Annotated in this window: 53 protein-coding genes (2 of these 53 only partly in view); 24 read left to right on the top strand and 29 right to left on the bottom strand. The window is 73.3% G+C overall.

Features of this window, described 5'->3' with window-relative positions; genetic code table 11:
• Positions 1-339: the 3' portion of a PTS-dependent dihydroxyacetone kinase phosphotransferase subunit DhaM gene (locus HTZ77_RS23790; protein ID WP_175591888.1), read on the top strand. The gene continues 39 nt to the left of window position 1, outside the view; 339 of the gene's 378 nt are visible here — the last part of the coding sequence; the start codon falls outside the window, past its left edge; its stop codon occupies positions 337-339.
• Between the two features lie 43 nt (positions 340-382).
• On the opposite strand, the gene HTZ77_RS48325 is transcribed toward HTZ77_RS23790, so the two are convergent.
• From HTZ77_RS48325 to HTZ77_RS23765, 5 genes are read right to left on the bottom strand one after another with little or no spacing between them, the layout of a single operon-like run.
• A complete protein-coding gene (locus HTZ77_RS48325) occupies positions 383-2,074 on the bottom strand; it encodes a thiamine pyrophosphate-binding protein (protein ID WP_175591887.1) in 1,692 nt (563 codons plus the stop codon).
• Entirely contained in the window at positions 2,071-2,892 is an 822-nt protein-coding gene (locus HTZ77_RS23780) for a cyclase family protein (RefSeq protein ID WP_235995051.1), read from the bottom strand. The genes HTZ77_RS48325 and HTZ77_RS23780 overlap by 4 nt, the downstream gene beginning before the upstream one ends.
• Before the next feature lie 46 nt (positions 2,893-2,938).
• The gene (locus HTZ77_RS23775) at positions 2,939-3,670 is read right to left on the bottom strand and encodes an endo alpha-1,4 polygalactosaminidase (protein ID WP_175592180.1); all 732 of its coding nucleotides are present in this window, start codon (positions 3,668-3,670) and stop codon (positions 2,939-2,941) included.
• A 12-nt stretch (positions 3,671-3,682) separates the two neighbouring features.
• Positions 3,683-4,342 (bottom strand): hypothetical protein, encoded by a 660-nt coding sequence (locus HTZ77_RS23770; protein ID WP_175591886.1) that lies wholly within the window; start codon positions 4,340-4,342, stop codon positions 3,683-3,685.
• A gap of 40 nt (positions 4,343-4,382) precedes the next feature.
• Positions 4,383-4,811 carry a CBS domain-containing protein gene (locus HTZ77_RS23765; RefSeq protein ID WP_175591885.1) on the bottom strand — a complete coding sequence of 143 codons (429 nt, stop codon included), beginning with the start codon at positions 4,809-4,811 and terminating at the stop codon, positions 4,383-4,385.
• Between the two features lie 177 nt (positions 4,812-4,988).
• On the opposite strand from HTZ77_RS23765, the gene HTZ77_RS23760 reads away from it, so the two are divergent.
• A complete protein-coding gene (locus HTZ77_RS23760) occupies positions 4,989-6,383 on the top strand; it encodes an aminopeptidase P family protein (RefSeq protein ID WP_175591884.1) in 1,395 nt (464 codons plus the stop codon).
• Between the two features lie 12 nt (positions 6,384-6,395).
• Here the strand turns inward: HTZ77_RS23760 and pdxR are convergent, their stop codons facing one another.
• Positions 6,396-7,823, bottom strand: a complete 1,428-nt coding sequence (gene pdxR / locus HTZ77_RS23755) for a MocR-like pyridoxine biosynthesis transcription factor PdxR (RefSeq protein WP_175591883.1) — start codon at positions 7,821-7,823, stop codon at positions 6,396-6,398.
• A 69-nt stretch (positions 7,824-7,892) separates the two neighbouring features.
• Here pdxR and HTZ77_RS23750 point away from each other — a divergent pair, with 69 nt between their 5' ends.
• Entirely contained in the window at positions 7,893-8,630 is a 738-nt protein-coding gene (locus tag HTZ77_RS23750) for a metallophosphoesterase (protein ID WP_175591882.1), read from the top strand.
• A gap of 16 nt (positions 8,631-8,646) precedes the next feature.
• Here the strand turns inward: HTZ77_RS23750 and HTZ77_RS23745 are convergent, their stop codons facing one another.
• The gene (locus HTZ77_RS23745; protein WP_175591881.1) at positions 8,647-10,044 is read right to left on the bottom strand and encodes an FAD-binding oxidoreductase; all 1,398 of its coding nucleotides are present in this window, start codon (positions 10,042-10,044) and stop codon (positions 8,647-8,649) included.
• A gap of 132 nt (positions 10,045-10,176) precedes the next feature.
• On the opposite strand from HTZ77_RS23745, the gene HTZ77_RS23740 reads away from it, so the two are divergent.
• The 4 genes from HTZ77_RS23740 to HTZ77_RS23725 all read left to right on the top strand — a co-directional run bounded on the left by HTZ77_RS23740 (position 10,177) and on the right by HTZ77_RS23725 (position 13,662).
• Positions 10,177-10,785, top strand: coding sequence for a 4'-phosphopantetheinyl transferase family protein (locus tag HTZ77_RS23740; RefSeq protein ID WP_328808731.1), 609 nt, complete (start codon positions 10,177-10,179; stop codon positions 10,783-10,785).
• Positions 10,786-10,889: 104 nt separating this feature from the next.
• Positions 10,890-11,348, top strand: a complete 459-nt coding sequence (locus tag HTZ77_RS23735; RefSeq protein WP_175591880.1) for a MarR family winged helix-turn-helix transcriptional regulator — start codon at positions 10,890-10,892, stop codon at positions 11,346-11,348.
• Positions 11,349-11,429: 81 nt separating this feature from the next.
• A complete protein-coding gene (locus HTZ77_RS23730; protein ID WP_175591879.1) occupies positions 11,430-12,080 on the top strand; it encodes an LppX_LprAFG lipoprotein in 651 nt (216 codons plus the stop codon).
• A 4-nt stretch (positions 12,081-12,084) separates the two neighbouring features.
• Complete coding sequence (locus HTZ77_RS23725; protein ID WP_175591878.1) at positions 12,085-13,662, top strand: MFS transporter; 1,578 nt, start codon at positions 12,085-12,087, stop codon at positions 13,660-13,662.
• Between the two features lie 73 nt (positions 13,663-13,735).
• On the opposite strand, the gene aspS is transcribed toward HTZ77_RS23725, so the two are convergent.
• The 3 genes from aspS to cmk form a co-directional block, all read right to left on the bottom strand.
• The gene (aspS, locus tag HTZ77_RS23720; protein WP_175591877.1) at positions 13,736-15,007 is read right to left on the bottom strand and encodes an aspartate--tRNA(Asn) ligase; all 1,272 of its coding nucleotides are present in this window, start codon (positions 15,005-15,007) and stop codon (positions 13,736-13,738) included.
• A 363-nt stretch (positions 15,008-15,370) separates the two neighbouring features.
• The gene (der, locus tag HTZ77_RS23715; protein WP_205303423.1) at positions 15,371-16,744 is read right to left on the bottom strand and encodes a ribosome biogenesis GTPase Der; all 1,374 of its coding nucleotides are present in this window, start codon (positions 16,742-16,744) and stop codon (positions 15,371-15,373) included.
• 77 nt (positions 16,745-16,821) lie between these two features.
• A complete protein-coding gene (cmk, locus tag HTZ77_RS23710; RefSeq protein WP_328808730.1) occupies positions 16,822-17,541 on the bottom strand; it encodes a (d)CMP kinase in 720 nt (239 codons plus the stop codon).
• Positions 17,542-17,728: 187 nt separating this feature from the next.
• Between cmk and HTZ77_RS23705 the strand changes: the two genes are divergently transcribed.
• Positions 17,729-18,568, top strand: coding sequence for a glycosyltransferase family 2 protein (locus tag HTZ77_RS23705; protein WP_175591875.1), 840 nt, complete (start codon positions 17,729-17,731; stop codon positions 18,566-18,568).
• 258 nt (positions 18,569-18,826) lie between these two features.
• Here HTZ77_RS23705 and HTZ77_RS23700 read toward each other — a convergent pair whose 3' ends face one another.
• From HTZ77_RS23700 to HTZ77_RS23660, 9 genes are all read right to left on the bottom strand, one after another.
• Positions 18,827-19,912 carry a prephenate dehydrogenase gene (locus tag HTZ77_RS23700; protein ID WP_175591874.1) on the bottom strand — a complete coding sequence of 362 codons (1,086 nt, stop codon included), beginning with the start codon at positions 19,910-19,912 and terminating at the stop codon, positions 18,827-18,829.
• Positions 19,913-19,977: 65 nt separating this feature from the next.
• On the bottom strand, positions 19,978-20,337 hold the full coding sequence (gene aroH / locus HTZ77_RS23695) for a chorismate mutase (RefSeq protein WP_175591873.1): 360 nt from the start codon (positions 20,335-20,337) through the stop codon (positions 19,978-19,980).
• A 72-nt stretch (positions 20,338-20,409) separates the two neighbouring features.
• On the bottom strand, positions 20,410-22,245 hold the full coding sequence (locus tag HTZ77_RS48320) for a pseudouridine synthase (RefSeq protein ID WP_328808729.1): 1,836 nt from the start codon (positions 22,243-22,245) through the stop codon (positions 20,410-20,412).
• A complete protein-coding gene (gene scpB, locus HTZ77_RS23685; RefSeq protein ID WP_407940547.1) occupies positions 22,242-22,748 on the bottom strand; it encodes an SMC-Scp complex subunit ScpB in 507 nt (168 codons plus the stop codon). The genes HTZ77_RS48320 and scpB overlap by 4 nt, the downstream gene beginning before the upstream one ends.
• A 421-nt stretch (positions 22,749-23,169) precedes the next feature.
• Positions 23,170-24,033, bottom strand: a complete 864-nt coding sequence (locus HTZ77_RS23680) for a segregation and condensation protein A (protein WP_175591872.1) — start codon at positions 24,031-24,033, stop codon at positions 23,170-23,172.
• Positions 24,030-24,971 carry a ParA family protein gene (locus tag HTZ77_RS23675; RefSeq protein WP_175591871.1) on the bottom strand — a complete coding sequence of 314 codons (942 nt, stop codon included), beginning with the start codon at positions 24,969-24,971 and terminating at the stop codon, positions 24,030-24,032. Before HTZ77_RS23675 ends, HTZ77_RS23680 begins: the two co-directional genes overlap by 4 nt.
• 116 nt (positions 24,972-25,087) lie before the next feature.
• A complete protein-coding gene (locus HTZ77_RS23670) occupies positions 25,088-25,993 on the bottom strand; it encodes a site-specific tyrosine recombinase XerD (RefSeq protein WP_175591870.1) in 906 nt (301 codons plus the stop codon).
• 51 nt (positions 25,994-26,044) lie between these two features.
• Positions 26,045-26,656 carry an NUDIX domain-containing protein gene (locus tag HTZ77_RS23665; protein ID WP_175591869.1) on the bottom strand — a complete coding sequence of 204 codons (612 nt, stop codon included), beginning with the start codon at positions 26,654-26,656 and terminating at the stop codon, positions 26,045-26,047.
• Positions 26,653-28,317, bottom strand: a complete 1,665-nt coding sequence (locus HTZ77_RS23660; RefSeq protein WP_175591868.1) for a CTP synthase — start codon at positions 28,315-28,317, stop codon at positions 26,653-26,655. Before HTZ77_RS23660 ends, HTZ77_RS23665 begins: the two co-directional genes overlap by 4 nt.
• A 110-nt stretch (positions 28,318-28,427) precedes the next feature.
• On the opposite strand from HTZ77_RS23660, the gene HTZ77_RS23655 reads away from it, so the two are divergent.
• The 3 genes from HTZ77_RS23655 to HTZ77_RS23645 all read left to right on the top strand — a co-directional run bounded on the left by HTZ77_RS23655 (position 28,428) and on the right by HTZ77_RS23645 (position 31,058).
• Positions 28,428-29,159: an acyltransferase gene (locus tag HTZ77_RS23655; protein WP_235995050.1), complete on the top strand. Its 732-nt coding sequence runs from the start codon at positions 28,428-28,430 to the stop codon at positions 29,157-29,159.
• Between the two features lie 16 nt (positions 29,160-29,175).
• Complete coding sequence (locus HTZ77_RS23650) at positions 29,176-30,312, top strand: NAD(P)H-dependent flavin oxidoreductase (protein WP_175591867.1); 1,137 nt, start codon at positions 29,176-29,178, stop codon at positions 30,310-30,312.
• 80 nt (positions 30,313-30,392) lie between these two features.
• A complete protein-coding gene (locus HTZ77_RS23645) occupies positions 30,393-31,058 on the top strand; it encodes a DUF4126 domain-containing protein (protein ID WP_175591866.1) in 666 nt (221 codons plus the stop codon).
• Positions 31,059-31,176: 118 nt separating this feature from the next.
• Here HTZ77_RS23645 and HTZ77_RS23640 read toward each other — a convergent pair whose 3' ends face one another.
• Positions 31,177-32,010: an alpha/beta fold hydrolase gene (locus HTZ77_RS23640; protein WP_175591865.1), complete on the bottom strand. Its 834-nt coding sequence runs from the start codon at positions 32,008-32,010 to the stop codon at positions 31,177-31,179.
• A 169-nt stretch (positions 32,011-32,179) separates the two neighbouring features.
• On the opposite strand from HTZ77_RS23640, the gene HTZ77_RS23635 reads away from it, so the two are divergent.
• On the top strand, positions 32,180-32,761 hold the full coding sequence (locus HTZ77_RS23635; protein ID WP_328808754.1) for a hypothetical protein: 582 nt from the start codon (positions 32,180-32,182) through the stop codon (positions 32,759-32,761).
• Positions 32,762-32,879: 118 nt separating this feature from the next.
• Entirely contained in the window at positions 32,880-33,398 is a 519-nt protein-coding gene (locus HTZ77_RS23630) for a Uma2 family endonuclease (protein WP_235995049.1), read from the top strand.
• 22 nt (positions 33,399-33,420) lie between these two features.
• Here HTZ77_RS23630 and HTZ77_RS23625 read toward each other — a convergent pair whose 3' ends face one another.
• From HTZ77_RS23625 to HTZ77_RS23605, 5 genes are all read right to left on the bottom strand, one after another.
• Positions 33,421-34,410 carry a glycosyltransferase family 2 protein gene (locus HTZ77_RS23625; RefSeq protein WP_328808728.1) on the bottom strand — a complete coding sequence of 330 codons (990 nt, stop codon included), beginning with the start codon at positions 34,408-34,410 and terminating at the stop codon, positions 33,421-33,423.
• The gene (locus HTZ77_RS23620) at positions 34,407-35,636 is read right to left on the bottom strand and encodes a hypothetical protein (protein ID WP_175591862.1); all 1,230 of its coding nucleotides are present in this window, start codon (positions 35,634-35,636) and stop codon (positions 34,407-34,409) included. Before HTZ77_RS23620 ends, HTZ77_RS23625 begins: the two co-directional genes overlap by 4 nt.
• Positions 35,633-36,559 (bottom strand): hypothetical protein, encoded by a 927-nt coding sequence (locus HTZ77_RS23615; RefSeq protein WP_175591861.1) that lies wholly within the window; start codon positions 36,557-36,559, stop codon positions 35,633-35,635. Before HTZ77_RS23615 ends, HTZ77_RS23620 begins: the two co-directional genes overlap by 4 nt.
• A 352-nt stretch (positions 36,560-36,911) precedes the next feature.
• The gene (locus HTZ77_RS23610; RefSeq protein ID WP_175591860.1) at positions 36,912-37,931 is read right to left on the bottom strand and encodes a GNAT family N-acetyltransferase; all 1,020 of its coding nucleotides are present in this window, start codon (positions 37,929-37,931) and stop codon (positions 36,912-36,914) included.
• Complete coding sequence (locus tag HTZ77_RS23605) at positions 37,928-38,947, bottom strand: GNAT family N-acetyltransferase (RefSeq protein ID WP_175591859.1); 1,020 nt, start codon at positions 38,945-38,947, stop codon at positions 37,928-37,930. The genes HTZ77_RS23610 and HTZ77_RS23605 overlap by 4 nt, the downstream gene beginning before the upstream one ends.
• Before the next feature lie 154 nt (positions 38,948-39,101).
• Between HTZ77_RS23605 and HTZ77_RS23600 the strand changes: the two genes are divergently transcribed.
• Genes HTZ77_RS23600 through HTZ77_RS23585 form a run of 4 tightly spaced genes read left to right on the top strand, consistent with a single transcriptional unit; the run spans position 39,102 to position 43,127 of the window.
• The gene (locus tag HTZ77_RS23600) at positions 39,102-40,100 is read left to right on the top strand and encodes an NAD-dependent epimerase/dehydratase family protein (RefSeq protein ID WP_175591858.1); all 999 of its coding nucleotides are present in this window, start codon (positions 39,102-39,104) and stop codon (positions 40,098-40,100) included.
• Complete coding sequence (locus HTZ77_RS23595; RefSeq protein ID WP_175591857.1) at positions 40,097-41,281, top strand: ATP-grasp domain-containing protein; 1,185 nt, start codon at positions 40,097-40,099, stop codon at positions 41,279-41,281. The genes HTZ77_RS23600 and HTZ77_RS23595 overlap by 4 nt, the downstream gene beginning before the upstream one ends.
• Complete coding sequence (locus HTZ77_RS23590) at positions 41,271-42,413, top strand: hypothetical protein (protein ID WP_175591856.1); 1,143 nt, start codon at positions 41,271-41,273, stop codon at positions 42,411-42,413. Before HTZ77_RS23595 ends, HTZ77_RS23590 begins: the two co-directional genes overlap by 11 nt.
• A 9-nt stretch (positions 42,414-42,422) precedes the next feature.
• Positions 42,423-43,127, top strand: coding sequence for a hypothetical protein (locus HTZ77_RS23585; protein WP_175591855.1), 705 nt, complete (start codon positions 42,423-42,425; stop codon positions 43,125-43,127).
• A gap of 24 nt (positions 43,128-43,151) precedes the next feature.
• Here HTZ77_RS23585 and HTZ77_RS23580 read toward each other — a convergent pair whose 3' ends face one another.
• The gene (locus HTZ77_RS23580; RefSeq protein WP_175591854.1) at positions 43,152-43,874 is read right to left on the bottom strand and encodes a hypothetical protein; all 723 of its coding nucleotides are present in this window, start codon (positions 43,872-43,874) and stop codon (positions 43,152-43,154) included.
• A gap of 62 nt (positions 43,875-43,936) precedes the next feature.
• Entirely contained in the window at positions 43,937-46,045 is a 2,109-nt protein-coding gene (uvrB, locus tag HTZ77_RS23575) for an excinuclease ABC subunit UvrB (RefSeq protein ID WP_205303295.1), read from the bottom strand.
• 133 nt (positions 46,046-46,178) lie between these two features.
• Between uvrB and HTZ77_RS23570 the strand changes: the two genes are divergently transcribed.
• The 6 genes from HTZ77_RS23570 to HTZ77_RS23545 all read left to right on the top strand — a co-directional run bounded on the left by HTZ77_RS23570 (position 46,179) and on the right by HTZ77_RS23545 (position 52,492).
• The gene (locus HTZ77_RS23570) at positions 46,179-47,822 is read left to right on the top strand and encodes an SPFH domain-containing protein (RefSeq protein ID WP_235995048.1); all 1,644 of its coding nucleotides are present in this window, start codon (positions 46,179-46,181) and stop codon (positions 47,820-47,822) included.
• Positions 47,819-49,066, top strand: coding sequence for an SPFH domain-containing protein (locus tag HTZ77_RS23565; RefSeq protein WP_175591853.1), 1,248 nt, complete (start codon positions 47,819-47,821; stop codon positions 49,064-49,066). The genes HTZ77_RS23570 and HTZ77_RS23565 overlap by 4 nt, the downstream gene beginning before the upstream one ends.
• Positions 49,067-49,102: 36 nt before the next feature.
• On the top strand, positions 49,103-49,876 hold the full coding sequence (locus HTZ77_RS23560) for a sporulation protein (protein ID WP_175591852.1): 774 nt from the start codon (positions 49,103-49,105) through the stop codon (positions 49,874-49,876).
• A gap of 139 nt (positions 49,877-50,015) precedes the next feature.
• Positions 50,016-51,062, top strand: a complete 1,047-nt coding sequence (locus HTZ77_RS23555; protein WP_175591851.1) for a hypothetical protein — start codon at positions 50,016-50,018, stop codon at positions 51,060-51,062.
• Positions 51,063-51,067: 5 nt separating this feature from the next.
• A complete protein-coding gene (locus HTZ77_RS23550) occupies positions 51,068-51,682 on the top strand; it encodes a hypothetical protein (protein WP_175591850.1) in 615 nt (204 codons plus the stop codon).
• A gap of 9 nt (positions 51,683-51,691) precedes the next feature.
• Positions 51,692-52,492, top strand: coding sequence for an inositol monophosphatase family protein (locus tag HTZ77_RS23545; RefSeq protein ID WP_175591849.1), 801 nt, complete (start codon positions 51,692-51,694; stop codon positions 52,490-52,492).
• A 15-nt stretch (positions 52,493-52,507) separates the two neighbouring features.
• On the opposite strand, the gene HTZ77_RS23540 is transcribed toward HTZ77_RS23545, so the two are convergent.
• On the bottom strand, positions 52,508-52,969 hold the full coding sequence (locus tag HTZ77_RS23540) for a hypothetical protein (RefSeq protein ID WP_175591848.1): 462 nt from the start codon (positions 52,967-52,969) through the stop codon (positions 52,508-52,510).
• Positions 52,970-52,998: 29 nt separating this feature from the next.
• Positions 52,999-54,171, bottom strand: a complete 1,173-nt coding sequence (locus HTZ77_RS23535) for an ArsB/NhaD family transporter (protein WP_328808727.1) — start codon at positions 54,169-54,171, stop codon at positions 52,999-53,001.
• Between the two features lie 57 nt (positions 54,172-54,228).
• Here HTZ77_RS23535 and HTZ77_RS23530 point away from each other — a divergent pair, with 57 nt between their 5' ends.
• Positions 54,229-56,018: the beginning of a WD40 domain-containing protein gene (locus HTZ77_RS23530; protein ID WP_175591846.1), read on the top strand. 3,805 nt of this gene lie beyond the right edge of the window; only the first 1,790 of its 5,595 coding nucleotides appear in the window; it begins with the start codon at positions 54,229-54,231; the stop codon falls past the right edge of the window.

The raw sequence follows: 56,018 nt of genomic DNA, 5'->3' as shown, positions 1-56,018 counted from the left end.
GCGCAGGAGACGGCCGCGCTGGCCCGGGGCATCGCCGGGGAGGCGGTCCCCGTGACGGCGGCCGGGGGCACCGAGGACGGCGGCCTGGGCACCAGCGTGGACCTCGTGGAACGGGCGATGCGGGCCGCCGACCAGGGCGACGGCCTGGTGCTGATCGCCGACCTGGGCAGCTCGGTGCTGACGGCCCGCCTGGTGGAGGAGCCGGGCCGGGTCGTGCTGGCCGACGTGCCGTTCGTCGAGGGGGCGATCGCCGCGGCGGTGGCCGCGAGCGCGGACCTCCCGCTGGAGGCGGTCCTGGAGGCGGCCGAGGAGGCCCGCGGCTTCAGGAAACTGACCTGAGGGATGAGCCGAGCCCCCTGACCTGGGAGGGCTCCGGCACGCCTCAGTGGCCCCTGAACGCCTCCTCCAGCCACCACGACGCCCGGTCCCGGGTCACCCGGGCGTGCACCAGCAGGGGCCGCTCACGAGCCCCCTCCAGCCATTCCGCGACGCCTGACAGGTCGCCCGGCTCCGTCACGGTGACCGCGTCGAACCCGTACCCCCGGCCGATCGCCGCCAGGTCGGCCGGCGGGAACGTCACCAGCCCGAGCGGGTGCCCGTGCGGCCCGAAGTGGTGGACCTCCGCCCCGTACGCCTCGTCGTCGTAGACCACGACCACCAAGGGCAGCCCGAGCCGCACGACGGTCTCCAGCTCGGACGCGCCCATGAACGCCCCGCCGTCGCCCAGCGCGGCGACCGTGAGCCGGTCGGGCCGCGCGACGGCCGCGCCGACGGCGGTGGCGAGCCCCAGCCCGACCGACTGGAACGCCTGGGTGAAGCAGAGGCCCCGCTCGTCGGGCACGTCCAGGAACATCGACGGGTAGCCCATGAAGTTGCCCGAGTCGACGGCCACGGTGCGCTCGGCGGGCAGCAGGTCGTCCAGGGCGATGGTGAGCGTGCGCGGGTCGACGCGGCCGCCGCCGCTCTCGTCGGTGTACGGCACGGCGCGCCAGCGCCCCTCGGCCGCGATGCGCGCGGCCGTCGCGGGCGACCGGTAGCCCCGCTCGCCGTCGGGCTCGCGGGCCCCCTCGGCGGTGACGGCGGCGATCGCCGCGCGGGCCGTGGCGGCCGTGTCGCCGATGACGCCCAGCCGCACGGTGCGGTGCAGGCCGATCGCGGCGTCGTCGAGGTCGACCTGGACGAGCGTCGTGTCCGGCCCGACGAGGGCGCCGTGTCGGGTGGTCCACATGTTCAGGGCGCAGCCCCAGCCGACGATGAGGTCGGCGCCGCGGATCAGCTCGGCGGCGACGGGCGTCGCGAACCCGCCGCTCACGTCCAGGTCCCACGGATCGCCCCGAAACAGCCCGCGCGCGACCGCGGAGGTGGCGAGCAGGGCGCCGGTGAGGCCGGCCAGCTCCGCCAGCTCGCGCCGGGCGTGCCGGGCTCCCCGCCCGGCGACGAACACCGGCCGCCGCGCCGCGGCGAGCAGCCCGGCCAGCTCCGCGACCTCGCGGGCGTCGGGCACGGTGTGCGCGGGGTGCGGCGCCGCCACCGCCGCCCGCCCGGCCGCGACGATCTGGTCCAGGAACTCGCCCAGCCGCCCGCGCCACGGCACGGCGTCGGCCTGGGCGCCGAGCGGCAGGTTGAGCAGGACGGTGCGCCGCTCGTCCCAGGCGGTGCGGAAGGCGGTGACCGTCTGCTCGACCGCGTCGGCGCCGGCGGAGACGCGCAGCGGCACCGCGCCGACGGCCCGCGCCAGGGCGTCCTGGTCGATGTGGAAGTTGGAGCGGGGGTCGGTGACCTCGCCCGCGAGCACGACCAGCGGGGTGCGGCTCTTGGCGGCCTCGGCGACGCCCGTCATCGCGTTGGTCAGGCCCGGCCCCTGGTGGACCGACACGATGCCGACCTTGCCGCTGGTGCGGGCGTAGGCGTCGGCCGCGGTCGCCGCGCCGCCCTCGTGCCGCGTGGCGACGAAGCGCGCGCCGTGCGCCACGAGGGCGTTGGTGACGTGGAAGTTGCCGCTTCCTACGACGCCGAAGACGACCTCGGCGCCGAGTGAGGCGAGCGTCCGCCCGACCGCCTCGGCGACGATCACCCGGCCTGCCCCGTCTCGTGCTCGACGAGGGCGAGGACGCGCACGGGGCTGCCGGAGCCGCCGACGATGGGCAGCGGCGGCGCGATCACCACGGCGCCGGTGACCGGGAGCCGGTCGAGGTTGCGCAGCTGGGTCAGGCCGTACTTGCCGGCGCCCAGCAGGAACGAGTGGCAGGGGAACGCCGGGTCGAAGGAGTGGGCGGCGCCCGCGTCGGTGCCGACGGTCTCGACGCCGATCCCGAGGACGGGCGTCTCCTCGGCGAGCCAGCGCGCGCACTCCACCGAGACGCCGGGCGTGTGGGGGCCGCTCTCGTCGGCGTTGAGGAACGCGGCCTGGTCGCCCGAGCGGGTGTCCCAGCCGGTGCGGTAGAGCAGCCAGCCGCCCTCGGGCAGCGGGCCGTTGGCCCGTTCCCACTCCTTGACGTGGGCGATCTGGAGCAGGAAGTCGGGGTCCTTGCCCGCCTCGGCGGAGAAGTCGAGGACGACGGCGGGGGCGAGCAGGCTGCGCGGCGGCACCTGGGAGACGTCCTCGCCGTCGCGGGCGGTGGCCCAGTGGATCGGCGCGTCGAAGTGGGTGCCGGTGTGCTCATTGGTGTGGATGTCGTTCCAGTACCAGGCCGGGCCACGGTCGTCGTAGCGGCTGATCTCCTCCAACCGGAATGGACTGGCGTTGCTGAACGGCTCGGGCAGCCGGAGGATCGGCGTCTCCTCGGACAGGGGCGCGGTCAGGTCGATCACCTCGATCCGCCCGTCGCGCACACTCTCGATGAGACTCCGCAGCACCGGCATGTCGTCCTCCTCGGGGTCGCCTGGGTGCATCCTCCTACGCCGCCCCGCCCAGGTCGAGCAGCTTCGGCGTGGCGGGTCAGACGCCGCGGCAGGGGGTGCGTTCGGGGCCGAGCTCCAGCCTCTTGCGCAGGGAGTTGAAGTTCTGCGCGTTCGAACGGGGACAGAACCGGCTGACGGGCAGCGCGTACTCGACCTGGAACACCGCCTTGCCGGCCTGGACGAACTGGTCGTAGCCGTACGCGCCGTCGTTCTGCGCGGTGGTGCACTCGTCGTTGGACCAGCACTCCTCGTTGAGCGCGAAGTCGAAGTACGGCAGGAGGCGCGGGATCTGCTCGACGTCGTTCTTGAGCGCGACCGACAGGCCCCGCCGGTGCGCCTCGTTGGCCAGCCAGGCGTTGTAGGCGAGCTGGTCGGAGGCCCTGAGCGGGAAGCCCGTGTCGTTCGAGAAGCCGTCGACGTTGTCCGGCTCGACGGCGTCGAACCCGGCCGCCCCGCACATGTCCAGGCGGGCCTTCATGATCTCGCCGAGCCTGCCGCGGTACTGGCGGATGTCGAGCCGGCGCTCGCCCTCCCAGCCGTCGAGCTCCTTGCCGATCACGGACGCGGGGAACCGCCCGGCGTCGGCACGCCGGTCCTCCACCGAGCCGGCGCTGATGTAGCAGACGACGCCCCGGCCGGGTCTGTCGGCCTTGAGCGCCCTGACGACGGCGCCGTCCCTGGCGTCGAAGCCGTCGATGTCGTACATCTGCACGTCGAGGAACGGGCGGGCGGGCAGGGAGGAGAGCTGCCACTGCCAGCTCGTCCCCAGGGCCCGTTCGCCTCAGGCGCGGGTCCACCCGGTGCAGCCGTACGTCTGGAACGCCTTGTCCGTCGGGGCTATGACGACGGTGGCCGGGCCGCGGGGCATGTCGGCCGCGATGACGTCGGCGGCCCGCGCCGCGGTCCCCCGCAGGCGCGCCCAGTAGCACATGGGCTGGCCCTCGACCGGGCCGGACGTCCGGTAGGTGCCCGGCTGGATGTCCACGCCGACCAGGAGCGTGCGGCGCGCGCCCGCGGGCCCCTCGGCGAGGGCGGTCACGACCGGGCCGGGCAGGGAGGGCGCGGCGGGCGCGCCGGTGGACGTCACGATGGGCACGCCGGTGGACGTCATGGCGGGCGCGCCGGTGGACGTCACGACGGGCACGCCGGTGGACGCTGCTGTGGGCGCGCCGCTGAACGGCGCCGCGCCGGCCGTCGGGACGCCCGCCGTCGGGGCGGTGGCCTGCGGGGCGGTGGCCGGGGGGACCGTGGACTCCGAGGGCGGCTCCATCCGCATCGTCATGCGCGGCACGGGCTCGGCGGCCGTCTCCGTCGCGCCGAACCCCGCGACGAACCCGATGAGGAACCCCACCAGACCGGTCAGCCCCGACACCAGCAGGATGACGACCGGGCTGCTGGAGGCCCGCGGATAGTCCCCCGGGTGGTCAGGTCCGTACATCACCGGACAAGCGTCCCACCCGTGTCAACGGCCGGCCGGGCCGTCACCGGTGGAGGTAGTCGACCAGCGACGCCTTCTCCGTCTCCAGTTCCTCGATCGCGCTCTTGACCACGTCGCCGATGCTCACGATGCCCGCGAGCCGTCCCTCGTCGAGGACCGGCGCGTGCCGGAAACGATGGGTCGTCATCGTCTTGCGCAGCTCGTCGACGTTGTCCGCCATGCTGACGGTCCGCACCTCCGACGTCATGATCGACGAGACGGGGAGTTCGAGGATGTCGGCGCCCCGGTCGTGCAGATGACGCACGATGTCGCGTTCGGACACGATTCCGGTGATCGTGGCGCCGTCGGAGGAGACCACCACGGCGCCGATGTTGTGCTCGGCCAGCGCCGCCAGGAGCTCGCGGACCGTCGCCTCAGGGGGCACGGTCGTCACCTGGCTGCCCTTGTTGCGCAGGATCGTCTTGACGAGCATGTGCACCACCTCGGCTCTCAGGTACCCGCCGGGCGCCGCTGCCAACCGCCCGACCGGGTGTCTACCAGGCAAGCAACCCGGTGGGGACACCGTCAAGGGTTCCCGTAGGCTGCCTGCGTACCCGAGGCCCCTCCGCCGGGAGGGACCGCCCGCCCCCAGCCGTCAGGACCCTCACCCATGACCGAACAGCTCAACACCGGAAGCCACGACCTGCCCGTCACCGAGGCCCTGGCCGCGTTCATGCGCACGGGGTGGGCCGACACCCGGCGCGCCGACGTCGAGCCGCTGCCGGTGGCGCCGTGGGCGGCCAAGCGCCGCGCCGCGCTGGCGGCGCGCTTCCCGGGCGAGCGGCTGGTCGTGCCGTCCGGGACGCTGAGGACGCGCAGCAACGACTGCGACCACCGGTTCCGGCCGCACAGCGCGTACGCGTACCTGACGGGCGCGGGCGAGCCGGACGACGTGCTCGTCGTGGAGCCGTCCGGCGAGGCCACGCTGTACCTCCGGCCGCGCTCGCCGCGCGAGGAGGGCGAGGAGTTCTACCGCGACCGGCGCTACGGCGAGTTCTGGGTGGGCCGGCGGCCCGACCTGGCGGAGGCGGCGCTGCTGTTCCAGATGGAGTGCGCGCACATCCGCGACCTCGACCTCAAGGGCCCGGCCCGGGTGCTGCGCGGCGTGGACGCCCGGATCGACGCGCTGGTGCCGTCCGGCGGGGGCGACGCGGAGCTGGAGTCGTTCCTGTCGGAGATGCGGCTGGTCAAGGACGAGTGGGAGGTCGGCGAGCTGCAGGCGGCCGTGGACGCCACGGCGCGCGGCTTCGAGGACGTGGTGCGCGCCCTGCCGGCGGCGCTCGGCCACCCGCGCGGCGAGCGGTACCTGGAGGGCGTCTTCGGGCTGCGCTCGCGGCTGGAGGGCAACGCGGTGGGCTACGAGAGCATCGTGGCCTCCGGCGCCCACGCCTGCGTGCTCCACTGGATCCGCAACGACGGGCGGCTGCGCGACGGCGACATGCTGCTGCTCGACGCGGGCGTCGAGACGGACACGCTGTACACGGCCGACGTCACGCGCACGCTGCCGCTGTCGGGCCGCTTCGGCACGGTGCAGCGGCAGGTGTACGACCTGGTGTACGAGGCGCAGCAGGCCGCCATCGCGACGCTCCGGCCGGGCGCCCGCTTCCGCGACTTCCACCTGGCGGCCATGCGCGTCATCTCGGAGGGGCTGCGCGACTGGGGGCTGCTGAAGGACCCGGTGGACGCGCTCATGGAGTCCGGGCTGTACCGGCGCTACACGCTGTGCAGCAGCGGCCACATGCTGGGCCTGGACGTCCACGACTGCGCGCGGGCGCGGGCCGAGACGTACCTGGACGGCGTGCTGGAGGAGGGTCAGGTGCTGACCGTCGAGCCGGGCCTGTACCTCCAGCCTGACGACCTCACGCTGCCGGAGGAGTTCCGCGGCCTGGGCGTCCGCATCGAGGACGACCTGGTGATCACGGCGGACGGCGCCCGCCTGATGTCGGACGCGCTGCCGCGCCGGGCGGACGACGTCGAGTCGTGGATGGCGTCGCTGCTGCGCTGAACCACCACCGCGTCACCCGGGGCGGCCGAGGGCCTCGGCGAAGGCCGCGGTCAGGGCGTCCAGAGCCGCCGGGTAGGCGTGTTCGGGCGGGGCGGCGAAGCCGACCAGGACGCCCTGGGGGCGGCCCGTGGCGTCGTGGTGGAGCTCGGTGAGACCGCGCAGGGCGACGCCGCGCCGCGCGCCGGCCGCCAGCAGCCGCTCCTCCGTGGCGCTTCCCAGGGCGCTTCCCAGGGTGCTTCCCGGGGCGAGGGTGAGGAGGGTGTGCAGACCGGCGGGGACCCCGTGCGCGGTGAGGCCCGGGAGCGCCGCGACACGGTCGAGGAGGAGGTGGCGGCGCCTGCGGTAGCGCAGCCGGGCGGCGCGGATGTGGCGGTCGTAGGCGTGGCTGCTGATCAGGTCGGCCAGGACGAGCTGGCCCAGGGTCTCGGTGTAGAGGTCGGCCTCCTGCTTTGCCCGTACCATCGGCGCCACCAGGTGGGGCGGCAGGACCATCCAGGCCAGGCGCAGGGCGGGGCCGAGGGTCTTGGAGACGGTGCCGCAGTAGACGACGTGGTCCGGGGCGGTGCCCTGCAGGGCGCCGACGGGCTGGCGGTCGTAGCGGTATTCGCCATCGTAGTCGTCCTCGACGATCACCGCGCCGCCGGCCCGGGCCCAGGCGGTCAGCGCCTGGCGGCGCCGGGCGTGCAGCGGCACACCGGTCGGGTACTGGTGGGTGGGGGTGAGGAACGCCGCCCCCGTGCCCGCGGTGAGCGCGTCGATCCGGGCGCCGTGGTGGTCGACGGGCAGGGGCAGGACGGTGAGCCCGGCGCGGCGCACGGCGTCGCGGAAGAGGTTGTGGCCCGGGTCCTCGGCGGCGGCCGTACGGGTTCCGGAAGCGGCGAGCACGCGGCTGAGCAGGTTCAGCCCCTGGTAGTAGCCGGAGACGACCACGACGCGGTCCGGGCCGGCGACCACGCCGCGGGTGCGGCCGAGGTAGCCGGCGAGCGCCGTGCGCAGCGCCACGTGGCCCTGCGGGTCGCCGGCGCCGAAGACGTCCGGCCGGGCGGCGGCGAGGACGCGGCGGGTGGCGGCGAGCCAGGCGCGCGTGGGGAAGGCGCTGAGGTCGGGCAGGCCCGGACGCAGGTCATGGCGGGGCGCGGCCGGCGTGCCGGGCGGGCCCGCGGGCGCCGGGACCGGCCGGGGGACGTCGGCGACGGTGGTTCCCGATCCGGCGCGGATCGTCAGGTAGCCCTCCTCGGCGAGCTGGTCGTAGGCGGCGCTGACGGTGCCCCGGGCCAGGCCGAGCTGGTGGGCCAGTCCCCGGGTCGAGGGCAGGCGCGCGCCGGGGGACAGCCGGCCCGTCCTGACCGCGTCGCGCAGGGCGTCCTCCAGGCGGCGGCGCCGCCCGCCCTCCCCACCCAGTTCGACGTGGAGGTCCCAACTGGCCCAATGTTCCGGCATATGACCGGATCTTAATACTGGTCCAGTGGGTCGATAGTGTCCCGTCCAGACGACGGAAGGACGACAGCCATGATCGTGGTGGCCCACCTCAGCGACACCCACATCGACGGGGAGCCCCGCAGCAGCCTGCGCACGCTCAAGGTCGCGGAGTTCCTGAACGACCTGCCGTACGACTTCGACGCGGTCCTGGTCACCGGCGACGTCGCCGACCATGGCCGCGCGGACGAGTACGAGGAGGCGCGCAAGCTGCTCGACCTGCGCCATCCCACGTTCTTCTGCCCGGGCAACCACGACGACCGGGCGGAGTTCCGGCGCGTGCTCCTGGGCGAGGCGCCCGGCGACGGCCCGGTCAACCGGCTCCACCGCACCCCGAAGGCCGTGTTCGCGCTGTGCGACTCGACCATCCCCGGCGAGGACGGCGGCCATCTGGCCGACGAGACCCTCGACTGGCTCGCCGCCGCTCTGGACGAGACGCCCGCCGACGTGCCGGTGTTCGTGGCCTTCCACCACCAGCCGATCGTCCTGCACCACCCCTACCTGGACACCATCGGCCAGCGGGCCCCGGAGCGCCTCGCCGCCCTGGTGGCCGGGCGGCCCAACGTCGCGGCGATCCTGTTCGGCCACTGCCACGCGGCGGTCGCCTCCAGCCTGGGCGGCCGCCCGCTGCGCTCGGCGCCGGGCGTGGTCAACAGCCTGCGGTTGCCGTGGGAGGCGGACCTGGTGGACCCGGACGTCCCGCCGTCCCTGGCCTTCCACATCCTCGACGACGACGGCACCTTCCAGACGACGTACCGGACGGTGCCGTGACCGGCGGACGGCGCCGTCAGGACGGCCGGATGTTGGGATTGAGGTGGAAGACGTTGCCGGGGTCGTAGACCGCCTTCACCGCCGCCAGCCGGGCGTACTTGGCCGCCCCGTACGCGCGGCGCACCCGGTCCGCGTCGGCCTCCACCTGGAAGTTCACGTACGACCCGGCGCCGGTGGCGTGCGGGAGCATCGCCTGCCAGGCGGCCCGCGACCACGCCCGCTCGGCCGGCAGCGCCTCGGGCGACGGGGTCAGCGCCATGAACGACAGCGTGTGGTGCGGCGCGCGCGACCCGCCGTAGGCGGTGGCGGCGTCGTCCATGTCCGAGAACGCCCCGTCGAGCCGGAACGACGGCATGAACGACATCGGCGACGTCTTGCGGGCCGCCTGCTCGTTCAGCGTGGCCGCCGCCTCGGGGCCGATCCCGGTCACGTCCAGCGCCTTCTCGTAGGCGTGGACGCCCCACGGGGCGCTGTCGTCCAGGAACGTCTGCAGCCGCGTGTACGGCATGGCCTCGGCGAACGCGAACAGCGGCCGCAGCGCCTGCGCGGCCCGCTCGGCCGTGGCCGCGTGCTCCTCCGCCGAGCCGAAGCCGGCGATCAGGAGGGCGTGGCCGAGCCGGCCCCGGTGTTCCGGCGGCACGAACGGCAGCGGCGGCGCGGTCAGGCCGCACGCCGTCAGCACCCCGGCGCGCCGGGGCAGCCCGGCGATCGTCTCCTCGGCCGCCGCGAGCGCCTCCGTCCCGCGCTCGATCTCCCAGAACAGGAACGCGACGCGGACCTCCGGCCCGACCGGGTGCAGCCGGAAGGTGAAGCCCGTGACGACGCCGAAGTTGCCGCCCCCGCCCCGCAGGGCCCAGAACAGGTCGGGGTGGTCGCGGGGCGAGGCGTGCACGTACTCGCCTCCCGCCAGCACCACGTCGGCCGACATCAGGTTGTCGGCGGTGAGCCCGTGCGCCCGGGTCAGCCAGCCGAACCCGCCGCCCAGCGTCAGCCCGGCGACGCCGGTGTGGCTGACCGTGCCGCCGGGCGTGGCCAGGCCGTGCGCCTGCGTGGCGGCGTCGAGGTCGGCCCAGGTGGCGCCGCCCTCGCAGACGGCGCGGCGGGTGCCGGGGTCCACGCGGACGCGGCGCAGCGCGCTCAGGTCGAGCATGAGGCCGCCGGAGGTCACGGCGGAGCCGCCGAAGTTGTGGCCGCCGCCGCGTACCGAGAGCTCCAGTTCCTCCTCGCGGGCGAACCTGATCGCCGCCGACACGTCGCCCGGACCGGCGCAGCGGACGATCGCGGCGGGCCGGCGGTCGACGGCGCCGTTCCAGACGGCGCGGGCGGAGTCGTAGAGGACGTCCTGCTCCGTGATCACGCGCCCGGCGCAGCGCTCGCGCAGCGCCTCCAGCTCACGCCTGATCAGCCGAACCATGGCGCACCCCCGGCCGTTCCCCGGAGCTGGGCGGACATCACCCCATCCTAGTTTTCGGGGGATCAGCCGGGTGCCGCCCACCGGTGAAATCCTGGTCATGCGCTCCGGCCCCGGGGTCGTAAGATCGCGAGGGTGACGATCGGCCCCGTGGCGATGGGGGGACGCCCCGACCAGGTGCGCGCCCCCGAGGACTGGCTCACCCCCGTCGAGAGGGAGCGGGCCGCGCGGTTCGCGTTCGACGCCGACCGGGCCGCGTTCGTCGCCGCCCATCTCCTCGTACGGCAGTGCGCGGCCGCCGCTCTCGGCGCCCGCCCGGAGGAGCTGACGCTGGTGCAGCACTGCGACGTCCACGGCCCCGGCCACGGCCGGCCGTCGATCGAGCAGGCGCCCTCGCTCGGCGTCAGCCTCAGCCACACGCGCGGCTACGTCTGCGCGGCGGCGGGCGACGGCCGGGTGGGCGCGGACGCGGAGCGCGTGCCGTCGGGCCCGTTCGACGCGACGCTGGCGGAGATCGCGCTGACGCCCGCCGAACGCCGGAGCGTCACCGGCAACGACGCGCTGATCCGCCTGTGGGCCCGCAAGGAGGCGCTGATCAAGCGGGGCGAGCTGGCGCTGGACCGGATGCGCGCCGCCGAGATCGACTGGACGGGGCGCCACGTGCTCGAATGGACGGCCGAGGGGGACGTCGTGGTGGCCGTCGTCACAGATACGGCCTGCCGCCGGGTGCCCGTTCCCCGATAAGCCCTGGTGATCATGCTCGTCGTGGGCGTCGCCCGCGTCGTGGCCGCCGGCCGGCCCGGCGGTCGCCGGGGTGGCATCACTCAGCGTGCGCTAGATTGGAGATCATGAGCGCGCCCCGCTGGCTTTCCCCCGCCGAGCAGCGTGCCTGGCGCACCCAGCTGGCCCTGCACAAGCTGCTCATGCACCGGCTCGACCGTGAGCTGCAGGAACACTCACTGTCCGTGAACGACTACGAGATCCTGGTCAACCTCTCGGAGAGCCCGGGCCGGCGCATGCGCATGAGCGATCTGGCCGACGCCACGATCCAGTCGCGCAGCCGCCTGTCCCACCAGATCTCCCGCATGGAGGCCAAGGGCCTGGTGGCCCGCGAGGAGTGCCGCGACGACCGGCGCGGCACGTTCGCGGTGCTGACCGACGAGGGCTGGGAGACCATCCAGCGCGTGGCGCCCCACCACGTGGCCAGCGTGCGCGAGCACTTCATCGACCGGCTCACCGACGACCAGCTCGACGCGCTGGAGCAGGCGTACCGGCCGATCGTCGAGCACCTGAAGAAACTGCGCTGACGGGGGCCCGGAGGGGCGCCGACACCCAACCGATACCGGCGAGCCGCGCGCTCGGATCCGGCCGCTCGCTACGATCCGCTCATGCTGAGAAAGCTGCTGCTCGTCGTTCTTGTCGCGCTCGTGTCGGCCTGTTCGTCGGGTGGCGGCGCGGAGCTGCCCGCCGGCCCCGACCTGATGAAGAAGGCGTCGGAGGCCATGAAGACGGTCAAGTCGGCCTCGTTCTCCATCACCACCGAGGGCAAGCCGAAGGTGCCGCTGAAGCAGGCCGACGGCCGCCTCACCGCCGCCGGCGACGCCGACGGGACGATCAGCCTGGAGGTGCTCGGCAGCCTCCAGGAGATCACGTTCGCGCTGGTCGGCGACACCGTCCACTTCAAGGGGCCGACCGGCGGGTTCCAGAGGCTCACCCGCAAGGAGCTGGCGCAGCTCTACGACCCCTCGCTCATCCTGAGCCCCGACAAGGGGGTTCCCCAGTTGCTCGCCACCGCCGGCGACCCGCGCGTGGAGGCGGAGGAGAACGGCGCCTACCGGGTCGCGACGACGTTCTCCGGCCCGGTGCTCGGCACGCTGGTGCCGGGCGTCACCCAGGGCGTCAACGGCACCGTCTGGGTGGACAAGGCCACCAGCAGGCTCACCAAGGTGGTGCTGCCGCTGCAGGACGGCACGGTGACGGTCGCCTTCAGCGACTACGACGCGCCGGTCACGATCACGCCGCCGCCCTCGGCGGGATGAGCTGATGGGCCTCCTCCACAGCGGGGAACGGCCGGTGCGGGCGGCCCGGGGGGTCGCCCTGGGGGTCGGCGGCGCGGTGGTGCTGCTCGCCGCGCTCGACGCCTACGTGGTCGTGACCGTGCTCATCGACATCGCCGAGGACATCGGCATCCCGGTCAACCGCCTGGAGCGGGTCACGCCCGTGGTCACCGGGTTCCTGCTGGGGTACGTGGCGGCGATGCCGCTGCTCGGCCGGCTCTCGGACCGGTACGGCCGCAAGCCCCTCATCCACCTCTGCCTGGCGGCGTTCGCGATCGGCTCGGTGCTGACGGCGCTGGCGGCCGGCGAGGTCATGGTGGTCGCCGGCCGGACGATCCAGGGCGTGGCGGGCGGCGCGCTGCTGCCGATCACGATGGCGCTCATCGGCGACCTGTGGGAGGAGCGGGAACGGGCCACCGCGCTGGGCGCCGTGGGCGCGGCGCAGGAACTGGGCAGCGCCCTCGGCCCCCTGTACGGCGGGGCGCTGGCGAAGATCTCCCGGACGTCGTTCCTCGGGGTCGAGCTGGGCGGCTGGCACGCCATCTTCTGGATCAACGTCCCGCTCGCCGTCCTGGCCGCCGTCGCCGTCCAGGTCGCCGTCCCCTCCCCCGGCCGCCTCCCGAAGAACGCCGTCGCCGGTCCGGGGGCCGTCGCGGGTCCGGGGGCCGCGCCGGCCGCCGAGCGGATCGACGGGAAGGGCGGGGCGCTGCTGGCGCTCGCCCTGGCCCTCCTGGTGGCCGGCCTGTACAACCCGGACCCGGCCAAGGCCGTGCTCCCGCCCTGGGGGCTGCCGCTGATCGGGGCCGGCCTGCTCGCGGGCGCGGCGTTCGTCTGGTGGGAGATCCGCTCCCCCGTACGCCTGCTCGACCTGTCCGGCACCCGCAAGGGCCCGCTGCTGGCCACGCTGGGCGTCAGCTTCCTGACCGGCGCGGCGCTCCTCGTGACCATGGTGTTCGTCCAGTTCGCCGCGCAGACGCTGCTGGAGATGGAGGCGCTGGACGCGGCCTGGCAGGTGCTGGGCCGGTTCCTGATCGCGCTGCCCGTGGGCGCCCTGGCGGGCGGGCTGCTGGCGCGCCGGCTGGGCGACCGGATCGTCGCCGTGGCCGGTCTGCTGGTGGCCACGGCCGGCTACGCGCTGATGAGCCGCTGGCCGCTCGACCTGGCCGCCGCCCGGACGCAGATGGACGTCGACCTGGTGATCGCCGGGCTGGGGCTGGGCCTGGTCATCGCCCCGGTGTCGGCGGCCGTGCTGCGCGTGACGCCGGCCGTCCAGCACGGCGTGGCCTCGGCCGCCGTGGTGGTGGCCCGGATGATGGGCATGCTGATCGGCATCGCGGGCGTGTCGGCCTGGGGGTTCTACCGGTTCCAGTCGCTGACGGCGCACCTGGACACGCCGCTGCCGTTCGGCGTCGACCCGGCGGTGTACGCCCGCCGGATGGCGGACTACCTGGCCCGGGTCGACGCCGCGCTGCACCTGGAGTACACCGAGATGTTCCTGGTGACGGCGGTGCTGTGCCTGGTCGGCGCCGCGGCCGCCCTCTTCATGCCCCGACGCGGCGCCTGAGCGCTCATGCCCGGACGCGGCGCCTGAGCGGCGACACGTCAGGGCGAGAGGGGGCGGCCGAGCGGGCGGCGTGTCAGGGCGAGAGGCGGTGCAGGTCGCGCGGGAACAGCGCCGCCTGCCGGATGTTGGGCGCGCCCGTCAGGCGAGCCGTCCAGCGTTCGAGCCCGATGGCGAACCCGCCGTGCGGCGGCATCCCGTGCTCGAACGCCCGCAGGTACCCCTCGTACGGCTCCACCGGCTCGCCCCGGGCGGCCAGCGCGTCCAGGTAGTCCTGGTGGCGGTGCAGCCGCTGCCCGCCCGTCACCAGCTCCAGCCCCCGGAACAGCAGGTCGAACCCGTTGGAGTGGCCGGGCCGCGCCGGGTCGGGATGCGTGTAGAAGGGCCGCTTGGCCATCGGGTAGCCGGTGACGAACAGGAACTCCGACCCGTGCTCGCGCAGCGCCCACTCCGACAGCCACCGCTCCTGCGCCGGTGACAGGTCGGGCTCGCCGTCCTCGCCGCTGAGGCGCTTGGCCTCGGTGAAGTGGACGGCCGGGATCTCGGCCGGCACCTCGGGCAGGGCGGCGTCCAGGGCCTCGACGGCGGTGGCGGCGCGCAGCCGTACCGCCTCCAGCATGCCCGCCAGGGCCTCGCGCAGGACGGCCATCACGTCGCGGTGGTCGCGGACGAACCCCAGCTCGGCGTCCAGGCTCGTGTACTGGGCCAGGTGGCGCACGGTGTCGTGCGGCTCGGCCCGGAACACCGGCCCGACCTCGTAGACCCGTTCGAACACGCCTACCATCGCCTGCTTGAAGAACTGCGGCGACTGGGCGAGGTAGGCGGGCCGGCCGAAGTAGTCGACGGAGAAGACGTTCGCCCCGGACTCGGTGGCCGAGGCGACGAGCTTCGGCGTGTGGATCTCGGTGAACCCGAGCCGGTCGAGCGCCGCCCGGAACCCGGCCACGCTCGCCGCGGAGATCTCCAGCGGCGCCCGCAGCAGCGGGTGGCGCAGGGCGACGGGCGCGTGGTCGAGGACGACCGGCAGCTCGGCCGTCACGACCGGCCGGTAGAGGCCGAACGGCGGCGCCTGGGCGGGCTCCGCCAGCACCTCGATGCGGGGGCCGGTCAGCTCGGCTCCACCGGGCGCCTGCGTGCCGGACCGGACGAGCCCGGTGACCCGGACGACGCTCTCCTCGGCCGGGAGCGCCGTCCCGCGCGGGACGACGACCTGGGACACGCCGCGCCGGTCGCGGACCAGCAGGAAGGACACGGACTTCAGCCGCCGGCGGCGATGGACCCAGCCGGCGATCGTCACTCTCTGGCCGGCGTGCTCCTTGAGCTCCGCCGACAGGACACGAGAGATCATCACAACTCCTCGGAGGATGTGCGTGATCCCTTGGGAGTGCGGGGGAGAAGGGAGCTCCCGGTGCCACCGCACTTTCGCCGCCCCGTGACGGGACGGCCTCGGCGACCCTGTGACGGGGGTCAGGCCGGCGGGGCATTTCCTCCCCGCACTCGGGAGTGTCTTCACCGGGAGGGCGTGGGACCGCCTTCACAGCTGCCGGCGGCTCTCTCGGCCCGCGCGGGTTCCCGGCTACTCGTCTCCGTCAACGCGTTAGCCGTGGATGTTAGCGGCCGACCGGGAGGCGGGGCAACGCGATTAAGGGCGTGGCAGGACCCTGCCACGCCCTTGATCGACCGTCTCCTTGCTCCTTGCGGCTCCCTGCGGCTACTTGCGCTGCTGCGAGGAGGAGGAAGAAGCGCCGCCCTTGCGCTTCTCGCGGATCTTCATGGTCACCTCGATGGGCGACCCGGCGAAGCCGAACTCCTCGCGGATGCGCCGCTCGATGAAGCGCCGGTAGGTCTCCTCCAGCCACCCCGAGGTGAACAGCACGAACTTCGGCGGCTCCACCGACGCCTGGGTGGCGAACAGGATCTTCGGCTGCTTGCCGCCCCGCACCGGCGGCGGAGTCTGCTGCACCAGCTCGGTCAGGAAGGCGTTGAGCCTGGCCGTGGGGACCCGCGTGGACCACGACTCCAGCGCCTTCTCCAGCGCGGGGACGAGCCGCTCCACGTGGCGGCCGGTGCGGGCGGAGATGTTGACCCGCAGCGCCCACGGGGTGCGGACGAGCTGCCGGTCGATCTCCTTCTCCAGGTAGTAGCGGCGGTCCTCGTCCACGAGGTCCCACTTGTTGAACGCCACGACCATGGCCCGGCCCGACTCGATCACCAGGCCGATGATCCGCAGGTCCTGCTCGGTGAGCGGCTCGCTGGCGTCGATCAGGACGACCGCCACCTCCGAGCGGTCCAGCGCGGAGCGGGTGCGCATGGCCGCGTAGAAGTCGGCGCCCTGCAGCTCGCGGTCGCGCCGCCGGATGCCGGCGGTGTCGACGAAGCGCCAGGTGCGGCCGCCCAGCTCGATCAGCTCGTCCACCGGGTCGCGGGTGGTGCCGGCCATCGGGTCGACCAGCACCCGCTCCTCGCCGGCGAGCTTGTTCAGCAGCGACGACTTGCCGACGTTGGGCTTGCCGAGCAGCGCCACCCGGGCCGGGCCGCGCTCGGCGGCGAAGGTCTCGCGCGGCGTCTCGGGCAGCGCGTCGAGCACGACGTCGAGCAGGTCGCCGCTGGAACGGCCGTGCAGGGCCGAGACGGGGTACGGCTCGCCGAGGCCGAGCGACCACAGCGCGGCGGCCTCCAGCTCGAGCTGCTGGTTGTCGACCTTGTTGGCGGCCAGGATGACCGGCTTGCCGGCCTGGCGCAGCACCGAGCCGACGATCTCGTCGGAGTCGGTCGCGCCCACGGTCGCGTCGACCACGAACACGATGACGTCGGCCAGCTCGACCGCGACCTGCGCCTGCTCGGCGATGCGCAGCCCCATGCCGGTGGCGTCGGGGTCCCAGCCGCCGGTGTCGACGACCGTGAAGCGGCGGCCACGCCAGTTGGCCTCGTAGGTCACCCGGTCGCGGGTGACGCCGGGCACATCCTCGACGACCGCCTCGCGGCGGCCGATGATGCGGTTGACCAGCGTGGACTTGCCCACGTTCGGGCGGCCGACGATGGCGACGACGGGCAGCGGACCGCTGTCGTCGTGGTCTTCGGACAATGCGAGGTCGTCGAGATCAGCCTCGACCCAGTCCCCCGTAGACACGTTGTTTCATCCTTAGTGAGTCCCGCACCTGTTCAGGCGCGCTCGTAGTGGTGGCCGGCGGGGCCGCTCCGCGCCGCGGAACCTCCCCGCTCCTCGACCAGTCTCAGCACCTCCGCGATGACCTGCTCCAGGTCGAGCGCGGTGGTGTCGAGCTCGATGGCGCCATCCGCCAGCGAGAGAGGATCGGTCTTGCGCGTCGAGTCGATCTTGTCGCGTCTGGCCAGCTCGGCCTGCTGGGCCTCCACCGTGGTGGCCTCGGCCCCGCCGCCGGCCAGCTCCGCGTGGCGGCGCTGCGCGCGGGCCTCGGCGCTGGCCGTCAGGTAGATCTTGAGCGTGGCGTCGGGCGCGACGACCGTGCCGATGTCACGGCCTTCGACCACGATGCCGCCGTCGCCGATGATCTGCCGCTGCAGGGCCACGAGCCGGGCCCGCACCTCGGGCACGGCCGCGACCTGCGAGACGGCCCCGGTGACCCGGGCGCCCCGGATGGGGCCCGCCACGTCGACGCCGTCGACGTGGATGGACGGGGCGTCGGGGTCGGTGCCGGAGACGATCTCGGGCTCGACGGCCCGCGCCGCGACCGCGTCGGTGTCGGCGGGGTCGACGCCCTGCTCCAGCACCCACCAGGTCATCGCCCTGTACATGGCGCCGGTGTCGAGGTAGCGCAGCCCGAGGGCCTTGGCGACCCCGCGCGACGCGCTCGACTTGCCCGACCCCGAAGGGCCGTCCATGGCGACGACCAGACCGGCCACGGCCTCTCCTTCTCCACGCTGTCCCGCCCCGAACGGGCCCCTGCGGCCCGCAGCGGTCCACGCTGTTCACTCGACCTGAAGAGGCTACCGCCTCACGCCCCTTCCGGTGTCCGCGCGCGCCCCGGCCCGGCCCTCCGCCCCGGCGCGGCGGACGAGTAAGGGAGGGCATTTCGGAAAGGGACCGTACATGGATGAACGGGTGACGGTGGTGGTGGCCACCAGGAACCGGCGGCGCGCGCTGGCCGGGTCCCTCCCCCACCACCCTCGCCCCGTCATCCTCGTCGACAACGGCTCCACCGACGGAAGCCCCGGCTTCGTGCGCCGCCACTTCCCGGACGTCACGGTCGTCGAGGCCGGGCGCAACCTGGGCGCCCCCGCCCGGAACGTGGGCGTGCGCATGGCGGGCACCCCGTACGTGGCCTTCGCCGACGACGACTCCTGGTGGGCGCCCGGCGCGCTGGCCCGCGCCGCCGACGTGCTGGACGCGCACCCGCGCCTGGCCGTGCTGGCGGCACGCGTCCTCGTCGGCCCGCAGGAGCGCCTGGACCCGGTGTGCGAGGAGATGGCCCGCTCGCCGCTCGGCCGTGAGCCGGACCTGCCCGGCCCGAGCGTGCTCGGCTTCCTCGCGTGCGGGGCCGTGGTGCGCGGGGACGCCTTCCTGGAGGCGGGCGGGTTCGACGACGTGATCTTCTTCTTCGGCGAGGAGGAGCGCCTGGCCGTGGACCTGGCCGCCAAGGGCTGGGGGCTCGCCTACGTGGACGACGTCGTGGCGCACCACCACCCGTCGCCGTCCCGCGACCCGCGCGGGCGCAAGGAGCTCGCCACGCGCAACTCCGTGCTCACGGCCGTGCTGCGCCGCCCGTGGAGCGTCGTGGCGCGCCGCTCGCTGGCCGCCCTGCGGCAGGGCCCGAACGGCTGGCGGGGGCTGCGCACGGCCGTCCCGAGGCTGCGGCCGGCGCTGGCGCAGCGGCGCGGGCTGCCCCCGGCGGTCGAACGGGCCCGCCGCCTGCTGGAGGACGGCCGATGACCCCCGCGGTCGAACAGGCTCGCCGCCTGTCGGAGGACGGCCGATGACCCGGACGCCCGGGGGGAGGGCGGCGCGGCGGGCGACCCGCGGGTCGGCGCCGTCGTCATCACGTGGAACCGGCGCGAGGAGGTCCTGCGCTCCGTGGGCCGGAGTCCACCTCACTCGCCCGCCGCAACGTCTCCTGACCCACCCGTTCCCGGCGGGGGTACGGCAGGGCGACTCCGCGTGCCGTGCCGAGACGTACGGGCCGCGGCGGGGTCAGGGGACCTGCCAGCCCCGCTCGTGCAGGGCGCTGGTGAGGACGGAGGCCGCGTCCGGCTGCACCGACACCTCGGCGATGCCCAGCGGCAGGCCCGGCGCGTGCTCCAGCCGCACGTCCTCGACGTTGACCCCGACCTCGTCGCACACCTGGAACAGCTTGGCGAGCTGGCCGGGACGGTCGCCGATGACCACCTGGACCACCACGTAGGAGGAGGCGGGACCGCCGTGCTTGCCCGGGATGCGCCCGTGACCCGCGACGCCCCGCTTGAGGAGCTGGGTGATGTCGGTCGACGCGGTGCCGTCGCCCCCGGCCAGGGCGCGCAGCGCGGACGCCGCCTCGGCGAGGTCGCGCGAGACGGCCTCCAGCACCTCGGCGACGGGCGCCGCGTTGCCGGACAGGATGCCGAGCCACAGCCCGGGGTCGCCGCCCGCGATCCGGGTGACGTCGCGCACGCCCTGCCCGGCCAGCCCGAGCGCGACCTCGGAGGCGTCGGCCAGGCGCGCGGCCACGGCCGAGGCGGTCACGTGGGGCGCGTGGGAGACCACGGCGACGGCCCGGTCGTGGTCGTCGGCGTCCACCTCGACGGGGTTGGCGCCGCACAGCTCCGCCAGGCGCAGCACCGCCGCCCTGGCCTCCGGGGAGCTCTCGGGGGTGGGGCACAGCGCCCACGGCCGCCCGAGGAACAGGTCGGCCCGCGCCGCCCCGGGGCCGGACTTCTCCCGCCCGGCCAGCGGGTGCGAGGCGACGTACGCGCCCAGGTCACAGCCCAGGCGGCGGGCCTCGTCGATGGGCAGGGCCTTGACGCTGGCCACGTCGGTGTAGTGGGTGGCGGCGCCGGCCCGCTGGAGGGCGAGCAGCTCGGTGGCGACGTGCGCGGGCGGCACCGCGATCACCGCGAGGTCCGCCCGATCGCCGCCGACGTGCCACTCCTCGCCGGCGCCCAGCTCCCGGGCCAGGCGCATCGCGCCCTGGTCGCGGTCGGCGAGCAGCACGCGCACCCCCTGCCCGCGCAGCGCCAGCGCCATGGAGGTGCCGATGAGGCCGGTGCCGACGACGAGCACGGTGCGCAGTTCGGAGGCCATGTCGATGTCCTGGGTCGAGGTCCTGGTCGAGGTCTGGGTGATCCGGGCCGGGTGGACGGGCGCCGCTACTGGGCGATGTCCTGGCGCAGGGCCACGGCGCCGCGCAGGTAGACGTGCTGGATCTCCGAGCGCGGCTTGTCGGTCTCGACGTGCGCCATGAGCCGCACCACGCGCGGCAGCGCGCCCGGCACGTCGATCTCGGTGCAGCAGATGAGCGGCACCTCGTGGAAGCCCAGCTTACGCGCCGCCAGCGCCGGGAACTCCGACGTCAGGTCGGGTGTGGCGGTGAACAGCACGCTGATCACGTCGTCGGTGGTGAGCTGGTTGCGCTCCATCAGCGTGGCGACGAGCTCCGTCGTGCCCTCGATGATGGCGGCACGGTCATCGGAGTCCACCTGGATCGCGCCGCGGATCGCCCGCACCATGGTGATCTGTCCCCTCTGATAAGCGGTGGAGCCCGTGCGGACCTCCGCACGGGCTCCTGCGTTCTGATCAGATTACAGCTTAACGGCCGAGTAAAGCTCACCGACTTCGTGCAGGGTGAGCGCGCGGACGGTGCCGGGCTTGGTCCGGCCGAGCTTGACCGGCCCGAACTCGATCCTGGCCAGGTCGATGACCCGGTGGCCGGCCTCCTCCAGCAGGCGCCGCACCACGTGCTTGCGGCCCTCGTGCAGCACGACCTCGACCAGCGCCTGCTGGCCGTGCTCCTGCACGATCTTGAAGTCGTCCACCTTGACCAGGCCGTCCTCCAGCTCGACGCCCTGCCGCAGCCTGCGGCCCAGGTCGCGCGGGATGGGACCCGGCACCTTGGCCCAGTACTTCTTCTGCACGCCGTAGCTGGGGTGGGTCAGCCGGTTGGCCAGCTCGCCGTCGTTGGTGAGCAGCAGCAGGCCCTCGGTCTCGGTGTCGAGCCGGCCCACGTGGAACAGGCGCGGGGCCAGTTCCTCGACGTAGTCGGCCAGGCACGGGCGGCCCTGGGGGTCGCTCATGGTGGACACGACGCCGATGGGCTTGTTCAGGGCGTAGTAGACGAGGTCGGGAGCGGTCGGGATGCGCTTGCCGTCGACGTGGATGACCTGCGTGGCGGGATCGACCTTGGCGCCGAACCTGCGTACGACCTGGCCGTTCACGGTGACGCGGCCGTCGCCGATCATCTCCTCGCAGGCGCGGCGGCTGGCCACACCCGCCTGGGCGAGGACCTTCTGCAGGCGTACGCCGTCGGGGACCTCGGTGGTGTCGCGCTCGTCGGTGTAGCCCTCGGGGTAGAAGTCGCGGTCGCGCAGCGGCTGGCGGGCCGTCTTGAACCGGTCGCGGGGGGCCTCGCCGCCGCGGCCGGCCGTCTGCGCGCCGCCCGCGGGCCGCGCGCCCCGGCCGGTGCCGGAGCCGCCGTACGCGCCGGAACCGCCGTAGCCGTCACGCCGCGGACCGCCGCCCGCGGACGAGGGGCGGCCTCCGGAGGGGCGGCCGATGGTCTGGACGCCGTCGCGGCGGGAGCCGCGCGGCTCGTCACGGCGGCCGTAGCGGGCACGGCCGGAGCTGGGAGCCTCCTCGCGCCGGCCGCTCCGGTCGGCGCGGAACGAGGAAGAGCCGCCGGGCCGGGACTCGCCGCGGAAGCCGCCGTCACGGTCGTCACGGCGCTCGGAGCGGAACCCGCCGTCGCGGTCGTCACGACGCTCGGGACGGTAGCCGCCGTCACGCCGGTCGGAGCGGAAGCCGCCGTCACGCCGGTCGCTGCGGAAGCCGGAGCGGGAAGCGCCGTCGCGGTCGTCACGACGGTCGGAACGGTGGCCGCCACGGTCGTCGCGGCCGGCCGAGCGGGAGGACGGGCGCTCGTCACGCCGGTCGTCACGGCGCTCCGGGCGGTCGTCACGGCGGTAGCCGCCGCGGTCGTCGGAGCGGTCCGAACGGTAGCCGCCGCGCTCGTCGCGCCGGTCCGGGCGGTCGTCACGACGGTCCTCGCGCCGGTCCGGACGGTCGTCGCGCCGGTCGGAACGGAGGTCGCCCCGGCCGTCGCGCGGACCGGAGCCGGGACCGCGCCGCTCGGAACGGAAACCACCGCGGTCGTCACGACGGTCGTCACGCCGCTCCGGGCGGAAGCCGCCCTCGCGGCCCTCGGAGCGGAAGCCGCCGCGCTCGCCGCCGGAGCGGTCGCGGGAGGCGGAGTCGCCGTACCGGGAGCGGGCGCCGCCGCGGTCGGCACGGAGGGAGTCGCGGCCGGAACCGCCGCGGCTGTCGTCGGAACGGAAGGCGGGACGCCCGCCGCGGCCGCTGGAGCCGCCGGTACGTCCTCGACCGCGTCCATCACCGGACGGGGTGCTGCGCCTGTTGATCACTTTGTCGTCTCCTCGAGGTTCTCCACGTCGTCCGGGAGGAACGGAGCCAGCTCGGGGAGCTCGCTGAGGTCCTTCAGTCCCAGACGTTCAAGGAAGTATGAGCTTGTCCGGTAGAGCACTGCCTGGCTCTCCGGGTCGGTGCCGGCCTCCTCGACCAGCCCCCGCGCGACGAGCGTCCGCATGACGCCGTCGCTGTTCACGCCGCGGACCGCGGCGACGCGGGCGCGGCTCACCGGTTGCCGGTAGGCCACGACCGCGAGTGTTTCCAGCGCGGCCTGGGTGAGCCGCGTCTGCTGGCCGTCGCGGACGAACCGCTCGACCAGCGGTGCGCAGTCGGCACGCGTGTAGTAACGCCAGCCTCCCGCGACTTCCCTCAGATCGAAACCACGCCGGGCTTCGGTGTATTCCGCCGCCAGCGATCTGAGAGCGGCGGCCACCTCGTGGGTGGGGCGTTCGAGCACCTGGGCCAGCGTCACCTCGGGGACGGGGACGTCCACGACCATGAGGATGGCTTCGAGCGCCGCGTGGAGGTCGGGCGCGGGCGTGGCCTCGTCCTCCGGCTCGTCCAGGGACTCCTCCAGCGCCTCCGCCGGGTCGGCGATCGGCTCTGGCTCGGGCTCAGGCACCCGCGCGGCTTCGGGCGCCGGCTCGGGCTCGGGCGCCGGCTCGGGCTCGGGCTCGGGCGTCGTAGAGGGGTCGCGGGCCGAAGAGGGCTCGGAGGCGTCGGGAGTGGTCGGCCGGGTTTCGTCGGCGGCCAGGGAGCCCGGCAGGGTCATCCAGGCCGGCAGCGTCGTCTCCGGCGACCTGCGCGGCTGTGGCGGCGCGTCGGCGGCGTGGTCGCCCGCCGACCCGCCGAAGCGGTCCCCCGCCGGCCCGCCGGGGTGGTCACCCGGGTGATCGTCCACGCGCTCGCCGGGGCGGTCGTCACTCATCAGCAGCCTTCTCCGCCTTCTCCGCGCTGAGCGCGCTCTCCTCGTAGTCGTCGCCCACCGCGACGTCGCCCTCGTCGCTGCCCGTCCAGGTGACGTGCAGGTCGCCCAGCGGCTCGACCTGATCGAAGCTGACCGCCGCCTCGCGGAACAGCTCCAGGACGGCGAGGAAACGGGCGATGACCTCGAAGGTGCCGTCACAGTCGGCGACCAGGGCCCGGAAGGTGGCCCGGCGCATGCGCCTGAGGCGCTGGACCAGGATAGCGGCTTGCTCGCGGACGCTGGCCAGCGGCTGGTAGATGTGGCCGACGGCGACCGTGGGCGGCGCCTTCGGGGTGAACGCCCTGGCCGCGATCTTCGCGAGCTGTTCGGGGCCGATGCCGAGGATCAGCTCCGGCAGCAGGTCGGCGAAGCGCGGCTCCATCGGCACGGCGCGGGGGTAGCGCAGCGCCTCGTCGGCCATCCGTCCCGCGAAGACCTTCGCGACCTCCTTGTACGCCTTGTACTGCAGCAGCCGGGCGAACAGCAGGTCGCGGGCCTCCAGCAGCGCCAGGTCCTCCTCGTCCTCGACCTCGCCGCTGGGCAGCAGCCGGGCCGCCTTCAGGTCGAGCAGGGTGGCCGCGACCAGCAGGAAGTGACTGGTCTGGTCGAGGTCCCACTCGGGGCCGCGCGAGCGGATGTAGGAGATGAACTCGTCGGTGACCTTGGAGAGGGACACCTCGGTGATGTCGAGCTTGTGCTTGGCGATCAGCCCGAGCAGCAGGTCGAACGGTCCTTCGAAGACGTCGAGGTGGACCTGGAACCCGGTCTTGCCGGCCTGCTCCTCGTCCTGGACGGCGCTCCCCCGCTCTGGCGTCACCTGGCCATTGTGGCAGGCGCCGGCCAGCGCGAGAGCACTTCGCGGGCCAGCTCACGGTAGGCGCTGGCGCCGAGGGAGGACGGGTCGAAGGTGGTGATCGGCTCACCGGCGACCGTCGCGTCGGGGAAGCGGACGGTGCGGTTGATCACGGTGTGGAACACCTTGTCGCCGAACGCCTCGACGACGCGGGCCAGCACCTCACGGCCGTGCAGGGTGCGGGCGTCGTACATGGTCGCCAGCAGCCCCTCGATCTCCAGCTCGTCGTTGAGGCGCTCCTGGACCTTGGAGATGGTGTCCATGAGCAGGGCGACGCCGCGCAGCGCGAAGAACTCGCACTCCAGCGGCACCATGACGCCGTGGGCGCAGGTGAGCGCGTTGATGGTGAGCAGGCCGAGCGACGGCTGGCAGTCGATGAGGCAGACGTCGTAGTGCGGCAGCAGCGGCTTGAGGACGCGGCCGAGCACCTGCTCGCGGGCGACCTCGGTGACGAGCTGGACCTCGGCGGCCGACAGGTCGATGTTGCTGGGCAGCAGGTCGAGGCCCTCGACGCCGGTCTCCAGCAGCACGTCCTCGGCGGTGACGTTGCGCTCCATCAGCAGGTTGTAGACCGTGAGGTCGAGCTGGAGCGGGTTGATGCCGAGCCCGACGGACAGGGCGCCCTGCGGGTCGAAGTCGACGAGCAGGACCTTGAGGCCGTACTCGACGAGCGCGGCGCCCAGGTTGATGGTGGTCGTGGTCTTGCCGACCCCGCCCTTCTGGTTGACCATCGCGACGACGCGGGCCGGCCCGTGCACCTCCGGCGGCACGGGTTCAGGGAACACCGGCCGAGGGCGCCGGGTGGGGCCCAGGTTCACGCCGGTGGAGGGCGTGTCGGTCTTCGTGTCACCCCAGGGGTTGTCGGGGGTCCCCGGGGTCGAACCGTTGGTCGTCACAGTCACCAGCTCGAACCTCCCTGACGATCCCGAACCGGACCGTCCGGACGGACACTATGGCGTCATTACTAAACGCGGCAAGGCGGCACGCCGAACCGTGGCACGCCGCAAAAGACTATAGATCACTGCCGGGCGCGGGGGTGCGCGGCGGCGTACACCTCACGGAGCTTGTCGACCGTGACCAGGGTGTAGACCTGGGTGGTCGTCACCGAGGCGTGGCCGAGCAGCTCCTGGACCACCCTAACGTCGGCGCCGCCGTCGAGGAGGTGGGTTGCGAAGGAATGGCGGAGAACGTGCGGGGATATCCCGTGGAGTCCGGCTCGTTCGGCGGCGGCCTGGAGCACCTCCCAGGCGCCCTGGCGGGTCAGGCGCCCGCCGCGCGCGTTGAGGAACACCGCGGGCGTGCCCCGGCCGTGGGCGAGCAGGCCGGGCCGGGCCCTGACGAGGTAGGCGTCGAGCGCCGAGCGGGCGTAGCGGCCGAGCGGGACGACGCGGGTGCGGCCGCCCTTGCCGCGCAGCCGCACCTGGTCCTCCTCCAGGTCGTCGACGGCCAGGCCGACGGCCTCCGAGATGCGCGCGCCCGTGCCGTACAGGACCTCCAGCAGGGCGCGGTTGCGGAGGGTCAGCGGCGCGCCGTCGGGGCCGGAGGCGGCGATGAGCCGCTCGACCTGGTCGACGGCGATCGCCTTGGGCAGCCTGCGGAGCTGGCGCGGCGGGCGCACCTGGTGGGCCGGGTCGTGGGCGGTGACGCCCTCGCGCAGCGCGAAGCGGTGCAGCCCGCGTACGGCGGACACCGCCCGCGCGGCCGAGCTGGCCACGAGGGCGGGGTGCTCGCCGTCGCCCTCGCGCAGCGCGGCGAGGAAGCCGAGGACGTCGTCCTCGCCGACCTCGCCGAGCGTGGCGCGCCCGCGCGAGCGCAGGTGCTGGACGTACCGGCTCAGGTCACGGCGGTAGGAGGCCAGGGTGTTGGCAGCCAGGCCCCGCTCCACCGCCAGATGGGCGAGGTAGCTGGAGAGCACCGCCTCCACGACTCGGTCCTTCCGTCACACGCTGGGGCCGTCACGCCCACTCTGAGGCCGTCACGCCTCTGGGGCGTCGGCGGGGCGCAAACCGGTGAAGCCCTCGGCCGAAGCCGCGTACGCGGCGAGGATACCGGCCACGGCCGGGGAATTGTGGATCATTCCCGTGAGCGCGCGCTGGACGGCGTCGGCCAGCGGCACCCACTCGACCGCCATGCCGATCTCCTCGTGCTCCGGGACGAAGCCGTTCTCCTCCTCGGGGATCGGCGTCAGGTCGCGGGCGAGGAAGACCCGGATGCGCTCGTCCGTCATGCCGGGCGAGACGAGCAGGTCGACCAGCGTGTGCCAGGTCCCGGCGCGGTGGCCGGCCTCCTCGGCCAGCTCCCGCGCGGCGGTCTCGGCCAGCGGCTCGCCCTCCACGTCGCGCAGGCCGGCGGGCAGCTCCCACAGCAGCCGGCGCACCGGGTGGCGGTACTGGCGGATCATCAGCACCCGGTCGTCCTCGTCGAGGGCGACCACCGCGACCGACCCGACGTGCCGGGCGTAGTCGCGGTCGGCCACCGTGTCGCCGGGCATCCGTACGGTGTCGGTGACGACCTGGAACACCCGGCCCTTGAAGCGCTCGACGGAGGCGACGACCTCCCACGCCTCGGGCGTGTCCTGCACCCTCACTTGGCGACCTTGGACGTCACGCGGCTGTCGGCGTAGACGAGGGAGGCGCCGATCAGGCCCTTGAACATCGGGTTGGCGCGCGTCGGCCGCGAGCGGAACTCGGGGTGGGCCTGGGTGCCGATGAAGAACGGGTGGACGTCGGCGGGCAGCTCGGTGTACTCCACCAGGCGGCCGTCGGGCGACAGCCCGGAGAAGACCAGCCCGACCTTCTCCAGCCGGTCGCGGTAGGCGTTGTTGACCTCGTAGCGGTGGCGGTGGCGCTCGTCGGCCTTGGCCTTGCCGCCGTAGAGCTGGCGGGCCAGGGTGCCCTCGCCGAGCTTGGCGGTGTAGCTGCCGAGCCGCATCGTGCCGCCCATGTCGCGCTCGCCGGCGACGACGTCCTCCTGGTCGGCCATCGTGGAGATGACCGCGTGCTTGGTCTCGGGGTCGAACTCGGCGGAGTTGGCCTCGGCGATGCCGGCGAGGTGGCGCGCGGCCTCGATGACCATGCCCTGCATGCCGAGGCAGATGCCGAGCAGCGGGATCTTGTTCTCGCGGGCGTGGCGGATGGCGCCGATCTTGCCCTCGATGCCGCGCACGCCGAACCCGCCGGGGATGAGCACGCCGTCGACGCCGTCGAGCTCGCGCGCGGCGCCGTCGGGGGTCTCGCAGTCGTCGCTCTTGACCCAGCGGATGTTGACGCGGGCGTCGTTGGCGAACCCGCCGGCGCGCAGCGCCTCGGTGACCGACAGGTACGCGTCGGGCAGGTCGATGTACTTGCCGACCAGCGCGATCGTGACCTCCTTGGCGGGGCGGTGCACGCGCCGCAGGAGCTGGTCCCACTCCTTCCAGTCGACGTCGCGGAACGGCAGGCCGAGCCGGCGCACCACGTACGCGTCGAGGCCCTCGGTGTGGAGCACCTTGGGGATGTCGTAGATGGAGGCCGCGTCGACGGCGGAGACGACGGCGTCCTCGTCCACGTCGCACATCAGGCTGATCTTGCGCTTGATCGCCGTCTGCACGGGACGGTCGGAGCGCAGCACGATCGCGTCGGGCTGGATGCCGATGCTGCGCAGCGCGGCGACGCTGTGCTGCGTGGGCTTGGTCTTGAGCTCGCCGGAGGGGCCGATGTAGGGCAGCAGCGACACGTGCAGGAAGAACACGTTGTCACGGCCGACCTCGTGCCGGATCTGGCGGACCGCCTCCAGGAACGGCAGCGACTCGATGTCGCCGACCGTGCCGCCCACCTCGGTGATGACCACGTCGACGTCCGGACCGGCCATGCCCCGGATGCGGTCCTTGATCTCGTTGGTGATGTGCGGGATGACCTGGACGGTGTCGCCGAGGTACTCGCCGCGCCGCTCCTTGGCGATGACGTTGGAGTACACCTGGCCGGTGGTCACGTTGGCCGACCCGTGCAGGTCGGTGTCGAGGAACCGCTCGTAGTGGCCGACGTCGAGGTCGGTCTCGGCGCCGTCGTCGGTGACGAAGACCTCACCGTGCTGGAACGGGTTCATGGTGCCGGGGTCGACGTTGAGGTAGGGGTCGAGCTTCTGCATGGTGACCCGGAGCCCGCGACCCTTGAGCAGGCGGCCGAGGCTGGATGCCGTGAGCCCCTTGCCGAGACTGGAGGCGACACCGCCGGTGACGAACAGATGCTTGGTTTGCGATGCGCTGCGCAAAGGGGCTCCCGTGGCTCGAGGCGTGGTCGAACTGTCCACGGGCTCTCAGGATATCAAACAACGTCCCCGACATGCCCGAACGGTATGACCTAGCGGTAACTTTGGGCGTTATGTCATGCGTACGGCGGGCGATGGGCACGCTGATCCACCGTGCCTACACGGCGATCCGCGACGCCGGGGCCATCACCCCGGCGAGTCCCGCGGGCCATGCTTTCCGCAGGCTCGGCGAGGGGGCGAAGATCGCCTTCCCGCCCGGGGCGATCTTCGGCGAGCGGTGGATCGAGATCGGCGACCACACGCTCGTGGGCGAGCGGGTGTCGCTGTCGTGCGGCATGATGCCGGGCGTGGACCTCGGGCCGGGCTCCATCCTGCGGATCGGCGGCGGCTGCTCGATCGGCCGCGGCTCGCACATCGTGGCGCACCAGTCGATCGACATCGGCGACGACGTCTTCACCGGCCCGTACGTCTACATCACCGACCAGAACCACGTCTACGACGACCCGGACGTGCCGATCGGGCGGCAGTGGCCGCGCAACGCCCCGGTCGCGATCGGCGCGGGCTCGTGGCTGGGGGCCGGGGCGATCGTCCTGCCCGGCACGCGGCTCGGCCGGCACTGCGTGGTGGCCGGGGGCGCGGTGGTGCGGGGCGAGTTCCCGGACCACAGCGTGGTGGCGGGGGTGCCGGCGCGGCTGGTGCGCACGTACGACCCGGAGCTGGGCTGGCACGCGCCCGGCGACCATCCCCCGGAGCCGGGCGGCGCACAGGCGGACGTCTCGGGGGCGACCCCTGAGCGGGCGGACGGCGTGATGGATCGTCCGGGACTGGACCGAACATCGTTCTGACGGTTAGCGTCGGTCCATGCGCACCGCCATCTGCGAGCGTCTGGGTGTCGAGTTCCCGCTGTTCGCCTTCAGTCATTGCCGCGACGTCGTGGCCGCGGTGACCAACGCCGGCGGCTTCGGCGTGCTCGGCGCCATCGCGTACACGCCCGAGCAGCTCGACACCGAGCTCACCTGGCTCGACGAGCGGGTGGGCGGCCGGCCGTACGGGGTGGACGTGCTGCTGCCCGGCAAGGTCGACGCGCAGGCGCTCGACCACGAGGCGCGCCTGGCCGACGCCGTCCCCGAGCGGCACCGCGACTTCGTCGCGCACCTGATGGGGAAGTACGGCGTCGGCGGAGCGGGCGGTCCCATCGGCGGCCCCGCGATCGGGTCGCCCGACGAGCTCGGCCGGCGGGTCACCGCGGCGGGCGCGGCCGGGCTCATCGACGTGGCGCTCAAGCACCCCATCGGCCTGGTCGCCAGCGCGCTCGGCCCGCCGCCGCCCGAGCTGGTCGCGCGGGCCCGCGAGGCCGGGGTGCCGGTCGCGGCGCTGGTCGGCACCGTCGAGCACGCGCGCAGGCAGGTTGAGGCCGGCGCCGACGTGATCGTGGCGCAGGGCACCGAGGCCGGCGGGCACACGGGCGAGATCTCCACGATGGTGCTGGTGCCGCAGGTGGTGGACGCGGTCGGCCCGGTGCCGGTGCTGGCGGCCGGCGGGATCGCCTCCGGGCGGCAGATGGCCGCCGCCATGGCGCTGGGCGCCGAGGGCGTGTGGTGCGGCTCGGTCTGGCTGACCACCGAGGAGGCGGAGACGGCTCCGGCGGTCAAGCGCAAGATGCTGGCCGCCTCGTCGCTCGACACCGTCCGGTCCCGCTCGCGTACGGGCAAGCCGGCCCGCCAGCTCCGGTCGGCGTGGACGGACGAGTGGGACTCCGGCCAGGAGAGCCCGGGGCCGCTGGGCATGCCGCTCCAGCTCCTCATCGCCGAGTCGGCGATGGCCCGCATCGGCGCGGCGGCCGAACGGGGCGAGCCCGGGGCGCTGGAGCTGGCCAACTACTTCGTCGGCCAGGTCGTGGGGCAGCTCGACCAGGTCCGGCCGGCGCGCGAGGTGGTGTACGCGATGGTGAGCGAGTTCGCCGACGCGGTGGAGCGGCTCGGCCGGCTGTCCGGCTGACGCGTACCGTCCCGTCCGCCTGACGCGTACCGTTCCTCCGGGAGGGCGCGGGATCGGCGTCCGCGGGGCAGACTGGATCCATGCTCGCTGCTCTGACGGGGCTCGGATTGTCGACGGCCGCCGGGCTGAACGCCTACATCCCGCTGCTCGTGGTGGGGGTGCTCGCCAACCTCACCGACGCGGTGAAGCTGCCCGACGGCTACGCCTGGCTGTCCAACTGGGGCGTGCTCGCCGTCATCGCGGTGCTCCTCGTCGCCGAGATGGTGCTCGACAAGGTGCCGGCCGTCGACACCGTGAACGACATGATCCAGACCGTGGTGCGTCCCGCGTCCGGCGGTGTGGTCTTCAGCGCCACCAGCGCCGCGGCGGAGCTCGACCACTCCACGTGGATGGCCGAGAACCCGTGGGCCGGATGGGTGCTCGGCATCGTGCTGGCCCTGGCCGTGCACGCCCTGAAGGCGGCCGCCCGCCCGGTGATCAACGCGGGCACGGCCGGGGTGGGCGCCCCCGTGGTCAGCACGGTCGAGGACGCGGGGTCGCTCGGCATGAGCCTGGCCGCGGTGTTCGCGCCGGTCGTGGCGCTCGTCGGGGTGCTGCTGTTCGGGCTGTTCGCGTGGTGGGGCATCCGCAAGGCCCGGCGGGTACGGGCCCGCCGCAGGGCCGCGCGCGCGTCGTCCGCGGGCCTCGCGTCATCGTCCGGGCCGGCGTCATCCCCCGGGGTGACGGGGGCTCCGCCGCGAGGATGACGACCCGCGGGTCCGCCCGGCCGTACGATCGCCGTGCGTAAGTGACGGGAGGACGCGTGTGGGCGCTCAGTGGCCCCCGCCTCAGCGCCCACACGTTCCCCGCCGGGCTTCCCCCGCCTCAGCGCTCCGGCGTGAGGTGGTCGGCCAGGATCTCCCGCACCCATCCGCTCACGACCTCCACGAACTCCGCGGGCCGCTCCTCGTGCAGCCGGTGGCTGGAGCCCTCCCAGCACACGACCTTCGACCCGGGGTGCTTGAGCAGCCCCGCCTCCCAGACCGCGCGCGCCGGGTCGGCCCAGATCGACAGCACCGGGCAGCGGCGGCGGGCCAGGTAGTCGTCGCTGGCCGGTCTGACGCCCATCGAGCCGGGCAGCGCGAACATCGCCTCGAACGCCTGCGCCAGCACGTGCGCGGGCATCGCCTCCAGCCTGCGCCGGTGCCAGCGCCGGATGACGGCGGGCGTGGCGGCGTTCGTGCACCACCGGTCGAGCCGCAGGGCCACCTCGGTCGCCCGCTCGCCGCGCAGCCCCTCGATCGTCCGGGCGAAGCCGCGCGCGATCTCCGGCCCGACTCCGTACCCGGGATCGACGGCGACCACGCCCGCGACCCGGCCGGGATGCTCGACGGCGAGGATGGAGACGATCTGGCCGCCCATGGAGTGGCCGACCGCGAACACCTCGGGCACGCCCAGGGCGTCCAGCAGCGCGACGAGGTCCGCGGCCATGGCGTGCGGGGTGTTGCCCTCGGCGGGGACCGACGAGTAGCCGTGGCCGCGCAGGTCCACCGCGATCACCCGGTGCTCGGCGGCGAGCGCGTCGATGTGCCAGGACCACTGGTGGGAGTCGGCCCCCCAGCCGTGCACCAGCAGCAGCGGCGGCCCCGCACCGGCCCCGTCGTCGGTGTGGAACAGCCTGACCGCGCCCTGGTCCGTCTCGACCGTCCTGTACGGCACCGGCTCGCCTCCTCGCGTCCGCTCTCCCGAGGAGGGAACCACAGCGGCGGGTTCCCGATCAAGAGCTTGCTTGGTCACCGGGCGGCCACGCGCGCGTCCCCGGCGCACTATTCTCGAAGGCGTAACGGCGAACCGGGAGGTGGGCGCAATCGGCGAGGTCCTCTTGATCGTGCTGGCGATCCTGGCCTTCCTCCTCCTGCTGACCGGCGTGGGCGTGTACGTGCTGGTCAAGGTGGGGCGCAAGGCCGCGGTCAAGGCGAAGCAGGCCACCACCCGGCTGACCACCCACGTCAACGCCATGGGCCCCGGCGAGGCGGCCGAGGTCGAGCGGCTCAGGCTCGACCTGCGGCGCGAGGTGTCGCTGACCCGGCAGGCGGTCGAGACCGCGCAGCAGCAGGGCTGGGGGCTCGGCGACCTGCCGCACCTCCTCGCCGACCTGTCGCGGCAGGCGGAGGTCCACGACGCGCAGCTCGGCATGTACGCCCAGCAGCTCCGCGTGTCCGCGTACATCGACCACGCCACGCTCGGCAAGCTCCGCGAGCACCAGGCCAAGCTGACGGCGATGTGCGCCCGCATCCGCGCGGACCTGCTCGGCCACCAGGTCCAGCACGCCTCGGCCGGCATCGACGACCTGCGCGCCCGCACGGACCTGGAGATCGAGGCGCGGCGCACGACCGCCGTCCCCGACCCGCTGGACGAGATCGACCACCTCTACCGGCGCACCATGGAGCAGCGCAGAGAGCCCTCCTGACGACTACTCTGGGTGGCACAATCGTTCCACGGCGTAAGCTCTGCGAGGAGGCACAGCGATGAGTACGGCCCTTCCGGAGTGGTTCTACCCCGGCCCTCCCGGTGGATGGACCGCCGACATGCTGGACCACCTGCCCCCCGACGCGCCCCCGCACGTCGAGCTGATCGATGGGTCACTCGTCATGATGTCACCGCAGACAGCCTTTCACATGCTCATGCTCCGGCTGCTTGAGCAGTCGCTGAAGCCTACACATGAGCTTGTGGTCGCCAGGGAGATGGCGATCACCCTGGGGCTGCGCCAGCGCCCAGAGCCAGACATCCTTCTCGTCAAACGTTCGGCGTTCACGAACAAGGTCACGACCTTCAAACCGGAAGACGTCCATCTCGTCGTTGAGGTGGTCTCTGACGAGTCCCGCGACAGAGATCGCACCACCAAGCCCATCAAGTACTCCAACGCGGGCATCAAGCACTTCTGGCGGGTGGAGGAGGAAGAGGACCTCCAGCCCGTGGTCTACACGTTCGAGCTGGAGCCCGCCGTCAAGGCGTATGTGCCCACCGGAGTCCACCGCAAGAACCTGCAGACCTTCATCGGTTTCGACGTCGACATCGACCTCGACCTCAAGCAGGTCATCGGCTGAACATTCGCCGAGTCCTCCACGCTCATCTGGATATCCGCTCCTCCCCCACCGGCAGGCGCGCCGCGCGGGCGGGAGGGGGCGGGCTGGGCAGGCCGCCGCTGAGCGTGTCCTCGGGGCGTACCGCCAGGTTGGAGTCCCTGATCCAGTACGACCGCAGGCGCCCGGAGTCGCGCAGCAGCCGGTGCAGGTAGCGGCCCACCAGGGCCACCGATGCGAGGGTCAGCCCGGAGAGCAGGAGCTGGGCCGGAGCGACGAGCGGCAGGCCGTACCCGAACAGCGCCGCCACCGCGAGCACCGGAGCCAGCAGGCCGCCGAGCGCCGCCGCGGCGTACACCGCGTTGAGCGGCCGCCAGGAGAAGCCGAAGAACAGCTCGAAGGAGTGCGCGGCCAGCCGGGCCAGGCGCAGCCGCGAACGGCCCGCGGTCCGCGGCCGGTGCGTGACCGGCACGGCGGCGTACCGGGCGCCGACCAGCGGGACGGCCGGGATGAACCAGGGCAGCCGCAGCTCGGTGATCGTGCGGGCGACGCCGGTGCGCACGAGCCGGAAGGTGGAGGCGCCCCGGGGCATGTCGATGCGGAACACCCGCCTGGCCGCCCAGTGCAGGCCGGCCGAGCCGGCCTTGCGGACCAGCGGGTCGCGCCGCCCGCGCCGCCGGCCGAAGACCACGTCGTAGCCCTCCTCGGCCTTCGCCAGCAGCGTCCAGATCTCCTCGGGCGGCACCTGGAGGTCGGCGTCGCACTGGACGGTCCACGGCCGCCCCGCGTACCGGAACCCGGCCGCCATGACCGCGTCGATGCCGAAGTTGCGGGTGAACGACAGGTAGCGCACCCGCGGGTCCGCCTCGGCCAGGCGGCGGATCCGGTCGAGGGAGTCGTCGGTGCTGCCGTCGTCGACGAAGAGGATCTCCAGGTCGCAGATCTCCGCGAGCGCGGCGGTCAGCTCGGCATGGGCCGTCTCCACCTGCGCTCCCTCGTTGTAGCAGGGCACCAGCACGGTCAGCCCGGTGTTCACATGTGCCTCCTCAGCACCGTTCCGAGGACGAATCCCTGCGCTCCCAGCGCGTACACCGCTCCCGCCGCGCCCGCGAACGGGATCACCAGCGCACCCAGCGCGGCCACCACGGCCCAGGACAGGACGACGGCCTTCGCGCAGGCGCGCAGCTCGGTCTGGCCGGTGTTCTCCAGCACGAACACCACCAGGCCCGCGAGCGCGTTGGCGGGCAGCAGCGACGCCAGCAGCCCGCCGAGCGCGACCAGGGAGCGGGTGCCGGCCAGGCCGCCGGCCAGCACGGCCCCCGCGAGGACCAGCCAGACGCCGCTGACCGCGATCGACAGCGCGGCGACCCGCCGGGCGAGCGCGCGGACCTGACCGGCTCCGGACGAGCCCATCCGCAGCGCCAGCCGGGGCTGGTAGATCCGCTGCAGCGTGTAGACCACGGACGTGGCGAAGCCCCAGCCGAGGATCATCATGTAGAAGTCGCCGCTCTGGTCCGCGTGGGCGGTGAGCGAGAGCTCCACGAAGAGCGTCCCGACCGTGGCGTTGCCCATGACGTCCACCGCGCCCATCAGCACCACGGTGCCGGCCACGATGCCGCGCAACGTCCGGCGCGGCGTCCCTGCCCCGTGCGACGCCTCGGCTCCGGCCGCTGCCCCCCGGGGCAGGCCGCGAAGCAGCGCCACGTTGAGCGCCGTGACCAGGGCCAGCAGCCCCGCGAGGTAGCCGGCGGGCCGGATGTGCGCGGTGAACGCCAGCCCGGCCATGCTGATCATGCCGACGCCGAGCAGCGCGAAGTGGGCGGTGTCGCGGGCGTACCGGCCGAGGGCGCGGTGCAGGGCCACGCCGAGCATGCCGCAGCCGAGGGCGACGTAGTAGGCGATGCTCAGGAGGTAGGTCGTGACTCTGGAGTGGGGGGCGAGGACGAGCCCAGCCGCGGCCGCCGCGGTGAAGGGCAGCGGGACGCGGGCGACGACCATGCGCAGCATCCCGGCGATCTGGTCACGGGTACGGCGGGCGCGCGGGATGAGCGTGAGCGCGGCCTTCTCGGGGCCCGACTGGACGACCATGCTCAGCCAGCCCGCCGCGCCCACCGCCGCCGCGTACGCGTTGAAGTCCTCCCGGCTCCACGCGGCGACCAGCACGGCCGCGGAGCCGTACAGCAGGAGGCGGAAGGTGGCGCGGCCGCCCAGCAGGGTCAGCAGGCGGCGCGGGCCGATGCTGTGCAGCGCGGCGGCGGTCACGAGGCGTCCAGCCGGGTGCCGGCGTCGGGGCCCAGGTCCGAGTCGGGGCCCAGGTCCGGGTCGGGGCCCAGGTCCGGGTCGGGGCTGGGGGCCGGGTCAGGGGTCAGGTCGGCCGCCACGGTCTCGCGCAGGGGACGCTCGCCGGTCTTCAGGTAGGCCAGCAGGGCGTGCCGGACGCCCTCGTCGCCGAACCGCTCGCGCACCCCGGGCACCGACGGCCCCTTGTCCACGCCGAACAGCGCGCTGAAGAGGGTCCTGACCTGCTCGGTGGTGAACGACCGGGGCGGCGTCAGCAGCTCCTCGACGGCCGCCGGATCCGGGTCGGGGGCGGGAGCCGCCTCCAGCCAGGTGGTGGAGCGGCCCGCCGTGGCGAGCCAGCGGCGCAGGTGGCCGATCCGCTCGGCGACGACGGCCGGATCCGCGCCGGCCAGCCTGGACGCGGCCAGCCCGGCGTCGTAGCAGGTCGCGTGGAGGGCGGCGCACACCTTGGAGAACGCCGGCGGCTTGACGGGCAGCCGGTCGAGGGGGACGCCGCTGAACCGCTCGACGGCGGCGCGGGCCTCGGGTGAGCTGCGGGCGGCGGCGACGAGGGCGTCGAAGTCCTTGTACCAGCGCGCCAGCGTGGCCCGGTCGGGCGCGTCGGGGACCGGCTCCGGACCCGTCTGCGCGCGCACCCAGCGGACCATGCGAGCCGGCATGAACGCCGCCAGCGGATCGCCGTCCAGGTCCACCCCGTCCGGATCGCCGCCCAGGTCCGCCCCCTCCGGATCGCGGCCGGCGGCCGACGTCTCCAGATCATCGGCCCCGGAGGCGGGCACCGGATCCGGGGCCGCCGCCAGCGGTCCACGGCCGCCGTCGCGGCCGGGCACCGGGAGCAGGTCAGGCCCGGCGGGCCGGGCGGGCACTGCGGACCCGTCACGCACGGAGGGCCCGGCGGGCGCGGAGGGCCGGCCAGGCACTGCGGACCCGTCAGGCAAGGAGAGCCCGGCGGACGCGGAGGGCCCGGCGGGCGTGGAGGGCCCGGCCGGCGTGGGAGGCCGGTCGGGCGCCGGGCGCGGGCCGGGCCGGAACACCGCGCCGCAGGAGCGGCAGGAGTAGCGGACCGGCCGCAGGGGCCGCCGGATCAGCGAGGGGTGCGGGTGCCCGCACTGCACACAAGCCGATGCGGCGTCCACATCAGAAACGTCCACGTCAGAAACGTCCAAGGGTCAGTAGCATGCGACGGCCAGAAACATCCGAGGGGCAGAAACGTCCGGGGGTCAGAAACGTCCGAGGTCAGAGGGGTACGGCCAGCGCCGACGAGGGGACCAGCTCGGCGCCGAGGGAGCTCTTGGCCTCCGCCTGTCCCTTGCCGAGGACCAGCCCCGCCTTGCCGGCGGCGACGGCCCACTCCACCATCCGGACGTAGCCGTCGAAGTAGAGGTGCTTGCGCCCGCCGTCCTCCGGCGTGACGGCGCCCCAGCTCAGGCAGACGGGCCAGCGGGGGTGGTCCAGGATCAGGGACAGGCCGAGGAGCCGCCCCTCGCGGCCGCGGTAGGCGATCGCCACGACCTCGTCGCCGCCGACCAGGGCCTCCAGGTACGGCAGCGGCAGGGGCGCGAGGGGGAAGAGCCGGTTGCGGTGCTTGAGGTCGTTGGCCGCGCGCAGGGCGGCGGCCTCCGCCGCGGTGACGAACTCGCGGGCGGGACCGACGCCGATCGACAGGCCCGGGTCGGCGGCGAAGCTTCTGGCGCGACGCCTGAGGGATTCGCGGCGGGCGCGGTCGAGACCGGCGTACCAGCCGTCGAGGCCGGTCCACGGGGTGGCCAGCCGGGCGAGCGGCGCGGTCGGCAGGCCGACCCGGACCAGGCCGGGCAGCAGCGCGGGCTCGCCGGGCGACACCTCGCGCCACACGACGCTCCGCCAGCCGGGGCCCAGCTCACGGCGGACGCCGCGGACGTAGCCGCGCAGCAGCTCCCGCCGCCGTTCCGGTTCGAGGTCGCCGGCGAACCACCATCCCTTCTGGGACCGGTTGCCGGGCGCGTGGACGTCGAGGATCCCCGCCGGGTCGCGGCGGGCCGAGGCGTAGACCCCTCTGCTGGGCCGGATGCCGCGCAGGGACGCCGACACGGCGCCGACCGCGACGCCGTCCTCCCGCAGGACCGTCAGGAGGACGGGCGCCTGGGCCGCCCAGGCGTAGGCGCGCAGCAGGTCGTAGCGCCAGGTGACGCACTGGCCGGCCGCGGTGCGCAGCCGTTCCCAGCCGGCGGGCTCGGGGTCCTCGCGGGGGTCGAGGATCTCCAGGGTGAGGCTCATCCCATCACCCACCGGGGAACGGCGACCAACGACATCGGGACGTACTCGAAGCCCAGCGACCGCTTGACCTCCGTCATGCCCCGCCCGCACAGCAGTTGCTTCCGGCCCGTCTCGACGGCGGAGCGGACGATGCGGACGTAGCTGTCGAAGTACAGGCCCTTGAGCCCGCCTTCCTCGGGGCGCAGCGCCGCCCACGGGCCGTACACGGGCGCGTCCGGATGCTCGTACACGATCGCGAAGGCCAGCAGCCGCTCCCCCGAGCGGTAGGAGATCACGTTGACGTCCTCGCGGCCGAGCAGGGCGGCGAAGTACGCGGCGGGCAGGTCGGCGCGGGGGTCGAGGCGTGCGGCCAGGCGTGCTGTGTGCGTCCGGTTCAGCTCGGCCATCTCGGCCGGGTCGAGGTCCGGCCGTGCCGTCCCCTGGTCCACGGTCACGTCGGCCTCGGCGATCCGCCTGCCCTGGCGCCGCAGTTCCTGTCTGCGGCTCTGACTGAGGGAGCCGAGCCATCCCTCCACCGACGACCAGCGCAGTGGCATGGTCATGCTGCCCGGCGACTCCCGGATGAGGGCGCCCCGGCGGACGACGAGGGGCAGGCCGGGCCCGGTCACCATGCGGTACAGCGCGCCCACGAGCCCCCATCCGAGGTGCTGCCGCGCCGCGCGCTCGAACTGCCGCAGCAGCCGCGCCCGGGCCTCCGGCGTGACGTCCTCGGCGAAGTGCCAGGTCGGCCCGTTGGAGTGAGCCGGCAGGCGGACGTCGAGAAGGATCGGTTCCCGGCCGGGCCGCGGCCGGCGGGCGGAGTTCGGTAATCGCAGCCCGACGCAGACGGCCCCGACGATCCCGACGACGCGCGGGCCGTCGCGGAAGACGGCCAGCAGAGGGCGCGCCCACGATCCCTCGGACGACGCGGCGATGACGTCGTAGGCCCAGACGGCGGTCAGGCCCTCGGCCTGCCGAAAGTCCTCCCAGCCGGGGGGCTCGGGGTCGCGGCAGGGGTCCAGCAGTTCCAGGTGCACGGGGTTGCCCTCGATGGCGAAATGATCACAACATGGACACAAGGCATTGGTTGGACACGATTGTCGCAGAATATGTCTCCAGTGATCACCGTCGTGCGCGTCCGACACCCTTGATGCGCGCCCCACAACCGTGCACTCATATTCAAGGGACGGCATGAAGGTTGGAGTAACCGGCGGAAACGGGTTCATCGGCCGGTATGTGTGCGAGGAACTCGCGTCGCGCGGCCACGTTCCGCTCGTGTTCGATCACAGAGGGCGCGCGGAGCGCGACCTGCCCTGGGAAGTCATGCGAGGCGACATTCGGGACGCCACCGCCATGACGGAATTAGCGGCACATTGTGACGCAATCGTACATTTGGCGGCTGTTCTCGGCACTCAGGAGACCATCACCAATCCGCGGCCGGCCGCCGAGACCAATCTCATGGGCGGGCTCAACTTCCTGGAGGCCATCGCCCAATACGACCTGCCCGGCGTCTACATCTGCGTCGGCAATCACTGGATGGACAACAGCTACTCCATCTCCAAAACCGCAGTTGAGCGGTTTGTCCGGATGTTCAACGCCCACCGCGGGACGCGGGTGAACAACGTCCGGGTGGTCAACGCCTACGGCCCCCGCCAGCAGGCCGCGCCGCCGTTCGCCCCGGGCAAGGTCCGCAAGATCACGCCCGCCGTCGTCTGCCGCGCGCTGAGCGGCCTGCCCGTCGAACTGTACGGCGGCGGCACCCAGGTCTCGGACATGGTGTGGGTCGGGGACGTGGCGCGGGCGCTCGTCGCCGCCCTGGAGGCGGCCGCCGCCGGAGAGGTCCTCGACCACGTCGTCGAGGTGGGTCCCACGACCTCGTCCAGCATCCGCGAGGTCGCCGAGCTGATCATCGACCTCTGCGTGGCCCGCGGCTACCCGCGCGTGCCCATCGCCGACCTGCCGATGCGGCCCGGCGAGACGCCCGGCACGGCGGTGACGGCGCAGACCAAGACCCTGCTGTCGGTGGGCATCGATCCCAGCTCGCTCGTCTCCCTCGAGGAGGGCATGGCGCGGACCGTGGACTGGTTCATCGAGAACCGCGGGATCCACTGGGACGTCCCGGACACAGAGACCGGCACAGAGACCGGCACAGAGACCGGCACAGCGACCGGCACGGTGGCCGGCGCGTGAAGCGGCTCGTCATCCTGGGCGGCTCGGACGGGACGATCAGTTCCTTCCGGGCCGCCCGGCGGCTCGGCCTGGCGACCGTATGCGTCGACATGCGCGCCGACGCCCCGGGGGTGCGCGAGGCCGACGAGTTCCTGCACGTCAGCACCCGGGACGTGGAGGCGGTCACGGCCGCGCTCCGCGACCGTGACGACGTGGTGGGCGTGCTCGCCCCCGGCACCGACATCAACCTGCCGGCCCTGGTCGAGGTGACGCGACGGCTCGGCCTTCCGGGCGGGCTGTCCGACGCCGCCCTGCGGGTGTCGGTGGACAAGGCGTACTTCCGCGAGGTGTGCGAACGGCTGGGCCTCGGCGGGCCCGCGTACGTCAGCGGCACCGCCCACGAGGTCCTGCGCGAGGCGGGGCGGCTCGCCTTCCCTGCCATCGTCAAGCCCGTCGACTCCGGCAGCTCCCGGGGGATCACGGTGTGCGCGGACCCGTCCGGGCTGGCCGGCGCCGTCGAGGCCGCCGCCGCCGTCTCCCCCTCCGCGACCGTGATCGTCGAGGAGCTGGTGATCGGCCGCGACCTGTGCGGGGAGGCGTTCCTCCAGGACGGCCGGGTGGCTCTGCTCGGGCTGAGCGACCGCGTGGTGGCGGCTCCGCAGGTCGTCGCCGTCGGCCACGACATGGCGCCGCGCGACGAGGCGCTGACCGCGGAGGTCACCCGGCAGCTCGAAGCGGTCTGCGCCGAGGTGGGCTACACCGACGGCCCGCTCAACCTCGACCTCTTCCTCACCGGTGACGCCGTCGTGCTCATCGAGATGGGCGCGCGGATCGGCGGCAACGGCCTGGGAGAGGCGCTCGGCCTCATGTACGGGGTGGACACGGTGGCGGCGGCCGTCCTGCTCGCCATCGGGGAACGCCCCGACCTGGCGCCCCGGTGGAGCCGCCACGCGTCCGTCCGCATGCTGCGCTCCGGCTCCGCGGGCACCCTCCTGGCGCTCCACGGGCTGGACGAGGCGCTGGCGCTGCCCGGGGTGGCCGACGTGGTGGTCACCACCCGGCCGGGCGAGCCGGTGGTGCCGTACACGGAGTGCCGGGCCAAGCTCGGGTACGTGCTGGCCTCCGGGGAATCGGCCACCGCGGTCGCGGAGGTGCTGGCGGCCGTCGAGGACACGGTCCGGGTCAGCGTCGATGCCCGCTGACTTCTCGGTGCGGCGCTGGGAGCGGGCCCGTCGCCGGGTGGTCGCCACGGCCTTCCTGCGGGTGCCCTTCTACCGTGACCAGTGGGCGGCGGCGGGGCGGGCTCTGGCCGAGCCGGAGCCCACGCCCTCCGCCGCGCTCGCGGACCAGCTCCATCGCCTGTGTCCGTTCGCGCGGCCGTTCGACCCGTCGCTGGAGCCGTCGCCGTGGATCGGCGACGGACGGGACCTGCGCGACGCCCTCGCCCTGGCGGGAGCGCCGCGCCGGGCGCCCGTGCTGGAGGTGCGGCCCGCGGTCCTGGACCGGCGCACGCTGGCCGGCGGCGTGCTGCCCTGGGGCGGCGGCCGCCGGTACGGGGTGCTGCTCGCGCCCGGGGCCAGGGTCGTGGACGGGGCGCGCCGCCGCGCCCTCGACGCCGCCGCGCTCGGCCTGGCGGCCGAGGCGGGGCAGGCGATCGTGGTGGGCGAACGGGCCGCCCTGGACGCGGTCCTGCCGCAGCTGGAGGGGGTACGGGTCTGCGCGGTCGAACGTGTGCCCTTGGGGCAGGCCGTACGAGCGGCGCGGGCCGCGGCGGCCGCCCGGACGCCTCAGACGCGCGTCGTGGGTGGCGTGGTGCCGGATCGCGTGGTGACGGGTCGCATGGTGACGGGTCGCATGGTGACGGATCACGCGGCGCCGGATCACGCGCTGACAGGTCACGCGGTGCCGGATCACACGGCGGCGGATCAGGCGCTGACAGGTCACGCGCTACCGGGTCACGCGGCGGCGGATCGCGCGGTGCCGGGTCCCCCGTTCACGGATCACGCGGTGGCGGCGGGCGCGATGGTCGCTCATGACCCGCACCTCGGCTATCTGGCCGCGGTGGTTCCCGCCTGCGGGCAGGTGCACCTGCTGTGGCGGCACGTCCACGCCCGCCCGTTCGAGTCACCCGGCGGCCCGACGGTGGGGCTTACCGCGCTGCGCCGGCGAAGAGCCGCGCTGGTCAACGTGGTTCCCGACGACGCCGAATCGCTGACCACCGCCCTGTGCCCCGCGCACGGCACCCCCGTCGTCACGCCCCCCGTCCAGCCGGGGCCGCTCCCCCGGCTCGCACCCCTCGGCTCCACCACCCAGATCTCCTTCACGACACACTGACAGGACCCCATGCTGCTCACTCCGACCCCGAGGCCGTCCACCTCGTTCTGGCGCGACAACGGGGCCGCGCTGCTCATGGGAGCCGTGGCCCTCGCGCTCGCCGGACTGGTCCGTTTCGTCATCCCCTACGAGCGGGACATCACCTCGGTCTGGATGCTCCTGGTCAAGCTGACCCCGCAGCTCGCCGCCTGCCTGGCCGTGGCCTGGCTGGACGTGGCCTGGGCGCGGTGGCTGCGCCTGCACCTGGTGGCACTGCCCGCGATCTTCCTGGGCTTCCTGTGCTACTTCGTGCCGAAGACGTTCATGATCGCGCTGGACATGGTGGACGGCGCGGCCGAGTTCGAGGACCTCTACCTGCACGTGGTCGTGTTCGTGCCGTTCCTCATCATCGGGCTCGTGCTGGCGTACCGGGCCGGCGGCGGCTCGCGGGAGGGTGTGCTGCGGATCGGGGCGGCCATGACGATCCTGCAGATGTCGGGGCTGGAGGACCTGATGGCGGTCCTCATGAACCGGCGGCTGAACGGCATCCCCGAGGTCTGGGACTGGGCGCACCACATGACGGTGCGGCTCGGCCACCCGGCCACCCGGGGCGAGGCGTACGCGTTCATCGTCGTGCACGTGGTGCTCGCCGTGCTCGCGCTGGCGCTCCCCCGGCGGTGGTTCGCCGGGCTCGGCCGCCGGCTGCGCCCGGGCCGGGCCCGCACCAGCGCCTAGCTCGGTCGAGCCGCCGCCGGCCGGTCAGTCTTCCCGCGTGCCGTAGTGGTGGACGGCTTCCTCCTCAGCGCCTGTGGAGGAGTTGGTGTAACGGTCGATGTGGGTCACGCTGCCGTACTGCCCGGCGCGGAAGGTCCACTTCCAGTTGCGGCGCCGGGCGGCCGGGCTGGTGGTCACGGTGTAGGTCCAGCAGGCGTTGATGGCGATCGTCTCCAGCCCCGCGCCCAGGACATCGAAGCGATCCGGACATTCCTCCGCGTAATCCTCGTCAAGGGAGTACCGGAAGACCTTGAGCGGTGATTCCGGGGCGATCGTGAGAACGTCCGCCTTGACGTGGCATTCCTCGAATTCGACTTTCCTCAGGGGCGCCGTCGCACCGATGACGATCTGCGGACCGCCGACATACTTGGACTCCACCAGTTTCAGGTCCCGCAGGGCCGGATGCGCGAACACCGAGTCGTTGAAGACGACCCTCTGGACGTCCAGTGTCTGCAGATGGGGACAGTGAACCGCGAAGTCGACACCTCGCAGATCGGCGCGCAGGTAGTCACCCTGGCGGGGGCGCAGCTTCAGGATACGAAGGAGTTCTCCGTGCTCCATGAGAAAGCGCGCCACCCGCTCACGTCCGGCCTCGTCGAGATCTGTGGCGTGCAGGCTGATCGCTCCAGGTTCGATGTCGGCTACAGCGTCAAGGAGCGAGATGTTCTTCGGTGATATGCGGCGAGTGATGAGCTTCGGGGTGGTCATTCACACACATTTTCGCATCAAGATCGATCCGACCTGATCTTTGCGAAAAATGCCCGGCCCCGTCAGCTGATCCCGGCCTCCTTCATGTCGCGCAGCTCCCGCTTGAGCTCCTTGATCTCGTCGCGCAGCCGGGCCGCCACCTCGAACTGCAGGTCGGCGGCCGCCTGGTGCATCTGCTCCGTCAGCGACTCGATCAGCGACTCCATCTGCGCCCGCGGCATCTCGCCCGCGATGGCCTTGGCGTGCTGGCCGGCCTGCTTGGCGGCGAAGCCGGGCACCGGCGCCTTGCCGCGCGACTGCTGCCGCCCGCCGCCCATGAGCTGCTGGGTGTCGGCGTCCTCGCGCTGGAGCGAGTCGAGGATGTCGGCGATGCGCTTGCGCAGCGGCTGCGGGTCGATGCCGTTGGCCTCGTTGTAGGCGATCTGCTTGGCCCGGCGCCGGTTGGTCTCGTCGATGGCCCGCTCCATCGACGGCGTGATCTTGTCGGCGTACATGTGGACCTGGCCGGAGACGTTGCGGGCCGCGCGGCCGATCGTCTGGATGAGCGAGGTCTCCGAGCGCAGGAAGCCCTCCTTGTCGGCGTCGAGGATGGCGACCAGCGACACCTCGGGCAGGTCGAGGCCCTCGCGCAGGAGGTTGATGCCGACGAGCACGTCGAACTCGCCGCTGCGCAGCTCGCGCAGCAGCTCGATGCGGCGCAGCGTGTCGACCTCGCTGTGCAGGTAGCGCACCCGGATGCCGAGCTCCAGGAGGTAGTCGGTGAGGTCCTCGGCCATCTTCTTGGTCAGCGTGGTGACCAGGGCGCGCTCGTCGCGCTCGGCCCGCTCGCGGATCTCGTGGACCAGGTCGTCGATCTGCCCCTTGGTGGGCTTGACGACCACCTCGGGGTCGACCAGGCCGGTCGGGCGGATGACCTGCTCGACGACGTCGCCCTTGACCCGGCCCAGCTCGTACGGGCCCGGCGTGGCCGACAGGTAGACGGTCTGGCCGATGCGCTCCAGGAACTCCTCCCACTTCAGCGGCCGGTTGTCGAGCGCGGACGGCAGCCGGAAGCCGTGCTCGACCAGGGTGCGCTTGCGGGAGGCGTCGCCCTCGTACATGGCGCCGATCTGCGGCACCGTCTGGTGCGACTCGTCGAGGACGAGCAGGAAGTCCTCCGGGAAGTAGTCGATCAGCGTGTTGGGGGCGCTGCCGGGCTCGCGGCCGTCCATGTGCCGCGAGTAGTTCTCGATGCCGGAGCAGGTGCCGATCTGCCGCATCATCTCGATGTCGTAGGTGGTGCGCATGCGCAGCCGCTGCGCCTCCAGCAGCTTGCCCTGGCGCTCCAGCTCGGCGAGCCGGTCGGACAGCTCGCTCTCGATGCCGCGCACGGCCGCGGCCATCCGCTCCTCGCCCGCGACGTAGTGGGAGGCGGGGAAGATGTAGAGCTCCTCGTCCTCCGTGATCACCTCGCCGGTCAGCGGGTGCATGGTGGACAGCTTCTCGATCTCGTCGCCGAACATCTCGATGCGGACGGCGAGCTCCTCGTACTTCGGGATGATCTCGATCGTGTCACCGCGCACCCGGAAGGTGCCGCGGGTGAAGGCGAGGTCGTTGCGGGTGTACTGCATGTCGACGAGGCGGCGCAGCAGCCGGTCGCGGTCGATGTCCATGCCGACGCGCAGCCGGGTCATGCGGTCGACGTACTCCTGCGGCGTGCCCAGGCCGTAGATGCAGGACACCGAGGCGACCACGATGGTGTCGCGGCGGGTGAGCAGGGAGTTGGTGGCCGAGTGGCGCAGCCGCTCGACCTCGTCGTTGATCGAGGAGTCCTTCTCGATGTAGGTGTCGCTCTGCGGGACGTACGCCTCGGGCTGGTAGTAGTCGTAGTACGACACGAAGTACTCGACGGCGTTGTTGGGCAGCATCTCGCGCAGCTCGTTGGCGAACTGGGCGGCCAGCGTCTTGTTGGGCTGCATGATGAGCGCGGGGCGCTGCAGCCGCTCGATGAGCCACGCGATGCTGGCGGTCTTGCCCGTGCCCGTCGCGCCCAGCAGGACGCTGTCCTTGGCCCCGGCCGTGACGCGGCGCTCCAGCTCGGCGATGGCCGTCGGCTGGTCGCCCGAAGGAGTCATCTCGGTGACGACCTCGAAGGGCGCCACCTTCCGCTGCAAATCAGTGACCGGTCGCATGTTGCCACTGTAGGTCTCGCCACCGACAGAACCGCCACGCGCCCGGCCTCGGCGTACGGGGGCTCCGCTGCAAGCGAATAGCAAGTCCCACCCGATACGGTCGAAACCGCCTGTAGCGGAAAAGGAAGGTGCTATGTCACGACCCAGAGAGGCGCTCATCCAGGCCGGCCAGGGCATGGCCCAGGCCGTCATGCAAGGAGGCGACCTCCGGCAGGCGGCCGGTCAGGCGGCCGGCCAGCTGATGAACCAGGCGGGTCAGGCCGGCCAGCACGGATTCGCCCTCGATCCCCGCGACTTCGCCGCCGCCCGGGACGGCGGCGCGTCGGTGGGCACGCTGATCGAGGCGAGATCCGCGTCGCTGAACGAGGCCGGCGAGATCGTCAACCGCAGCTTCGCCGAGAACGGCATGCACGTCATATCGCCCGTGGTGATCCCCAAGGGCACCACCGCCAAGGTGGTCGTGCCGCTGGGCATCCTCGTGCTGCTCGGCCTGATCGGCGCCCTGGGCAACGTCATCCCCCGCACCGAGCTGGTCTTCGGCCCCCACTACTGGTTCGTGCTCGTGCTGGCGGCGGCGTTCCTGTGGTGGCGGCGCAGCGTCGTCATGGTGCCCGAGGGCTGCAAGGCGCTGATCACCAAGTTCGGCAAGCTCGTGCAGATCGCCGACCCGGGGCGGGTCACCCTGCTCAACCCCTGGAAGCGGGTCAGCTACATCGTCAACACCACCCGCGAGTACCCGTTCAACGCCCCCATCCGCGAGGCGCCGACCCAGCAGGGCGTCAAGGCCAGCGTGGACCTGTTCCTCCAGTTCAGGATCGAGAACCCGGCGGAGTTCATCTTCGTCCTCGGCTCGGTCAGCGGCTTCCAGTCCAAGCTGCAGAACGCCATCAGCGAGGTCACCCGCTCCCTCATCTACGCCCAGCGCGCCGAGGACATCTACGACCTGGTGGGCGAGAGCACGCTCGGCATGCTGGAGAGCCTCAACCAGCAGTTCCTGCCGGCCGTCCGGCTCACCGACGTCAACATCACCCACGCCGAGCCGTCCAGCCAGGAGTACCGGATGGACCTCGCGGCGCCCGAGATGGTGCGCGTGGCCAAGGAGGCCTACACCTACGAGTACGAGCTCCAGCTCCGCAAGGAGCAGAACGAGGGCGACCTGGTCAAGGAGCTGGCCGGGCTCCAGGAGACGCTCAGCGCCATCCAGGCGGAGATCGCCGGCTACCAGGCCCGCATGGACACCGCCCTCGAACGCGCCTCCCACCAGGCCAAGGCGCAGGCCCGGCAGCGGCTGGTGGAGGCGGAGTCCACGGCCAACGCCAACGCGGCGCTGCTGGAGGCCCAGGCCCTGGACATCCGGGCGCTGAGCGCGGCCGAGGCGCCGGAGATCCTCGACTACCGCTTCCAGCAGGACCTGCTGGACAAGCTGGAGTCGGTCTCCTCGCGGCTGCCCCAGGTGGTGCAGGTCGGCGAGCAGACCGACATCGACTTCCTGGAGCTGGCGCAGCAACTCGTCGGCGGCCGGGGGGCCGCGCTGTTCTCGGCCGAGGACATGGCGGCCATCCGGGGCCGGCTGGCGGAGATCGGCGAGCGCGTGCGCGCCCGCGAGGCGGAGATCGCGGCCCTGCTCGGCAGGGCGGGAGCGGCGGCCGAGCCCGGCGGGCCGGCCGACGAGGTGCCCGGGACGCCCGTGCCCGGACTCGACCGGGCGACGGACCCGGCCGTCGACCCGGCCGCGGTGACCGGACTGGACGCGACGACGGAGGGTGGGGCCCGATGAGCGGCCGCGAGTTCTCGAAGATCAAGGAGTCGCTGGCCTCCTGGTCGGACATCCGCCAGCTCCTGCGCGGCGGCGAGCAGGGCCAGCTCGTGCCCGTCGTGATCCCCAAGGACCGGCGCGGTTTCGCCTGGATGACGCTGGTGTTCCTGGGGGTGTACTTCGCCGGGATGGCGGTGGTGACCGACCTCCGGGCGCTGCCGGCGCTCGCCGCGGTGCTGCTGCTGCTGATCGCCGCCGTGCTCATGTGGCGCAAGGCGATCATCGAGATCGAGGAGGGCACGACGGGCGTGCGCAGCCGCTGGGGCGCCATCACCGGCACCCTGCCGCCCGGACGGCACTACCTGTGGCTGCCGTGGGACCGGGTGGACGCGGTGGTCGACACCTCCACCGAGATCCCGTACACGGCGCCCATCGTGGCCTGCCCGACCGCCGAGAACGTGCCGCTGAAGTCGATCGAGTTCTTCCTCAAGTTCCGCATCGTCGACCCGGTCGCGTTCGTGCGCACCATCGGCGCGGGCAACTTCGACCTGGTGCTGGCCAGCGCCGTGCAGGACGCCATCCGTCAGCGCAGCCGCCGCGTCCACACCGAGCACGCCTACGACCTGCGCGGCTCCGACGTGGGCGACATGCAGGAGGCGCTCAACCGCCAGCTCGGCCGCTACGGCGTGCGCGTCACCGGCTCCAACATCCCCGACGTGCAGCTCCCCGACCAGTACCAGCAGCACCTGGCCACCCGCGAGAAGGTCGCCAAGGAGCTGTCGGCCTACGAGCGCGAGTGGGAGCTGACCCGCAAGCGCCGCATCGACACCCTGCTCATGGAGATCGAGCGCTCCAAGAAGACCCGCGACGCCCGCGTGGTCGAGGTCAAGGCCGCCTACAACACGGCGCGCAAGGACGTGGCGCGCATGCTGGAGGAGCAGGAGACCGAGGCTCAGCGGGTGCGCTGGGAGATCGAGGCGCGCGGCCGGGCCGAGCTGACCGCCGCCGAGAACGAGGCCAAGGCGCTGCGCCGGCTCGCCGAGTCCTACCGCGACAACCGGGCCGTGCTCCAGTACGAGCTGGCCCGCCGGCGCCTGGACGTGGGCGCCAAGCTCGCCGAGAGCGCGCCGCAGCCGCTGGTGGTCCGCACGCAGCAGGGCTCGGGCGACTCCTCGGCCCTGTCCACGATGCTGCTGGCCCAGTTCCTCCCCCGGCTGTCGGGCCAGCCCGCACCCAACGGCTCCGCGCCGCCCGCCCGGCGCTGACCCGACCGGCAACCGAACCGCAGAGGAGAGAACCCCATGGTGTTCCGCAAGCTGATGGCCGCGTTCGGCGCGAGCGTCGAGGTCGACACGGTGCTGTCCGGCACCACCGTCCGCCCGGGAGAGCCGCTGCGCGGCGTCGTGAACTTCCGGGGCGGCGGCTCCGACTACAAGGTCGAGGGCATCCACCTGGACCTGACCGCCGTGGTCGAGGTGGAGAGCGGCGACAACGAGTACAAGACCACCTACAGCTTCCTGCGCCGGCAGGTCGCGGGAGGCTTCCAGCTCGCCGCGGGGGCGCAGCACAGCCAGCCGTTCGAGATCCAGATCCCGTGGGAGACGCCGATCAGCGCCGTCGGCGGGCACCCGCTGCACGGCATGCGGCTCGGCGTGCAGACCGAGCTGGCGCTGGCGGGCGCGCTCGACAAGGGCGACCTCGACCCCCTGTTCGTCGACCCGCTGCCGGCGCAGGAGCACCTGCTCGGCGCCCTGGACCGGATGGGCTTCCACTTCAAGAAGGCCGACCTGGAGCGGGGCACGCTGTACGGCTCGACGATGCCGTTCTTCCAGGAGATCGAGTACCACGCCGGCGGGCAGTGGCGGCGCTACTTCAACGAGCTGGAGCTGACCTTCATCGCGGGACCGCAGCAGATGGACGTCATCCTGGAGGCCGACAAGCGGGGCGGTTTCCTGACCTCCAGCCACGACGCCTACAACCGCTTCACGGTCCGCTACGACACCGGGCCCGGCACGGCCGACGCGGCCCTGCACCACGGCCTGGAGCAGATGGCGCGGCACCGCGGCTGGTTCTGACGCACCCGCCGGAGGGAGGGAGCCAGGGCACCCTCCCTCCGGCGTGCGGCGAGGGTATCCACCGCGCGGTGGCACGCTCTTGGGGCGATCGTTACCATGGCGCTCGGGGACTGAACGATCGTCGGATGCGGGGCCAGCGATGTCACGGTTCAGGTCGGTGTGGAGCCGGGTCGCGCCATGGGCGGCCCAGAACGCCGACGGCGCGATCGCCCTGGTCCTCGCCGTCGTCGTCGGCGTGCTCGGCATCATGCCCGACGACATGTTCGGCAAGCCCCCCGAGGGCGACAAGGTGCAGCAGCAGCTCGTCAGCGCCGCCACCCTGGTGATCCTCGCGCTCGTGGCCACCGCGCTGCTGCGCGACCGCGTCCGGCAGGCGCCCGTCGAGGAGACGATCACCTCCGGCGCGCTCGCCGACCTGCCCGCGCGGCTGGCCCGCCTGGACGAGATCGACGGCCTGGTCACCGGCACCCGCAAGGCGCTGGACGCGCTGCAGCTCGTCCGGGTGCTGGGCAGCCGCCAGGAGATCGCGCAGGCCCACGCCGAGGCGCGCAAGGACACCACCCGGTGGAGCTTCAGGGGCGGCACCGGCACCTACCTGCGGGCCGTCACCCTGCCCGAGTGCGTCGCCGCGGCCCGTCGCGTCAAGCGGCACCTCACGGTGCGGGTCGAGATCGTCGACCCGACGAACGCCGAGGTGTGCGAGACGTACGCCCACTACCGGCGCTCCTTGTCGGACGCGCCCGACGGCACGGGCGAGACGTGGACGACCGACCGGGTCAGGAAGGAGTCGTACGCGACGATCCTGGCGGCGTTCTGGTACCGCCAGCGCTACGGCCTGCTCGACATCGGGGTCGGGCTGTCGGCCACGATGACGACGTTCCGCTGGGACCTGTCGGCGACCCGCCTCCTCATGACGGTCGAGGACCCCAACCGGGCGATGACCGCCCTGGCCGGCACGTTCTTCTACGAGAACTGCGACACCGAGCTGCGGCTCAGCTTCGAGCAGGCGCGCCGGGTGCCGCTGGAGAAGTACAAGAAGGTGCCGCTCAGCGACGAGCCGACGGTCGAGGAGGTCCAGGACCTGTTCGAGCGGATCGGGGTGCCGCTGCCGCGCTCGTACAACGAGCACGACGTGGTGGACATCGCCCGCAAGGCGCTGCGCGCCCTCAACCCGTACGCGGGGTGAGCGGCGTGCGCCACGACGAGGTCTACGCGGAGCTGACCGGGGGCCGGGCCCGGGAGTGGACGCTGCGCGCGCTGTCCGGCGCGGTGCGGGCGGTGCGCCACCCGCTCGGCTTCGTCTGCCTGCCGCTGGAGCGCCGGGGCGGCGACGGCGTGTGCGTCCACCTGTGGTCCGGGGCGCTGGCCCACGCCGAGAGCACCACCTCGCAGATCCACTGCCACAGCTGGGACCTGTTCAGCCACGTCCTGTACGGGCAGATCCGCAACGTCCACGTGGACGTGACCGACGCCGGCCCGGACGCCACGCACCGGGTGTTCGAGGTGGTCAGCGACGCCGGCGGCGACCACCTCACCCCCACCGGCCGCACCGTGCGCCATGCCACGGGCCTGGTCGAGGCGTTCGGCCCCGGCGACAGCTACACGCTGAGCGCCGGCCGCTTCCACAGCAGCGTGGTTCCCGAGGGCGGGGAGGCTGCCACGATCGCCCTGGGCCGGGGCCGGCCGGGCAGCCGCGACCTGTCGCTCGGCCCGCTCGCCGGCCGCGGCCACCACGTCGCCAGACAGCCGCTCGACGCGAAGGAGACGGCTCGCGCCGTCAGTCTGATAGCCGCCCACCTGACCTGAGGGGTGCCGATGGACCTACAGCACGCGCGCGCGGTCGCCGTCGAGGCCGCCGAGGCCGCGGGGCGGCTGATCCGGACAGGAGCGGGCGGCGCGCTGGGGGTACGCGCCAAGGGCCGCTCCGGCGACGTGGTGACCGACCTCGACCTCGCCTCCGAGAAGCTGCTGCTGGAGCGGGTCATGACGGCGTTCCCGTCACACTCGGTGATCGCCGAGGAGTCGGGGCTGCTGGGGGCGCGCGACGGTGAGTGGACCTGGCTGGTCGACCCGCTCGACGGCACCAACAACGTGGCGATCGGCCTGCCCGCGTACGTGGTCGGGCTGGCCCTGTGCCGGGAGGGGCGGCCGGTGGTGGGCGTGGTCCACGACCCGGTGGCCGGGCAGACGTGGTCGGCGGTCCGGGGCGACGGCGCGCTCGCCTCCTCGGGCGAGCGGCTGGCCCCGCCGCACCGGCCGTCGCCGCACGGGCCGCTGCTGGCCTGGACGCAGGGCTACACCGTCTCGCGCGGCGACCCCGCCGTACGGGAGCTGAAGGCGCGCCTGGAGGGGCACGCCCGCCGGATGCTGCAGCTCTGGGCGCCGCTGCTGCAGTGGGCGATGCTGGCCAGGGGCGACATCGACGGCTTCGTCGGCTACCGGGCCGAGGCGGTGGACCTGCCGGCCGGGGCGCTGCTCGCGCTGGAGGCGGGCATCGAGATCCGGACGCTGGACGGCGCGCCGTTCGAGGAGGGCTTCGACGGCGCGCCGGAGGACCGCAGCTTCGTCGCCGCCCATCCGCGCGCCCTGCCCGCCCTCCTCGACCTGGTCCGCTGAGCTCCCGGGCCGGTCCTACCTGACCTTGTACTCGCAGAGCCCCTTGGCGGCGACGACCTTCCTGCCGTCGACGCTGATGCGGCAGGAGCCCTCGGCGATCTGACCGTCCGAGGTCTGCACGCCGCCGGCCACGACGGACACGAGCTTGCCGACCTTCTGCTCGGCCGGGGTCAGCTCCAGCGTCACGGTCTTCGACCAGGGCAGCGTCATGCCGCCGGTCTCGCTGCCGTTGAAGTCGCCCACGTACATGATGGGCTGGACGGCCCGGCCCTCGCCCAGGACCTCCAGCTTGACGGTCCGGACGGCCGTCATCCCTTCGGCCGGCGCGCTCGGGGCGGATTCGGAGGACACCGCCGGCGGCGCCGTCTCCCGCCCACCGGTGGACGACGTCGCGCCGCCGCAGCCCGCCAGGCCCGCGAGCGCGGCCACTCCGGCGACGAGCAGCCCGACATTACTATGGGGCAAGGTGTAACACATGGGGCCATTGTTGCGGACTTAACACCTGCTCAGGAAGTGATGACGAGGGCCCAGACCGTGACGAGCAGCCCGACGAGGGCGAGGCCGGCGCCGGTCGCGATGAAGCGGCGCATCGGCACGGGCACGTCGTGGCGCCGGCACGACTCGAACCACAGCAGCGTGGCCAGCGAGGCCCAGGGGGTGATGACGGGCGCCACGTTCGTGCCGATGAGCAGGGCGAGGAGCTGTCCCTGCGCGCCGGAGGGGATGACCTGCTCGACGGCCTTGTAGGCGGGCAGGTTGTTGATCGTGTTGGCCAACCCGCCGCCGACGGCGGCCGTGCGGTACGGGTCGTGGCCGTCGCCCAGCATCCAGCTCATGAGGTCGGCCAGGCCGTACCGGCTGAGGGTGGGCACCACGAGGAACAGGCCGGTCACGAAGATGAGCAGCTGCCAGGGGATCAGGCTCCAGGTGAGCCGCTTGCGGTCGCGCACGGCGTAGGCGGCCACGACGATCAGCGCCGCGGCGGGGGCGGCGACGCCCACCTCGACCTTGAGCAGGAGGGCCACGATGAACAGGACGCAGGCCGCCGACGCGGCGCCGAACAGCACCCGGTCGCCGACGGGCTCCAGGAGCGGCGGCGTGTAGCGCAGGTCGCGGCGCTGCCCGCGGCGCCAGTAGAACACCCACAGGAACACCATGGTCACGGCGATGGAGGCGATCTGCGGCGCCCACATGCGGGCGGCGAACTCCTGGGCGTTCAGGCCGATCTTCTGCATGCCGAGCAGGTTGGTGAGGTTGGAGACCGGCAGCAGCAGGCTCGCGGTGTTGGCCAGCCAGATCGTGGTCATGGCCAGGGGCAGCGGGGCGATGCGCGCCTTGGGCGCCAGGGCCAGCATGACCGGGGTGAGCAACACCGCAGTCGTATCAAGATTTAGAAATATCGTGACAAATGAGGCGAAAGCCGTGCAGAGCAGGAAAAGGGCGGCGTAGTTACCGCGGCCGAGCACCGCCATCCGCGCCGCGATGACGTCGAAGACCTGAGCTTCCTTGGTGAGCTCGGCCAGCACGATGATCCCCACCAGGAACACCAGCAGGGGTCCGATGTCGTCCATGCTCTCGGCCGCCTCGCGCAGAGGCAGCAGCCCGGTCGCCACGAAGAGCACACCGAGCGCCAGCAGGCCGATCCTGACCCAGTCGAGCACGCCGAGACGCCGCCACACCCGACGATGATCGCACATCGCCTCCCCATCGCCGACGCCGCGAGGGATACTGAGCAGATGTCACGCGACGGCAGGCCGACCGAGATCTTCGTCAGCTACTCCCCCGCCGACACGGCCTGGGCGACCTGGATCGCGTGGGAACTCGAAGCCGCCGGTTACAGGACCATGATTCAGGCGTGGGACTTCGTGCCGGGCACGAACTTCATCGACTTCATGGACCGCGGCGTCAGCGAGGCGCACCTCGTCGTCGCCGTGCTGTCCCGCAACTACCTCACCTCCCGCTACGGGCGCCTGGAGTGGCAGGCCGCGCTGCGCGCCGACCCCGACGACCCGTCGCGCAAGCTGGTGACGATCCGGCTGGAGGACGTCCATCTGGAGGGTCTGCTGTCCACCATCACCTGGGTCGACCTCCTCGGCGTGACCGACCCCGACCAGGCGCGGGCGCGGCTGCTCGGCCGCGTCGGCGAGGCGCTGGCCGGCCGGGCCAAGCCCGACGTGCCGCCCGCGTTCCCCACCTCGGCCCAGGCCGGCGCGCCGGCGCCCGCCCCGACCCTGCCGGCCCCGGCCGAGCGCTCCCGGGCCCGCCGCACGCCGGTGACCGCGCCGAAGTTCCCGCCCGCGGCCGGGCCGGGGCACCGGCGCGAGTCGCTGAGCGTCCTGCACATCGGCGGGCCCCGGTTCGGCCGGGCGCTGCCCGACCCCGGCGAGCCGTTCACGCCCGAGGACATGCAGGCGCGCATCTGGGCCGACCTCACCTCCATGTACGACCGGGGCATGCCGCGGCCCGATCTCATGGTGGTGAGCGGCGACCTGACCGAGTCGGGCAGCCTCGGGCAGTTCGCCCAGGCCACCCGGTTCGTGACGGACCTGCGGCTGCTGCTCGGGCTGGAGCCGCACCGGCTCGTCCTCGTGCCCGGGCCGCGCGACGTCACCAAGGCGGCGGCCAGCGCCTACTTCCTCACCTGCGAGGCCGACGACGTCAGCCCGCAGCCGCCGTACTGGCCGAAGTGGCGCCACTTCGCGGGCCTGTTCGACGAGGTCTACCAGGGGCTGGACGACCGGGTGTTCGACGGCGGGCAGCCGTGGACGCTCTTCCAGGTGCCCGACCTGAAGGTGGTCGTGGCCGGGCTCAACTCGACGATGGCCATGAGCCACCTGGAGCGCGACGCGTACGCGCAGCTCGGCGAGGCGCAGGCGGCCTGGTTCGCCGAGCGGCTGCGGCCGTACGAGGAGAGCGAGTGGCTGCGGCTCGGCGCGATGGGCCACCCGCCGTCGGCGCTGCGCGACGCGCCCACGTTCGAGCGGCTGCTGGCCCACCGGCTCAACCTGCTCTTCCACGGCACCGGACGCGACCCCGCCGGCGAGGGCAACGGCGAGGCGGCCGTCGCCGCGCCCCGGCCGGGCCGCCACCAGGTCGTCGAGATCACCCCCGGCGGCGTCCGCACCTGGCTGCCCGACCAGGAGCCCGTGAAGGCCACGCGGAGCTGGCGGGCCGCCCGGGCGCCGTTCGCCGGCGAGTCACCGCAGGTGCCGCGCCCCCGCCAAGAGCCGCCGGAGCGCGAGCCCAGCCCGGTCGAGCTGCTGCTCGACCGGATCAGCGAGGTGTGCGAGGCGCGGCACGAGCGCGCGCGGATCCGCCGCTTCCCCAGCCACCTCGTCGTCACCCACCCCGACGACGGGTTCGTCCGGCTGACCATGATCGGCGCGCACGTGGGCCAGGTGGACGAGGCCGCCGCCGAGGCGTTCGCCCGGCAGACCCACGCGGCCGGGCTCCAGGGCGAGCTGGTCTACCAGGGGCCGCCGCCCGAGCGGGCGCTGCGCGACGCGCTCGTGCGGCGAGGGGTCCT

The organism is Nonomuraea montanisoli (assembly GCF_013363975.1).
Classification (GTDB): domain Bacteria; phylum Actinomycetota; class Actinomycetes; order Streptosporangiales; family Streptosporangiaceae; genus Nonomuraea; species Nonomuraea montanisoli.
Note: the sequence above shows the minus strand (reverse complement) of the source record. Positions and strands in the feature narration are given on the sequence as shown.

What these genes read in the sequence shown, in the direction of transcription:
- HTZ77_RS23780 (WP_235995051.1), bottom strand. Translation starts at nt 2,892, where the DNA reads ATGCACCCAGGCGACCCCGAGGAGGACGACATGCCGGTGCTGCGGAGT.
- HTZ77_RS23765 (WP_175591885.1), bottom strand. Translation starts at nt 4,811, where the DNA reads ATGCTCGTCAAGACGATCCTGCGCAACAAGGGCAGCCAGGTGACGACC.
- HTZ77_RS23760 (WP_175591884.1), top strand. Translation starts at nt 4,989, where the DNA reads ATGACCGAACAGCTCAACACCGGAAGCCACGACCTGCCCGTCACCGAG.
- pdxR (WP_175591883.1), bottom strand. Translation starts at nt 7,823, where the DNA reads ATGCCGGAACATTGGGCCAGTTGGGACCTCCACGTCGAACTGGGTGGG.
- HTZ77_RS23750 (WP_175591882.1), top strand. Translation starts at nt 7,893, where the DNA reads ATGATCGTGGTGGCCCACCTCAGCGACACCCACATCGACGGGGAGCCC.
- HTZ77_RS23745 (WP_175591881.1), bottom strand. Translation starts at nt 10,044, where the DNA reads ATGGTTCGGCTGATCAGGCGTGAGCTGGAGGCGCTGCGCGAGCGCTGC.
- HTZ77_RS23735 (WP_175591880.1), top strand. Translation starts at nt 10,890, where the DNA reads ATGAGCGCGCCCCGCTGGCTTTCCCCCGCCGAGCAGCGTGCCTGGCGC.
- HTZ77_RS23730 (WP_175591879.1), top strand. Translation starts at nt 11,430, where the DNA reads ATGCTGAGAAAGCTGCTGCTCGTCGTTCTTGTCGCGCTCGTGTCGGCC.
- HTZ77_RS23725 (WP_175591878.1), top strand. Translation starts at nt 12,085, where the DNA reads ATGGGCCTCCTCCACAGCGGGGAACGGCCGGTGCGGGCGGCCCGGGGG.
- aspS (WP_175591877.1), bottom strand. Translation starts at nt 15,007, where the DNA reads ATGATCTCTCGTGTCCTGTCGGCGGAGCTCAAGGAGCACGCCGGCCAG.
- HTZ77_RS23705 (WP_175591875.1), top strand. Translation starts at nt 17,729, where the DNA reads ATGGATGAACGGGTGACGGTGGTGGTGGCCACCAGGAACCGGCGGCGC.
- HTZ77_RS23700 (WP_175591874.1), bottom strand. Translation starts at nt 19,912, where the DNA reads ATGGCCTCCGAACTGCGCACCGTGCTCGTCGTCGGCACCGGCCTCATC.
- aroH (WP_175591873.1), bottom strand. Translation starts at nt 20,337, where the DNA reads ATGGTGCGGGCGATCCGCGGCGCGATCCAGGTGGACTCCGATGACCGT.
- scpB (WP_407940547.1), bottom strand. Translation starts at nt 22,748, where the DNA reads ATGGTCGTGGACGTCCCCGTCCCCGAGGTGACGCTGGCCCAGGTGCTC.
- HTZ77_RS23655 (WP_235995050.1), top strand. Translation starts at nt 28,428, where the DNA reads ATGTCATGCGTACGGCGGGCGATGGGCACGCTGATCCACCGTGCCTAC.
- HTZ77_RS23650 (WP_175591867.1), top strand. Translation starts at nt 29,176, where the DNA reads ATGCGCACCGCCATCTGCGAGCGTCTGGGTGTCGAGTTCCCGCTGTTC.
- HTZ77_RS23645 (WP_175591866.1), top strand. Translation starts at nt 30,393, where the DNA reads ATGCTCGCTGCTCTGACGGGGCTCGGATTGTCGACGGCCGCCGGGCTG.
- HTZ77_RS23630 (WP_235995049.1), top strand. Translation starts at nt 32,880, where the DNA reads ATGCTGGACCACCTGCCCCCCGACGCGCCCCCGCACGTCGAGCTGATC.
- HTZ77_RS23610 (WP_175591860.1), bottom strand. Translation starts at nt 37,931, where the DNA reads ATGAGCCTCACCCTGGAGATCCTCGACCCCCGCGAGGACCCCGAGCCC.
- HTZ77_RS23600 (WP_175591858.1), top strand. Translation starts at nt 39,102, where the DNA reads ATGAAGGTTGGAGTAACCGGCGGAAACGGGTTCATCGGCCGGTATGTG.
- HTZ77_RS23590 (WP_175591856.1), top strand. Translation starts at nt 41,271, where the DNA reads ATGCCCGCTGACTTCTCGGTGCGGCGCTGGGAGCGGGCCCGTCGCCGG.
- HTZ77_RS23585 (WP_175591855.1), top strand. Translation starts at nt 42,423, where the DNA reads ATGCTGCTCACTCCGACCCCGAGGCCGTCCACCTCGTTCTGGCGCGAC.
- HTZ77_RS23580 (WP_175591854.1), bottom strand. Translation starts at nt 43,874, where the DNA reads ATGACCACCCCGAAGCTCATCACTCGCCGCATATCACCGAAGAACATC.
- uvrB (WP_205303295.1), bottom strand. Translation starts at nt 46,045, where the DNA reads ATGCGACCGGTCACTGATTTGCAGCGGAAGGTGGCGCCCTTCGAGGTC.
- HTZ77_RS23570 (WP_235995048.1), top strand. Translation starts at nt 46,179, where the DNA reads ATGTCACGACCCAGAGAGGCGCTCATCCAGGCCGGCCAGGGCATGGCC.
- HTZ77_RS23565 (WP_175591853.1), top strand. Translation starts at nt 47,819, where the DNA reads ATGAGCGGCCGCGAGTTCTCGAAGATCAAGGAGTCGCTGGCCTCCTGG.
- HTZ77_RS23560 (WP_175591852.1), top strand. Translation starts at nt 49,103, where the DNA reads ATGGTGTTCCGCAAGCTGATGGCCGCGTTCGGCGCGAGCGTCGAGGTC.
- HTZ77_RS23555 (WP_175591851.1), top strand. Translation starts at nt 50,016, where the DNA reads ATGTCACGGTTCAGGTCGGTGTGGAGCCGGGTCGCGCCATGGGCGGCC.
- HTZ77_RS23545 (WP_175591849.1), top strand. Translation starts at nt 51,692, where the DNA reads ATGGACCTACAGCACGCGCGCGCGGTCGCCGTCGAGGCCGCCGAGGCC.
- HTZ77_RS23540 (WP_175591848.1), bottom strand. Translation starts at nt 52,969, where the DNA reads ATGTGTTACACCTTGCCCCATAGTAATGTCGGGCTGCTCGTCGCCGGA.